Origin of the sequence: Pontibacter diazotrophicus (assembly GCF_003367245.1) — a bacterium.
Taxonomy (GTDB): Bacteria; Bacteroidota; Bacteroidia; order Cytophagales; family Hymenobacteraceae; genus Pontibacter; species Pontibacter diazotrophicus.
On record NZ_QRGR01000023.1, the window covers coordinates 1 to 57,671 of the forward strand.

The window sequence follows — 57,671 nt, forward strand, 5'->3', positions numbered from 1 at the left end:
GAGTGGTTTTGGAAAGTGCTCAGAAGGGTAATCAGGATAGGCAGGAAAGAAAAAAGAAGAGACAAGAACGGGCTACTAAAACCATCACCAAATGATATACTTTATCCTTAGCCTGACGGCTATGGTGAAAACACACAGCAAGGGCGTAGGGAGATGATAGTGGCAAATGCTTTTCCCGGATAGCTAATGGAGCACTGGATGAGCTGTCATTACAAAGCTTAGACATATTCACGGTCATGCTATTCATGAGTTCACGTTACTAAACTGAAACGATGTATGAAACTTCCTGATATTAACTTCCTGAAAATTTTCTTCCTGTTGTTATGCTGTTACCCTGCCCTCTCTACAACCATCCAGGCCCAAGATAAAAGCCTATACGTACAGACCAGTGATGTACATCACCTGATGGTGCAGTTGCGGGCGGATGAAGGCAGCCTGAACCGGTTCTACTTCATGAAAAACACGCCGGAGTACACCGCACGTTTCCAGCAGCTGTACAACGACTACCTGCAACAACTAAGCAACCTGGATTATGAGGACATGAACGCCGGCAGCCGTGTAGATTACCTGCTCACAAAGCGGGACCTGGAGAATAAGTTACGCCTGCTGAACACAGCGGCTGATGAATACAAACAGATAAGTAAGTGGGTGCCTTTTGCGGAAAAAATTTATGCATTGGAGAAGCCGCGCAGGCGAGGGCTCAATGTAAACGGCCAGCAGATAGCTGCTGAATTGAACAGCATCGAGAAAGAACTCATTGCCTCGAAAGCAGCCTTAGAAAATCAGGAATCGCTGAACAGAGACCTGGGGTTTAGGTTGCAGGGTACCGTGGAAGACCTGCAGGAAGGCTTAAAAAGCGTTTATACATTTTATAATCAGTACGAGCCTAGCTTTACCTGGTGGGTGCCCGAGCCTTATAAGCGCGTAGATACTTTACTGACTGCCTATGCTGCCCTGGCAGAAGCGAAAGGCAGAGTGCCTGGTAAAAACCAAAAAATAGACGAAAGCGGTATTGTGGGTAGTCCCATCGGGAGAGAAGAACTCATCAGGCAACTTGAGTACGAGATGATTCCTTACACACCGGAGGAGCTGATAGAAATTGCCAATAAAGAGTTTGCCTGGTGCGACCGCGAAATGCTCAAGGCCTCACGTGAACTTGGCTTTGGCGATGACTGGCATCAGGCACTGGAGAAAGTAAAGAACTCCTACGTGCCGGAGGGGCAGCAGCCGGAGGCTATGCTGGATTTGTATAACCAATCGGTAGAGTTTCTGAAGCAGAAAGACCTAATTACCATACCGCCTATAGCTGAGGAAACCTGGCGCATGCAGATGATGAGCCCGGAGCGGCAGCTGATTAACCCCTTCTTTCTGGGCGGAGAGACGTTTATTATTTCCTACCCCACCCACACCATGGCCCATGAAGATAAGCTGATGAGCATGCGGGGCAACAACCCGCATTTCTCCCGGGCCACCGTGCACCACGAGCTAATTGCCGGGCATCATTTGCAGGGCTTCATGAACAACCGCTACAAAGAGTACCGCAACTTCAGAACGCCTTTCTGGACAGAAGGCTGGGCCTTGTACTGGGAGATGCTGTTATGGGACCAGGGTTTCCCGCGCTCGGCAGAAGACCGCATCGGCATGTTGTTCTGGCGGATGCACCGCTGTGCCCGCATCATTTTCTCGCTCAACTACCACCTCGGCAAATGGACGCCACAGGAGAGCATCGACTTCCTGGTGGATCGGGTAGGGCATGAGCGCGCGAATGCGGAAGGGGAAGTGCGCCGTTCATTCGAGGGCCGCTACAGCCCCTTGTACCAGGTCGCTTACATGATGGGAGGCCTGCAGTTTTATGCCCTTCAGAAGGAACTGGTAGGCAGCGGTAAAATGACCAACAAACAATTTCATGATGCCGTGATGCAGCAGAACAGCCTTCCGGTAGAAATGGTCAGAGCCATCCTGACAGACCAGCAGCTTCCGGAGAATTACGAAACCAGCTGGAAATTTTACAATGCCCCCGCTTCGCCGGAAAAGAGCCGCAAGGCTACCTCTATAAAAAGTAGATAAGCAACAAATAACGATAACCGCCATATGCCTGTGAAAGCTTTCAAATCCTTGTTTCTGCTGCTGCTCTTGCTGCAGTTTTCGCTCTTTTCCTTTTCCGGCGCTGCACAAAGCAGAGGAGCAATAGTATGGTTGAAGGCAGGCAATGCTTATGCGCAGCAGGAAAACGGCGACATCGTCAGAAACACGCTGCCATCGCAGGAAAAGCAGGTTATACTGGCAAAGGAAAAGTTGATACCTGCCGGCAGGTCGGAGCCATTGAAAATCCGCAGTTTTTCTTTTTCAGAGGACGAGCAGCAACTGCTCCTCTACACAAACACCGTGAGGGTATGGCGTCTCGATACAAAAGGCGATTACTGGGTATATGATCTGCAAAAGCAAACGCTGGAACAGATGGGTAAGAACCGTCCTGCTTCTTCCCTTATGTTTGCCAAATTCTCTCCGGACGGAACACAGGTGGCTTATGTGAGCGGGAACAACATTTATGCAGAAAACCTGACAAATAAAGACGTAACGCAGCTGACAAAAGACGGAACAAGAAAGCGCATCAACGGTACTTTTGACTGGGCATACGAAGAGGAATTCTACAGCCGCGACGGCTTCCGCTGGAGTCCGGACAGCAAAGCCATTGCCTTCTGGCAGATAGATGCCACCGAGGTAAAAGATTACCTGATGATCAACCACACCGACTCTATCTACCCAATGGTCATACCGGTGGAGTACCCTGTGGCAGGTGAAGCGCCCTCTCCTTACAAAATTGGCGTGGTGGACGTAGCAACTGCAAACGTACACTGGATGAATGTGCCAGGCGACCCGCAGCAGCATTATGTGCCCCGTATGGAATGGGCCGCAAATGCAAATGAGCTGATACTACAGCAACTGAACCGCAAGCAAAATGAGAGCAAGCTATACCTCTGTAACATCACCAACGGGCAGGCAAAGCAGGTGTATGTGGAGAAAGACGCCGCCTGGATTGACATCATGCCCTCCTGGGACAGCGACTATCGGTTTGGTGGCTGGAACTGGTTAAGCGGGGGCAAAGAATACTTATGGGCAAGTGAAAAAGATGGCTGGCGGCATTTGTACAGGATTAGCCGCGACGGTAAAAAAGAAACGCTGATTACGAAGGGCAATTACGACGTAATGGATATTGTAGCGGTGAATGAAGCAGCGGGCTATGTGTACTTTTTAGCTTCTCCAGACAATGCCACACAGCAGTACCTCTACCGTGTGCGGCTGAATGGCAAAGGAAACGCGGAGCGGCTGTCACCCAAAGCACAGGAAGGCACCCACACCTATGAATTATCTCCCGATACAAAATTTGCCTTTCACCGATTCTCCAACTACTATACAAGGCCGGCGTCTGAGTGGGTGTCGTTGCCGGGGCATAAGGCGCTCGATGGAAACAGCGCGGTAGAGCAGGCGGTAGCACAGGCAGACAAATCAACATCTTCCTTAGAGTTTATCAAGGTTCAAACCAGTGAAGGCGTGGAGATGGATGCCTGGATGGTGAAGCCTGTTCCCTTTGACTCAAACAAGAAGTACCCCATCGTGTTCCAGGTGTACACCGAGCCTGCAGGCCAGACGGTGCTGGATAGGTACGGTATGGGGAACAATCACCTTTACAAAGGCAGCATGGCGGAAGACGGCTACATCTATGCCTCCATTGATAACAGGGGAACGCCTGCTCCCAAAGGAAGGGAGTGGCGCAAAAGCATCTACCGGAAAGTAGGGATGCTCAACATTCATGATCAGGCCATGGCCGCGCAGGAAATCCTGAAACTGCCTTACGTGGACACAAGCCGGGTGGCCATATGGGGGTGGAGCGGCGGAGGCTCTGCCACCCTCAATCTGCTGTTCCAGCACCCGGAGATATACAAAACAGGCATCTCCGTGGCGGCGGTAGCCAACCAGCTCACCTACGATAATATTTACCAGGAGCGCTACATGGGGCTGCCACAGGAGAACCTGGAGGATTTCGTGCAGGGTTCGCCCATCACACATGCTAAAAACCTGCAGGGAAACCTGCTCTACATTCACGGCACCGGCGACGACAACGTGCACTACAACAATGCAGAGCAGCTCATTAACGAGCTGATAAAGCATAACAAGCAGTTCCAGGTGATGCCGTACCCCAACCGCACGCATGGCATATCAGAAGGAGAAGGTACGAATGAGCACCTTTCTACTTTGTTCACGAATTACCTGAAGCAACATTGTCCACCCGGAGGCAGGGTGAGAAATCAGCAGTAGTAAGCGAAAATAAAATCACCAAAGCGCAACGGTAGCCCTGTAAAAGTAATGAAGTAACAGAAAGAACTGCAATAGCGATAAGATTAGGTGTCGAATTTAATTCTTACCCTCATGAACAGATCATGTTACTACTGCGGCAAAGCCAGAGGCAAGTGCAAGGACTGCTCTAGAAGTTTGTCTTTGAGCGGCAGATCCTGAGCCGGGAGCAGAAAAGACTCATCAAACTGCTCCTGCTCGAGCGCATCTCCCTGGAGGGCATTTGCAGAGTGCTGGATGTTCCCGCTTACCACCTCTATCGCTACATGGATGAGCTCTACGGGAAGTGCCGCAGAATTTGAACGCGCAGGTTCCTGCCAGTACAGAAATCCAGCTTATGTGCTATGAGTGCGAGAGCGATGAACTGTGGAGCTTTGTAAGCTTCAAAGCTAACAAGCAATGGCTGTGGGTGGCCTATGACAGGAGGAGCAGACACATGGTGGCCCTGCATCTGGGAGACAGAGGCGCAGCAGGTGCAAAGGGGCTGTGGGAAAACGTGCCGGAGCATTACAGGCAGCAGGCAACTCTCTTCACCGATAAGTGGGAGGTTTACAAAAAGGTGATACCGGCGGCAAGGCACGTGTTCTCTGCCAAGAAGAAAGACACAAACCACGCCGAGAGGTTCTTCTGCACCCTCAGGCAAAGGTGCGCGCGGCTGGTCAGAAAATCCCTCTCCTTCTCTAAAAATATTGAGAAGGATTTGATGGCTATTCGCTTTTTTATAGCTAATTACAACCTGTTATTACTTTTATAGGAGTACCAGATTACTTGAATCTGCCTGTCAAATTCCCTCAGCCAATTTTAGCAACTCCAGGTTATAGAGTGTTTCTGTTTGACCTTTGACGCAGTTAGACTACAGCCTCAAAGCAGTAATGTAGTTTAACTTTCAACGTGCATGTATTGCCGCTTTCCTAGCTGGTTTTTAAGGTTGTAAAAGTGGCCGCTTATTGTCTGATAAGTAGCGTTGGTGTTAATAATTATATTATTGTCAAGTATTAATTTGATTTATTAAATTTTTGTTAGTAAATATGGGTATATGTTGTTAATAATTTAAATAAAAAGAGAGGTGCTACATGCTTGGGATTGCAAGGTTATGAAAGGCAGGTTGATCGGGTTTAAATAATTACTTTTCACTCATAAACTCCCACCAAACAATCCTCCATTTAGCAGCTCATTGTGTGAAGCCTTCTTGTTCTTGCTGATCAGATCTTCCTTTTATCATTAGAATAGCTAGTACTATTTGAGATGTACGTGAGGGGCTAAAATGCGCCTGAATAAATCAATGCGGGTACACAAGCCGGTTTCTCCGGTTTTAACTCATTTCACTGTTAAGTATCTAACTAATTCATTTTTATGAAAAAAAGCTTTACCCTATCTAACTGGCATCGAACGTTGCTGATTGGAATTACATTCTTATGTGCTTCCTGGCTTGTACCTGCTCCCTTGGTAGCGCAAAACAAAAAAGTCTCACCTGCCAAACTGGAGGCTATGAAGAAGGAGTTGGCAACTGAGATTGACAAACAACAGAAGCTGACGCAGGAGATGGTGGATATGATCTTCAGCTTTGGTGAGCTTGGCTTTCAGGAAGAGGAGACCTCCCGTTACCTCACCGGCATACTGGAGCAGAACGGTTTCACGATTGAGAAAGGTATAGCCGGTGTACCGACAGCCTGGACAGCTAAATGGGGATCAGGAAAGCCTGTTATAGCCATTGGCAGTGATATTGATGGCATACCGAAAGCTTCCCAGAAACCGGGTGTGGCGTACCACGATCCTATTGTGGAGGGGGCACCCGGCCATGGAGAAGGCCATAATGCCGGCCAGGCACTAAACGTAACCGCTGTGCTGGCTCTAAAAAAACTGATGGAGCGGGAGGAATTGTCAGGAACACTGGTGCTTTGGCCTGGTGTCGCAGAGGAATTGGTGGCCACAAAAGCATACTTTATCCGTGAGGGATACTTCAAGGATATAGATGCCTGCATCTTTACACATGTGGCCAATAACCTGAGTGTTTCGTATGGAGACTCCGGTAATAATGGGCTGGTGTCTGTGGAGTTTACATTTGATGGGCAAGCTGCTCATGGGGCTGGCGCACCCTGGCGTGGAAAAAGTGCACTGGATGCTGTAGAATTGATGAACATAGGGTGGAACTATCACCGTGAACACATGGAGCCAACGCAACGCTCCCACTATGTTGTGACAGATGGCGGTGATCAGCCCAATGTGGTGCCCTCCAAGGCTGCGGTTTGGTATTTTCTGAGGGAGAGAACCTACCCTAAAATCAAAACGATGTACGACGATGCCATAAAGATAGCAGAAGGAGCTGCCTTAATGACAGGTACTACAATGAATTACCGGGTTTTGGGAAGTGCATGGCCTGGGCATTTCAATCAGCCAATTGCCGAAGCCATGTATGAGAACATGAAAAAGGTGGGCTTGCCGAAGTGGAGTGATGAAGACCAGGCGCTGGCCAGAGCTGTGCAGAAAGAGGTGAATGCTCCTAAAACAGACAGAGACAATAATCCAATCGACGGACTGGCCATAAAACTGGATTCCATTGAGCCACCCGTCAAGTTCTCGATGGGAGGCGGCTCCGACGATATTGCTGACATTGCCTGGAATGTGCCGACAGTGGTATTGAGGTTCCCTTCCAACATACCGGGTTTACCAGGCCACCACTGGGCCAACGCCATCTCTATGGCCACGCCCATTGCACATAAAGGAGTAACAGCAGGTGCCAAAGCAGAGGCAATGACCATACTGGATATGCTGGTGAAACCAGAAGTTGTAAAAGAAGCCTGGGCCTATTTCAACAATGTACAGACGAAGGACATAAAGTACACGCCCCTGATATCTGAAACAGATACTCCTGCCATCCATCTGAACGAGAAGATTATGTCTGAATATCGGCCTGAGATGAAGAAGTATTATTACAATCCTGCCAAATATAAAACCTATCTGGAGCAACTGGGAATTCAGTATCCTACCCTGTCTGATGAAAGCAAAGGCAAGGCGCAAGGCGCAACAAACTAAGGTTAAAGCTAACAGCAAGCTCAGGCGCTCCTTATTAACTATGATGTTTATAAGGAGCGTCTTGAGTACAGTTGGGCTAAAAGACATACTATAGCGGGAATGGCTTCCCATAACCCAACGTTTTCTGAGGTGCCCGATCAGTGTGAATTATCAAAATCATCATTCAAATGATAATAAATTTACTATGAGAATAAAATTACTGCAGCATGCTTTTCCTTTCGTCAGCCGCAGAGGTAACGGTCAGTTATTCAGACAAGTTTTGCCTGTTCTTTTGATGCAGTTGTGCAGCTTTGCTTCCTTTGCCAGTTCACCTCAAAGTATCGTCAGCGACTCCATCCGCGTTACCCTGACAGAGGGTACGAACATTGCCATAGACCTGTCGCCAGATAAGAAGATGATCGCCATGGATTTGCAGGGCACTATCTGGACAATGCCTGTGGCTGGGGGAGAGGCGAAGCCATTGACCGATGCCCTGGGCGATAGCCGGCTACCCGCCTGGTCGCCGGACGGAAGCCGTGTGGCTTTCCATTCTTACCGCGACGGCAACTATCATATCTGGACTGTAAATAAAAATAGAACAGATTTACGGCAAGTTACTTTTGGCGTTTATGATGATCGGGAGCCATATTGGTCGCCTGACGGTAAAAGCCTTGTCTTTTCTTCTGACCGTGATGGAAACTATGATGTTTGGGAAATTGAACTAGGCTCTGGCAAGCTAAAGCAGCTAACAAACAACCCCGCCAACGATTATTACCCTGCTTATGCTGCCGACGGAAAGCAGATAGCCTTTGTGTCGGAACGTACCGAAGCCCCCGGTATATACGTGCTATCACAGGAAGGCAAGGAGCAGCTCCTGGTGCAGGGGGAAGCAAAAATGGCTGCTCCTTCCTGGCACCCCAATGGTTCTCAGGTGCTTTACAACGCGTTTACACAGCACGGCCATAGCCGCCTGGAAGCGGCTGTATTAGGAGATGGCGGTGGACAGACAATATCTGATCCCTCCGAAGATATATTCCCTTTTCGGGTGAGTTGGCTATCACGAACGGAGTTTCTTTACACAGCTGACGGAAAAATAAAGCGACGAAAGCTGGGTAAAAGCAAAGCACAGACTATCCCTTTCAAAGCTGTTGTGGCACTGTCACGGCCTGCATACCAGCGGAAGACGTATACCTTCGACAACATAGCCCCGCAGCCAGTGCTAGGTATCCGGGGAGCTTCCGTTTCACCTGATGGCAAACGCATTATTTTTTCAGCCTTAAGCGATTTGTGGATATTAGAGAAAGGGAAGCGGAAACCTGTGGCCATTGCCAACGACGCTTTTGTGGAAGTAGACCCGGCCTGGTCGCCGGATGGAAATAAACTGGCTTACGTGTCTGACCGCAATGGTAGTATGGATTTGTGGATTCGCGACCTTCAAACAGGAAAAGACCATTTGCTGGTAGATCTGCCAAATGAACTGAATTTTCCTTCTTGGTCGCCGGATGGGGCACGCATTGCTTTTTACGAAGGAGATTTGCGGAATGCCTGGGGCCGGGGAACACTGCATGTGGTGGATGTTGCCTCAGGTAAAGTAGAAAAGCTGCATGAGTCGATGTTTGTGCCGAGCCAGCCCAGTTGGTCTGCCGACGGAAAGACAATTGCCATATCAGCTTTAGAAGTATACTCCTCCAGGTACAGGGAAGGTGTCAGCAAGATTCTGCTAGTGTCCCTGGATGGGCAGCCAGACCAGTATGTGTCTCCTGTGCCGGAACGCTCACTTGGCACGCGGGGCAAGAATGGACCTGTCTGGTCGCCGAACGGCAACATGATGGCTTATACCCTGGACGGTTTGCTGTGGGTTGTGCCGGTTAGCAAGACAGGCAACATCATCGGGCCTCCGAAGCGGCTCACAAATGAACTGGCGGAAGTGCCTAGCTGGACAGGAGATTCAAAGAGCATCGTCTTTTTAGCCACAGATACCCTCAAGCAGGTATACCTGGCAGATGGGCACATCACCCCGATTCCGATGGATTTTACGTGGCAGTACAAGCAGCCCACGGAACGAAAGGTGATTCATGCTGGCAAGTTGTTTGATGGCCGTGCAGCAGCATATCGCGAAAATGTGGATATCATTATTGAGGGGAACCGCATAAAGGAGATTCTGCCGCACCAGGCCGGCCGCCAGGGGAACTTGATAGATGCCTCTGGTAAAACGGTGATTCCGGGACTTTTTGAAATGCATACCCACCAGAGTGAGATGGCCGGGGAAAGGCTGGGACGCCTGTGGTTGTCTTACGGCATTACGTCGTTGCGTGAAACCGGGGCTGATCCCTACGATGCAATTGAGCGAAAGGAGTCATGGAGCAGTGGTGCCCGCATAGGTCCCCGCGAGTTTTTTACAGGTGGCCTGACAGACGGCAGCCGTATTTACTATGGGTTGGCCACAAGCATCAATTCAGGTGCACAACTAGAACTGGAGCTGGAGCGAACAAAGCGGCTGGGGTATGACTTGATTAAAACCTACGTGCGCATGCCTGACCTGATGCAGGAGCGCATCACCGCTTATGCACATTCCATCGGCATACCTGTTTCTTCTCATGAGATTTACCCAGCCACACGCTATGGCGTGGATGCAGTGGAGCATATAGGTGGCACCAGCCGCCGTGGCTATTCACCCAAAATCACCTCCATGAATCATAGTTACCAGGATGTGATTGAACTACTGGCAAAGTCTGGCATGAACATTACGCCAACAGCTTCCTTGCAGGGAGGTTTCTACGTGATGGCTGGGAAAGACCCGGCGTTTTTTGAGAACAGGCAGTTTAAGGCCTTCTTTTCCGAAAGCTATGCAAACGATTTAAAGGAAAATGCGCAAAGCGTAACGGAAATGTTTCCTGGTTATATCTCAAACTTCGGCAATATCCAGAAGACCGTAAAGGCCTTACTTGCAGCCGGTGCCAGGGTCACCACAGGCACAGACAGTCCTTTTATACCCTATGGCATGAGTCTGCACACGGAGTTGCAAAGTTGGGTAGACGGCGGTGTTACGCCTTATGAAGCTTTGCGTTCGGCCACGCTATGGTCAGCTGAAGCTGTAGGAGTGAGCAAGGACTTGGGAACTGTTGAGCCGGGCAAGCTAGCAGATTTAGTAATTGTAGCGGGAGACCCGCTAACCCGTATTCAGGATGCCTGGAACGTAGAAGTGGTTCTGAAAAACGGGGAGGTGCACCTGATACAAGACTTACTTAAATCACCTTCTGCAAATTAACTTAAATAACCTGTTTGTAAATCAAGAAGGGTAAAGGCTTACCTTTGTTCTTAATTATTCTCTTTCGAAAATGAGCATTACATCGCTACACCTCAACTAAAATGGCCATAAATAGCTGCAAATTCTTTTCTCAAACTGAGTCAAAGTACGCCTGTTTCAGTTTCTTACTGCTTTGTACAATTTTGTTTACCTCTTTAAGTGCGCCGGCGCAGAAGCTGAGTCCTAAAAAGATGGATGCAATGGTTGCCAGACAGATGTTGCCTGCTTTAGAGGAGCTGAAAGACTATGTTTCTATCCCGAATGATGCCGTTAACCCGGAGGATATTCAGGAAAACGTGCAATGGGCAGAGAAAGCCTTCGCCAAGCGTGGGTTTCAGACATCTGTGCTTAAGAATGCCCGCCTTCCGCTTTTCCTGGCTGAGATGTCTTTTCCTAAAGCTTCTAAAACAGTCATGTTTTATTTCCATCTGGATGGGCAGCCAGTACGGGCAGACGAGTGGCAGCAGGAAGATCCTTTCCGGATGGTGCTGAGAGAGAAAGGGGCCGATGGTGCCTATGAAGACATCAACTGGAATCTGCTTCAGTCAACTATCAATGATGAATGGCGTGTGTTTGGCCGTTCGAGTTCAGATGACAAAGGGCCAATCATCATGCTATTGCAGGCCCTCGATATGCTGCAGTCGGAAAGACAAAGCCCTCCTTTCAATATAAAAGTGGTACTTGACCCTGAGGAGGAAAAAGGCTCACCGGGGCTGAAAGAGACGCTTGAAAAACATAAAGACAGGTTTCAGGCTGATTACTTAATTGTGATGGATGGCCCAATGCATGCATCGAACATCCCGACGCTTACCCTGGGTTGTAGAGGTAGTGTCGGCTTTACCCTTGCAACCTACGGCCCGATAACGCCGCAGCATAGCGGCCATTACGGCAATTATGCACCCAATCCTGGCTTTCTATTGGCGAAGGTGATAGCCTCCATGAAAGATGAACAGGGAAGGGTGCTTGTTGATGGCTTCTACAATGGCATAGCCTTCGATGAAGAGGCCTTAAAAGTAATGGCAGCAGTCCCGGATAACAAAGAGGAAATAAATGCACGGCTTGTTATTGCGGAGGAAGAAAAAGTAGGCAACAATTACCAGGAGTCGTTACAGTATCCGTCGCTCAATATCCGGGGGATGCAATCAGCAGTAGTAGGCAAAGGAGCCGCCACTATCGTTCCAGATGAAGCTGTAGCGCTTCTTGATATACGCCTGGTGCCAGAAACTGAGGCTAAGCGGATGGTGAGTTTAGTTGATAGCCATATACAAAAGCAAGGCTATACTGTACTAAATCATGCTCCAACAACGGAGGAAAGGTTGAGATACCCGCAGATCGTCTTTATGCAAAGCAGTGGGGGAACACCTGCTTTCAGAACAGACGTGAATGCGCCCATTAGTGTCTGGCTTCGCAAAGCCCTGGCCAATAGTTATAAAAAGGAACCAGTGGTTATTCGTATGATGGGTGGCACAGTGCCTGTGGTGTCTTTTGTGCAGGCACTGGATGTACCAGCTGTGCTGGTGCCTTTGGTAAACGTTGACAATAACCAGCATAGCCCTGATGAAAACCTCAGGCTGGGAAATCTGCGCATGGGCATGAAAACCTGCCTGTCCATACTTACTTCCCCTATTTGATACAACAGGCTGCTTTATCTAGCCTACATGAGCTGTATATAATACTTCTGCTCCTGCTGCAGCGTTGTCCTGAGACTGTTTCTGTTCTTCAATGAATGGAAGCTTTGGAGGAACGACAAAGGGCTGCTTAAAACCACACGTAAGCCAGGTGTGGTTTTAAGCAGCCCTTTGTGTCTTTTGCCCTTTACTGCACAGTAATTTTCCCTTTGCCTTCCATGTAGTCTAACGTAAGGCTGGTGAGCGTTTTCACGCCTAGTTTCATGCCACTGTCGTCAATATAGAAATCGGGGGTATGGTGAGGGGCTGCTTCTTCGGGCTTTTGGCCTTTGGGCATGCCTCCAACAAAAATGAACAGCCCGGGTATCTTCTCCTGGTAAAAAGCAAAGTCTTCGGCGCCTGTCACAGCTTTGTTTAGAACAACGTTGTCAGTTCCAGCTACAGCTTGCAGAGTAGGAAGCATTTTACTTGTGAGTGCTACATCGTTAGAGGTGACCGGTGTGCCAATATTAATAGTAACCTCGGCAGTGGCTCCGGCGCTTTCCGCAATTTTAGTGGCAGTGAGCTTTATCTTCTCGTGTATTTTCTTTTGCATTTCTGTATCCAGCGTTCTTATCGTTCCCTCTAACTCCACTTCTTCTGGAATAATATTGTTACGTACGCCTCCATTTATTCTTCCTACCGTAACTACAGCGGCCTCTTCGGTTAACTCTGTTTGTCTGCTGATGATGGTTTGCAGGCCATTGATAATCTGCGCTGACACCACTATCGGGTCCACGCCATTCCAGGGGTAGGCCCCATGTACCTGCTTCCCTTTCACTTTGATAAGAAACCGATCAGCAGCGGCCATCGTGCCACCTGGCTTATACCTCAGGGTACCCACTTCCGTTTGTGAATTTATGTGCAGGCCGAAAATTACTTCAGGCTTAGGCCCTTTGTCCAGCACCCCCTCCTTAATCATCAAACGGGCGCCTCCCTCTTCACCTTGTGGTGCTCCTTCTTCAGCTGGTTGGAAAATAAATTTCACTGTGCCTTTCAGGTCATTCTTCATACCTGCCAATATCTCAGCAGCACCCATTAGCATGGCGACATGCGTATCATGGCCACAGGCATGCATCACACCCACTTCCTGTCCGTTATAGGTGCTTCGTTCTTTCGAGGCAAAAGGAATAGCTGCGCGTTCGGTTACAGGCAACGCATCCATGTCAGCTCTTAATGCCACCACCGGGCCAGGCTTACCTCCCTTTAATATGCCCACCACTCCTGTGTGTGCCACGCCTGTTTCTACTTCTATGCCTAAACTTTTAAGGTGAGCAGCTACCTTCTCAGCTGTTTTTGTCTCACGGTTGCTCAGTTCCGGGTACTGGTGAAAGTGATGGCGCCATTCAATAACCTTCGGCTCCAGTTTATCAGCCATTGTGTTGGCTTTGGATGTAAGCTTGCTGCTCTGTGCATAGCTCCCCGGCACAGCAAGTAAGCCAAGGCCCAGTGTGGCAAAAAGGGTTCTCCTAAAGAAAGTGTAGTTGCTTTTCATGTGTCAATAGTTTTATGAAGTTGATAGATGTTTGATTGCTTTTTGATTTTGTTAAAGCACAAGGGTAAACTGTCTCTTCTCCGCCTTCTTCTCAGCACTATACAATAGTTTCTGCCCTTCAGGTGGCTAAATTAAGGCTGGTATGGTACATCATTTTTTTAGACAACTCCTGCAAAATAGAAAGCAAAGTGCCAAGGTTCTGTTATTTGTATGTGTATATAAAAAAATAAAGATTACAGTCTTTTTAGGGTTTGTAAAGTTAGATGAGGTTTACAAGGTTGAAGAATAAAATATATATCAATATTAACTAATAAATTTAATTAATATCAATAATGGGTCAAAAAAAAGAGGGGGTTCTAGTAAATAAATGTCTCTTTTTGGATATAACCCTCTCTTATATTAAGCAGTGATTGGGTAATCACCATTTTTTATAAATATTTTGTTTTTGATTAACATTAATGGTTTTAAAATTTAATTATTTACAAAGTAAGTAGTCAAACAATATTAAAATGATAACTTATTTACAATTTAAATAAGAATTTATTAAATATTACACTTGCATATGTTCTAAGCATGTGCTAATATTGATAAAGTAGTACACAAAAGGTGTTGCGGGTAGTTTAGGATAATTCCTGTAGCGCATACTTGACTCCTCTGTGCTTGTCTATCAATTGCTCTTAGATATTTTATCTTTTCCACTTTAAAATTTTTACCAATTATGAACAAAACTTTACTAGCTGTAATGGTTATATGGCTACTGCATAGCAGCTATGCAGTAGCACAAAGTAGAATGGTTTCCGGTACGGTAATATCACAGGAGGATGACCTGCCGCTACCTGGTGTGAGTGTTGTTCTAAAAGGAACTACTAAAGGAACGGTCACGGGCGTGGAAGGTGATTTCAGTCTCTCAGTACCCGAAGAAGGTGGTACACTTGTCTTTTCATTTATTGGTATGCTGGCGCAGGAGGTGCCTATCAGCAACCGGGCAGCCTATGATGTTAAGATGGCGGTTGACTCCAGGCAACTCTCCGAAGTGGTGGTGACGGCGCTGGGCTTTAAAGTGGACAAAGACAAACAGGGCTCAACAGCTTCTGTGGTAGAGGCCGCTGCTTTAAAGCGTGGGGGAGAGACAGGAGTTATTAATGGCATCTCCGGGCGGGCGTCCGGTGTTCAAATCACTAAATCAGCCGGTGATCCTGGTGCCGGGTCTACCATACAAATACGTGGGCAAAACACCATTACAGGGTCAAACCAGCCGCTGGTTATTGTGGACGGCATCCCTATCAGTAACTCTACGCTGGGTAGTGAAGCGGCAGGCGTCACACAGCAGTCACGCTTAAATGACCTTAACCCGGAGGATATTGCGTCTATGCAGGTTTTAAAGGGAGCCTCCGCGGCTGCGCTTTGGGGATCCAGGGCTGCCAACGGTGTGATTGTCATTACAACGAAAAAGGGTGCTGAAGGAAAAATGAGCCTGTCGTTTAACTCTACCTTATCCTTTGATCGCCCCAACCGGTTGCATCCCCTCCAGAACATATATGGGCAGGGCTCGAATGGTGTGTACAGCCCAACTGCAGCCAACTCCTGGGGAGACAAGATTGCTGCACGTTCCGGTGGAGAAGATGTAGTGGATATGAGCGGAGCGCGCTTTGAAGCTTACAACGGCCAGACTATCTATCCGATTCTGCAAAAGAATTCCACAGAGACTTACCAGGAGTCGTTAGAAGAGGCTGTGTTCAGAACCGGAACTTACCTGGACAATAATTTGAGCTTGAGCGGCGGAAACGATCAGGGGAATTTCTACCTCAGCCTTGGCGACTTACGACAGGAAGGTATTCTGAACGGAACAAGTGACTATAAAAGAAGCTCTGTCCGCTTTAACACGCAGCGCCAGTTCAACGAGATTGTAAGGGCTTCTGTGAATGCCAACTACGTCAGATCAACATCCAACAGAGTACAGCGCAGTAACAGCGTAAACGGACTTTATATTGCCATGCTTCGTACTCCGGCCGACTTCGATAGCCGGGCTTACATAGGTGATTATTATGCTTCTCCTACAGCCAGTGCAATCCCCAACCGTCAGCGTGCTTACCGTAACTATTTAGGGGCTAATCCTAATCCCATCTATAACAGTGCGCTTTGGGCCATCAACGAACTTACGAATTTTTCGGAGGTAGACCGCTTTATCGTCAGCTCGGAGCTGGTTATCAGTCCGACAAACTGGTTTGATGTTACAGCGCGTGGTGGAGTAGACAGCTATACGGATCAGCGTATTACCGACTTCCCGATGTGGTCTGCCAGTGCCAACGGGCTGGGCAACTTTACAGAGGAGATGTACAAGGAAAACGAAATGAACTTTGACCTGATTGGCCGTGCCACCAAAGACTTTGGTTCTAACATTACAAGTACATTGATTGTCGGGTTTAACGTAAACGACCGGAAGTATTACAGGCTGGGTGGCAGCATGACAAATTATGTTATTGCGGATGCGCCTCTGAACTTTGTAAACTCCACCCGCACAAACAACGAGCCGTTCAATAACAGATCAAACCGCCGTATGGCCCGTTTGTACTCAACTGTAAACCTGGGCTTTTATAATCAATTGTACCTGAATGTTTCTGCCGCTGGCGAAGCCGGTTCAACGTTCGGCAGCACGTCCAGATCAACCTTTTACTATCCTTCAGCGGATGTGGCCTGGCAGTTTACGGAGCTGGATGCTTTAAGTGAAAACAGTTTCTTGTCCTTTGGCAAGCTGCGTGCCTCTTACGGTATAGTGGGTATACAGCCAGAGCCCTACAGGAACACCACCACCTTTGTGGATGCCTCCTTCAGCGACTGGTCGAGTGGCTTAAGCGGTGCCGGATACGGTGGTGCTTTCGTGCAAAGTTCCCGCCAGGGCGATCCGGAGCTTAGGCCTGAGCAGAAAACGGAGTGGGAAGTGGGTACAGACCTACGCTTCCTCAACAACAAACTATCCCTTGGCTTTACCTATTATCAAAACCAGATAGAAGACCTGTTGTTAGATGTTTCTACAGCTGCTTCAACTGGTTTTACGCAACGCTATACCAATGCCGGCACAATGGAGAATAAAGGCCTGGAGCTGGATTTGAACTATAACTTAGTGCAAAGCGAAAGCTTTGGCTGGAATATTTTCGCGAATGCCAGTCGTAACAAGAACCAAGTAACTGACCTGGCCGGTACTGATATCATTACACTGGGTGGTTTCAGCACCACCGCCAGTACCGTTGCGAAAGTAGGATACTCGCTTTCCTCTTTGTATGGCGGGGCATACCTGCGCAACGAAAACGGCTCGCTGAACCTGAATGCCAACGGCTTTCCACAGGTTGCGCCTACGTTCGAGGTACTTGGCGATCCGAACCCGGATTGGCGGGGAGGTTTCGGTACAAACTTAACTTATAAGAAGTTTTCATTGAATGTGCTTTTCGAAACGTCTCAGGGAGGCGACATGTACGAGGGAACAAGAGGTGTATTGTACAACTTTGGCAGGCATGCTGATGTGGCGAATGAGGTAACCCTCACGGAGGACCTGGTAAACTATGCGGGGAACGTTATTCCGGCCGGTAGTACCGTCCGTGGAAATATACAGGATTTTGGTGCAGGCCCGGTGCTGTTGGATCAGTCTTACTACACGTCCATTGGTGGTGGCTTTAGTACACTGGTAGAGCAGTTTGTAAGTGATGCCAGCTGGACACGCCTTCGGGAGCTTTCGGTAGGTTACTCTTTAAGTTCAGCGGGTTTCCGTGAGAAAACAAAGCTACAGTCTATTGACTTCACAGTTACAGCCCGCAATCCGATTCTGTGGACGAATATTCAAGGCATCGATCCGGAGACCAATTTGAATGGTGTGGGCAATTCGAGAGGGCAGGACTATTTTAACAGCCCGAACACCAAGTCTTTAGTGTTCAGCCTTAGATTCAATTACTAATATCTAAAAAGAAGAAATGAAAAAGATATATAAACCAGTTGCCGTTTTGATGTTAGGTTTGAGCCTTTTCTCTTGTGAGAAGATTGTAGAAGACCTGAACGTTGACCCCAACAACCCTACTGACGCGCCTGCTAACCTGATACTTACAGGAACGCAACTGTCGAACGTGGTGGTGCAGGAAGGAATAGCAAGCCTGTTAGTGTCGATCTGGAGTGGCTATGCTACAGGCCACGACCGCCAATGGCGCGACTATGCCAACTATAACATTACCTCTGGTAACTTTGATTCGGAGTGGAACAACGTGTTCAGGGGCACTGTCAACAATGCCCGCATCACCATTGATAAAGCAATGATGCTGAACAACAGGAAAATGGCTGGTATCGCCAAAATTGTGATGGCAAATTCACTGGCAACAGCCACTCAACTGTGGGGGGATATCCCCCTGGAACAGGCCGGTCAAATACAGGAGTACCCTAACCCGATGTTCGAAAGCCAGGCGGATGTGTACACAAAGCTCCTGGCTTTGCTGGACGAGGCTATTGCTGATTTGGAAACGGGGATTGGTACCGTTGGTGCAGAAGATATTCATTTTGGCGGCGATGCCACTAAGTGGATCCAGACAGCCTATACGCTGAAAGCCCGTCTGCTGACAGACACAGAGCAATATGCGGCTGCCTATACCGCCGCAGAAAATGGTATCAGTACGTATGCCAACTCCTTGTATGCTCCGCATGGCCAAATCGCCAATATAAACCAAAACCAGTTTTATGCATTTCTGACGCAGACAAGGCCGGGTGATATTTCCGCTGCCAGTGCATACAATGTTAACTTACTTGATCCTGCCAGCAGCACCTACCGGGGCAACGCAAAGACAGACGAGTCTGCCCGGTTTCTGTTCTACTACAGGCCTGTTGGTGTAAACACATCAGGTGTTGCTGAACCTAACACCTCTAGTACTGCTACAGCCAGAGGATTTTTTGCCATGGATGCCCGTTTTCCTATGGTAACTTACCAGGAAAACATTCTTACACTGGCTGAAACTGCATTAAGATCGGGTATGGGAGTTGAGCAGGCACTGGAGTACCTGAACAGCTACCGGAATTTCCTGAGTGCAGGAGGTTACGTTGACCCTACCTATCAAACGACTGCTGCCTCTAAATATGAACCTTATGAAGCGGCTGATTTCGCTGCAGGAGGAATAGAGAACCAGGACGGCATTTCGCAGGAGGATGCCTTGTTAAGAGAGATTATTCAGGAGCGCTATGTTACTTTCTATGGCACGCACTTAGGGTGGAATGACGAGCGCCGAACACGGGGAGAAGTGTACGAAGTAGGTTTATCACCAAACGCAGGTACTGAGTTGCCATGGCGCTTTATATACCCACAGAATGAGCTTAACTCTAATAGCAATGCTCCAACAGTAGTTCCTGGCATCTTCTCAAAGTTACCTATCTATGAATAAGATAGGTATGGGGATTTTACTTTAAAATTCATGAAAAGACATTGGGTAAAGCCAATTACCCAATGTCTTTTCTATTCCTTCTGACTCCACTGTCACGCTGGCCTTACGCAGAAGCCAGTCCTATAAATTGTGTCCGAAAAGTTACTTTGATTTTAGTCTTCCTGATAATATGTATAAAAAGATACCCCATCTCATTTTAGCAACAATGTTAAGTATGGCTGCAGGCCATGCACAGCAGTTGCCAACGTCTGTTTTCAAACATATGAAGGCGCGTAGTGTTGGCCCGGCGGTAATGGGCGGCCGCATAACGGCTATCGATGCTGTTGTCAGCAATCCGGATATCATGTATGTGGGTGCCGCTTCTGGTGGCATGTGGAAAAGCGAAAACGGTGGAGCATCATGGGTGCCTGTATTTGACGAGCAGTCAAACATCAACATAGGTTCCATTGCCATTCAGCAAAGTAACCCAAGTGTGGTATGGGCAGGCACGGGAGAGGGAAACCCCCGCAACTCGGTGAACATGGGGAACGGTATTTACAAGAGTGTGGACGGCGGAAAGAGCTGGAAGCATGTGGGGCTGGAGAAAACACACAACATTCACCGTGTCCTGGTAAACCCTCAGAACCCGGATGTGGTGTATGCCGGTGTTATTGGGCTGCCGTGGGGCGAGCACAAGGAGCGGGGCGTTTTTAAAACAACCGATGGCGGGAAAACGTGGGAACAAATTCTCTATACAAATGAAAAATCAGGAGTGGCTGATATGGTGATGGACCCTGTCAACCCCAGCAAACTGGTGGTGGCCATGTGGCAGCACCGTCGTACTCCATGGGACTTTACTTCAGGTGGTCCGGGTTCGGGCTTGTACATAACGTATGATGGCGGCAAAACATGGAAGGAAAAAGGAGAGGCAGATGGTTTGCCTAAAGGAGACATGGGCCGCATTGGTGTAGCGATAAGCCGCAGCATGCCTAACCGGATTTATGCCATGGTGGAAGCCTCTAAGAATGGCTTCTACCGTTCTGATGACGGAGGGGAGAAATGGACTTTGATAACAGACGAACCTTCTATTGCGACAGACAGGCCTTTCTACTATAATGAGATTTACGTTGATTCTAAAAACGAAAACCGCATTTACAAACTCAGTGCCCCGCTATCTTACAGCGAGGATGGAGGGAAGACCTTCAACGTGTTGGCTTCTCCTGATCAGGTGCATTCAGATCACCAGTCTTTCTGGATACACCCAGAAAACCCAAGTCTGATAATTGATGGGAATGATGGAGGCCTGGCAATAAGCCGGGATCACGGTAAAACATGGCTGAATCCGGAAGGAATTCCGGTAGGGCAGTTTTATCATGTAAATGTTGATAATGAAGTGCCTTACAATATTTATGGCGGCTTACAGGACAATGGCTCCTGGACAGGTCCTGCCTATACCTTTTACAACGGAGGAATCCGCAACTCTCACTGGCAGGCATTGATCCTGGCAGATGGTTTTGATGTGGTGCCTGACCCTGAAGACGCGCGTTATGGGTATGCCATGTCGCAGGGTGGTAACATTGTGCGCTATGATAAAGAAACGGGAGGGGCATCTTTTGTGAAGCCAACAGTTGCAGATTTAAATACCCGGGTGCGCTTTAACTGGAATACAGGCATTGCCCTGGATCCTTTCGATAAAAACACCCTATATGCCGGTAGCCAGTTTGTGCATAAATCCACAGACAAAGGAATGAGTTGGGAGACTATTTCAGGTGACCTGACGCTGAACAATCCGGAGCATCATAAGCAGGATGAAAGTGGTGGCCTTACGCTTGATGCTACAAATGCAGAAAACCACAACACCATTCTCACCATTGCCCCTAGCACTTTGCAAGAGGGAGTAATATGGGTGGGCACAGATGACGGGAATGTGCAACTGACGCGCGATGGAGGTAAAACCTGGGCAAACCAGAGTAGTCGTATTCCCGGCCTCCCGAAAGAAGCCTGGATCGCGCAAATCACTGCATCGCGCCACAATGCGGGAGAGGCTTTTGTGGTTGCTAACCTTTACCGTATGGGCACCGATTTTGCCCCCTACATTTACCGGACAACCGATTATGGTAAAACCTGGAGTCGTTTAGTAGACGAGAAGAAAGCAAATGGCTATGCCCTCTCTTTTATACAGGATCCTGTTGAGCCACGCCTGATGTTTGCCGGCACAGAAAATGGGTTATGGGTTAGTACAGACGCGGGAAAAAACTGGGCAAAGTGGAGCCAGGGTATACCTGCTGCAGTGCCAGTGATGGACCTGGCGATTCAGGAGCGTGAAGCGGATCTTGTAATTGGCACCTTCGGTAGGTCTATCTACGTTTTAGAAAACATCCGCCCGTTGCGCAAGGTAGCGGCTGCTGGTGGGGAAGTGCTTGAAAAGCAATTAGTAGCCTTCGAACCATCCGATGCTTACCTGGCTACTTACCGGGGCCCGCAAGGGTATGGAAAGGACACAGAGGCCATGTATCAGGCCGCTAACCGTCTTGCAGGTGCAAACCTGACCTACTACATCAGGCCTGGTCAGAGTGTTGTAAGCCTAAAAGCTAGTGGCGCCTCTAAGAAGACTAAAAAAACTGTCACTGCAACTAGTGGTGGAACAGAAACCAAAACGGCAACAGATAAAGCTGCTGCTGATACGCTTTATGTGAATATCTACAATGGGGCAAACAAGCATATACGTTTGTTAAAGCAGGTGCCTGATTCACTGATGGGGGTGCAGCTATTGAACTGGGACTTAACTGAAAAAGGCACCAGATTGCCTAACGGGATGATAACCAGGAGGGCGAATGCAGAGCCAAAAGGAAGCACGGTGCTACCGGGGCGCTATAAAGTGGTTTTCAGTTATGCAGGAGCAAAAGATTCCACCTTTGTCAATGTGAATCCTGACCCACGCTTGCCATTTAATAAAGAAGCTGCTGTAGCCCGGTATGCACTACAAGAGCAAATCAGTCAACATGTTGCCCGGCTTACAGCGGCTTCCGATAGAATTGTGGAGGCTACCGAAGCGATTAATGTGGTGATAGGGCAATTAAAAAACAGAAAAGGAAAAGAGTATGATGACCTCCGGAAAACTACTTTAGCCATGCAAGACTCACTTAAATCTTTAACAGAAATGATAGTAGGGAAAAAGAGTGAGAAGCAGGGCCTGGGACGGCCGTATATGCTGACACCCATGCTAAAGCTGCAGGAGGCGAGTTCGTATGTAAGTCGGCGCGATGAAGTGCCAACGCAGACCGAGATGCAGCTCATAAAACAAGCTGAAGCGCTAACACAACGTGCACTTAATCAAATAGATAGTTTTTTCAGCGAGCAATGGGCTGGATATCGGAAGCAAGTTCAGTCTACGCCCCTGAATATTGTAAAGGAATATACTTCTTTAGAACAAACAAGTATGAAGTAGTGCCTCTGATGAAAGGTGGCGGTAGCGGTATGGAGCTAAGAATAAGTATGGAGTTGCTTGCTGCCGTTCCAGTTTTCTTAGAACAGGGCGCTGTGTAGGAACGGCAGCAAGCAACTTCATACTGTAATACAAAGAAACAAGTTGCAGCGGGAGCAATCTACCATCCTTAAACTCCACTGGAGCATCAACACACTAATTAATTCCAATAATTATTAAATTGTTTTTAATAAGTCATTATTGTTGACTATATTTCAATATAAAGTTTAATTAATTGATAAGTTCTTAATCACTTTCTGGTTTTAAGAATTTTTAAGCAGTTTCATTCATATCACAATTGTTTATGGCAGGTATATCACGTCGCGACTTTATATCGAAAGCCTCTCTGTTAGCCGGTTCAAGTTATCCGGCCATGATGGCTTTAGGGCTTTTAAAAGCTGCACCGGCAGAGGCATTTAATCTGGAAGGAAAGGGTACCGGAAAACATGTTATCATACTGGGTGCGGGGCTGGCTGGCATGGCCGCTGCCTATGAGCTTAAAAAGCTAGGCTATAAATGCACCATTCTTGAAGCCAGGGACCGTTCCGGGGGGCGCATCTGGACGGTTAGGAATAACACCAGGGAAACCGAACTGGATGGTGTGGAGCAGCGGGCAAAGTTCGATGAGGGGATGTACTTTAACGCTGGAGCCGCCCGCATACCGCATCACCATGAACTCTCTATGCATTATTGCCGGGAACTAGGCGTGCAGTTGGAGACCTACAACAACATAAACGAAGCAGGCTTTATTTACAACGATGGGCAGGGGGCTCTTGCCAACAAGCGCATCCGGATACGGGAGATACACAACGACATGCGGGGCTACACCAGTGAGTTGCTTGCGAAGGCTGTAGACCAGGATGCACTGGATAAACCCATGACGGTTGAAGACAAAGAGATACTGATTGAATACCTGCGCTCAGAAGGGGAACTGGACCCGGACAAGCTATACAAAGGAACTCCGCGCCGCGGCTACATTACCCCACCGGGTGCAGGAGACGCCCCAGGCAAACTGGCCGACCCCTACGAACTTTCAGAAATCATTCGGTCTGGCTTAATCGGGCATTCCTTCTATAACATCGGCGACTATATATACGAGCAGCAAATGACGATGCTGCAGCCTGTAGGCGGCATGGATATGATAACCAAAGCCTTTGAGCGCAAGGTAGGAAAGGACATCCAGTACAAAGCGGAAGTGCGCGAGATCAGGAAAACAACCGAAGGGGCTCGCGTGGTATATGCCGACAGTACAGGCAAGAACAAAGAATTGGAAGGCGATTTCTGTATCTGTACCATTCCGCTGCCCGTGCTTTCTACTATTAAATCAGACTTTTCTTCTGCTGTTCTGCGCGCTGTTGATAATGTCTCTTATTATGAGGCAGGTAAAATAGGACTGCAGTTTAAGCGGCGTTTCTGGGAAGAGGACGATCATGTATATGGCGGCATCTCCCGCACCAACATGGACATTCACCAGATCTTCTACCCTTCCAACGGTTTCCTGTCAAAAAAAGGCACACTGGTAGGCTACTATAACTTCGGCGACAAAGCAGTTAAAGTAGGTAACCTATCACATGCTGAACGTGAGAAGCTGGCACTGGAGCAGGGAAGCAAAATTCACCCACAGTATATGAAAGAGTTTGAGTCATCTTTCTCTCTTGCCTGGCACAAGATCAGGTACAGCCAGGGTGCTTTTGCCACTTACACCTCAGAGAGCAGGGAGCGCTTTTATCCGGCACTTCTGCAGCCTGACGGCCCGGTTTATTTTGCCGGGGAACACACCACTTACCTCACGGCCTGGATGGCCGGCGCCTTTGAGTCAGCCAGGCGCTCGGTGCGTGATCTGCATGAGCGTGTGATGCATACGCAGCAGGTAGAGGTAAAGCATAAAGGCTAAAACACAGAACGCATATACAGTATCAATTGCTCTCCACTGCTTGCTAGCCAGGCCGATTCACTGTCCTCTATACTTATTTACATTTCAACAGATTTTATGAATCTTAAATCTTTACGAACATGGCAACAGAATTAAACAGAAGAGATTGGATCAGGTCTAGTGCACTGATCGCAGCAGGCTTATACGCAGTTGGTTTGCCTAACCTGGCGAAAGCAGCTCCGGCCTCCTTACTTGTTCCTCCAAGAGCGGACATGCACAAGATTCTGGCCGACCTGCCGAGAATGCAGGCGAGGCTTACCTCCAACGAGAATCCGTTTGGGCCCTCCGATAAAGCTAAAAAAGCACTTCTAGAAGCCGTCAATGAGGGTAACCGCTATGCACGGGAGCGCATTATGAGCCTGCGTTCTGCTATTGCCAAAGAGGAGGGAGTGTCAGAAGAGCACGTGATGCTGGGCGCGGGCTCCAGCGACATACTTTTAGCTGCTGCCCTTAATTACGCCAGCAAGGGCGGCGCTATCCTGTCTGCCGACCCTACCTATGCGTCGCTGGTGCGCTCGGCCGTGGATGTCGGCGCTGGCTGGGAAAAGGTGCCGCTCACCAAGGACTACGCCCACGACCTGGACGCCATGGAGAAGAAGGTGAACGATGACATCAGCCTTGTGTATATCGTGAACCCTAATAACCCCACTGCCACTATTACACCATCAGATAAACTCCGCTCTTTCTGTGAGGTGGTATCCAGGCGAAAGCCGATTTTTATTGATGAAGCTTATATAGATTATGTGGACGATCCGAAGGGGCAGAGCATGGTAGACTGTGTGCGAAAAGGCCAGAACGTGATTATAGCCCGCACTTTTTCTAAGGTGCACGGCTTTGCCGGGCTTCGTGTGGGCTATGCTATTGCACAGCCTGAAGTTATAAAAGAGCTCAGCAAGTATACCAACGGGGCCTTCAATGTGAGTGCTACCTCCGCCAGTGCGGCTCTTGCCAGCCTGCAGGACAAGGAATTTACGAAGTACTGTGTCCAGAAAAACAAGGAGGCGAAAGACTATACTTACAGTGTGCTTAAAAAAGAAGGATACGCTTACCTGCCTTCCCACACGAATTTTATCATGTTCCCGCTGAAGATGAACGGTAAAAAGTTTAGTGAGGAGATGCTGAAGCGAGGTGTGGGGCTACGGAACTGGGAGTTCTATGATCAGCAGTGGTGCCGGGTAAGTCTGGGCACTATGGAGGATATGAAGCTGTTTGCCGACGCCTTCAAACAAATATCTTAACCAGTAATAGTACATAGATTATAGCTTACCTGTTTTTGAATAATTTTTTGGGAGTACTTGTAAAGCCCTTTCCTTTTGATTAGGAAAGGGCTTTCTCATTATCAAGACTTCCTAAACAGGAAACAAATACGCTATGTTTTTAGGGGAAAAGATTGTGAATTTTTGAGTGCACACTCACTTTGTGTTGTCTTAGTAACACAGGGTGTATGGTTGAGGTTCTCCCTCTTGCCTAGTCTCTTGCTGCCGTAGTTTTGGTAATAAATGTTTTGGATATAGCAGCGTGTGTGCCAACGAATGGTAAGAGCAGGAGGTTGCTTGTGTTAAAAACTGCGCTAGCCCTAAATAAAAGGAGGGTGATTCTGCTTAAAAACAAAGGGGCCGCGGGTGAAATTACGCCCGCGACCCCTTTGTTTCAGGTTTGGCTCCTTTTTTCTGAATAGAATTATATTACTTGTCCAACACCACAGTGCCGTTCACAAGGTAATTGCCAGCGGCTGTTTCCAGGTTGTAAACCTGCTTTACCAGTTGCTGTTGCTGCACTTTCGCGGTTACTCTGTATTCCCTGAACCCATGAATCGCGCTGTCGAAGTGGTACAGGATGTCGCCTTCCTTTACCTGGCGCATCTCTTTTTTGCCTTCTTTTGTGTAAACCGGGTGGTTGCCTGTCGCTTCCAGTTCGATAGGGGCTGATGGTGTCCAGGCGCTGGCGGACGCGAAAAGTTCCTCTGTTGGCAACAGCACCAGTTTGGTAATTTGAAAGCCTTCTTCTTTGTGGTGTGCCTGTACTCCTGTTACAGTTGTCTCGTGGGTGCCTTGCGAAACTGAATTAAACGCAAGTAATTTATCCCCTGCCTTCACCTGCTCAATGGGTTTGGCAGTGCCGTCCGCTAAAGCTACAAGAGCCCCTGCCGGAAAGCAGAAGTCATAGTCGGCGTTTTCTTTTGCCGCAGTGCTGGTGCCTTTGCCTGCGTTGGCGTGTTCGCGGGAGTATTCTCTGGAGAGGACAAATGCCAGTGTAGACAGGAAACCCTGTTCCTGCTCGCCATTCAGCTTCAGTTCATCTATATAATAGTCCCAAACCTTTTTGTCAGCCCCGGCTCCCGGAATGCAGACCTTGATAGTCTTGCCGCTTTTCGGTGCAGCATACATGGCCATCGTGCCAACCTCATCTCTGTTTGCTCCTTTCAGCATCTTATATACATAAATCCTTCTTTCAACACCATCGCTGTAGTTGAATACATAAGGCTTTGCCTCCCGATCCAACACATAGGTATTTTCAAACTTTATATAAGTGTCTTCCTCCGGGCTGTCAATATTATAGGATGAGAACTTCTTATAATCCTCCATTGTGAGCGAAGCCGGCTCATTCTGCCCATAACTGCTAGGTGCAGTCAGGATGGTAAGTCCAATTGCCATAAGACAAATACAAGCGTAAAGCCTTTTGAATAGCAACAATATAAAATAAACAAGTTTGTGAATTTTAGATCTCATAACTTCCTTCATTTAGATTAATATAATATTGTAGATGTATTTATATCAATTATAGTGATAAATTTTTAATAACTAGCAATATAGGGTATGAATATTTAAGGTGTTTGTTCAAGTTTTAAATAATTTAATAGTAAGTGCCCCTTTTTAAATAGGGGGTAATTGATTAATCATTATAAAATGTAAGTGATCGCTTTGTTGTCTTAAGCAACATGTTGTTTTATTATTTATTAATCAATTATATAAGTTAATAATTAACAAATTTTTATAAATACGTATTATTAGTTAAAAATAATTCAAATATTAATTTGCATTTGTTGATTTGTTCGTTTAATATTGATACAACAACAATCAAAAATATTACATTATATAAATAGGATAATTTATATAAGAAAGCTTCTGACTCCCCTGCGCTTACCTGTTTGTTGCTCTGGATATATTTTCTTTTCCACTTTAAATTTTACCACGTATGAACAAAACTTTACTAGCTGTAATGGTTATTTGGCTACTGCATAGCAGCTATGCAGTAGCACAAAGTAGAATGGTTTCCGGTACGGTGACTTCGCAGGAAGATGACCTGCCGCTACCCGGTGTAAGTGTTGTTCTGAAAGGAACTACAAAAGGAATAGTCACAGGTATAGAAGGGGAATTCAACCTCTCTGTTCCTGAGGAGGGTAGCACCCTTGTCTTCTCGTTTATTGGCATGCTGGCGCAGGAGGTACCTATTGGTAACCAGGCGGCTTATAATGTTGTAATGGCGCCTGATTCCAGGCAGCTTTCTGAAGTGGTGGTCACGGCCTTTGGTATCGAAAGGGAGAAAAAGGCGCTGGGTTATACCATGCAGGAAGTAAGCGGGGAAGAGTTGACCGAGGTAAAAACAGCTAATGTGGTGAATAACCTGTCTGGCCGCGTGGCGGGGGTGCAGGTGAGCAGCAACGGTGGCCCGGGCAGCAGTTCCAATATTATTATCCGGGGCATGGGCTCCGTTAGCCGAAACAACCAACCCCTGGTAGTAGTAGATGGTGTACCCCTGCAGCAATCAAACGACAACCGGTATGGTGGCGGTATCTCGGAAATTAACCCGGATAACATTGCTTCCATGTCTATCCTGAAAGGTCCAAACGCCGCAGCCCTTTACGGTTCGCGGGCTGCCAACGGGGTTATCCTAATTACAACTAAAAACGGTTCGGGCACCCTGGGAATAGGAGTAGAAATAAGCTCCAGCGCCACTTTTGAAAGGCCTTTGGTGAAGCCGGACTTCCAGAATATTTATGGTGGTGGCAACGGATACCGCACCTGGTATACCAATGGCAGAAGCGGTGCCATCACAGACCCGCTGGAGATAGACCAGTACCGTGATGCCTACGGCCCCAATGCGCCGCTAAGCGGTACGGCAGGCACAGATGAAAGCTGGGGCGCGCCGATGGACGGACGCCTGGTGCGGCAGTGGTGGACAGGAACTGACGTAGCCCCTTTAACACCCCAACCGGATAACTGGGACGAGTTCTGGGATACAGGCCAGACCTTCTTCAACTCAGTGGCGCTTACAGGTGGCAACGACAAAGGCAGTTTCCGCCTGTCTGTTGGCCGCTTAGACCAGAAAGGGATTATGTATAACAACGACTTCAAGCGCAATAACTTCAGCATTAACTCTGCCTACAACCTTACCCCTAAGCTGAAAGCAGTAGTGAGTGGCGAATACGTAGAGTCGGGCTCGGATAACCGTTCTTACCAGTCGGGCCAGCAGTTTATCTGGTCGCACCGGCATGTGTCGTGGGAGCGGCTAAAGAACTGGCGTGATTATGAGGATGTGCACATCCAGCGGTCATCGGACAATTTGCCTCCCAACTGGCAGCACACCTATTTCACAAACCCGTTCTACTCGCAGGAGTTCCTTACTTATGGCAATGCTAAGGACAGGCTACGGGGAAATGCGTCCTTAACCTATGACTTTAATGACAAACTGAGCCTGATGGTCAGAAGCGGTACTGACTTCTGGACTGACACCCGCATCAATGTAAACGCATGGGAACGGGTATCGAACGGCAATCCTTTATATGGGGCCTACAGCGAAGAAGTAATCCGTAACCAGGAGTCAAACCATGACGCCATCCTAAGCTACAAGCAGGACATTACGCCCGACTTTTCTTTTAACGCGCAGGCAGGTGGCGTGTACCGCAGCAACTACTTCAAGCGTAACTATGCTGCTGTCACGCAGCTGGTCATCGACGGCTTGTATACGCTTGACAACAATGCCGTTCCGAACACAAACCAAAGTGCCATCGAAGAGTTTAACGTGCAGAGCCTTTTTGGGGCAGCCCAGTTTAGTTTCCGCGATGCCCTGTTCCTGGATGTGACCGGACGCAACGACTGGTCGAGCACGCTTCCGGCAAGCAACAACTCCTTTTTCTATCCTTCTGTGTCGGTGAGTGCGGTGGTAACAGACCTGCTGAACCTGAACAGCAACCTGCTTTCTTTTGCTAAAGTGAGGGCAAGCTGGGCACAGGTAGGAAACGATGCGGACCCTTACCAACTCTACCAGCTTTACAATGCGCAGACGCCATGGGACGGGTCTTTGCCTGCCTTCGGCGAAAGCACGGACATCAACAATGCCAACCTGAAGCCGGAGATAACAACCGGTCAAGAGTTCGGATTTGATCTGCGGTTCCTGGATGGGAGGATTGGCCTGGACGCCACCTACTACAGCCAAAATACGGAGGATCAGATTTTGGGGGTAGAGATATCCAAAGCAAGCGGCTACAACCGCCGCTTCCTGAATGCAGGAGAAGTGACAAACAAAGGGGTGGAGGTAATGGTATCGGGCACGCCCGTTCAGTTGGGCAATGGCCTGCAGTGGGATGTGTCTTTAAATTATGCCCGCAACCGCAGTATGGTAGTGGAGCTGGCCGAGGGGCTGACAACATATACCCTTCACGCTACCCGCGGCATGTCTTCGGAAGCGCGGGTGGGGCAGCCGTACGGCACCTTCTACGGCACCGCTTTCCAGCGATCACCGGAGGGAGATCTTGTTTTCAAGGATGGCCGGCCTCAGGTAGCTTCAGGGCAGCAGGTATTGGGCAATATCCAACCCGACTGGATAGGCGGCATGTCTAACACGCTTTCCTTTAAAGGAATCACCTTAAGTGCTTTGGTTGATGTTAGAGCGGGCGGGGATATTTTTGATGAGGGAACCGGAACGGCCCGTTGGACAGGTCAGTATGCCGAAACAGCAGTAGGCCGTGAAGAGGGCGTTATTGGGAAAGGGGTGAAGAACGTGGGGTCGGAGGAAGCCCCTGTGTATGTGCCCAACGATGTGATAGTGGATGCCAAGCTTTTCTACAGCTACAACAACCCCCGCACCTACCATGAGTCCGCCATTATTGATGCCACTTATGTGAAGCTACGGGAAGTAAGCCTCGGTTATGAGATACCCACTTTCCTGACAAGCAAAATCAAAGCCCAGTCGGCCAGGATATCCTTTGTAGGCCGCAACCTGGCAATTCTCTTCAGGAACAATCCGCACATTGACCCGGAAATAGACTCGCAGGGCGGCAATGCGCAGGGCTTTACTTACGGCCAGCTGCCGAACAGCAGAAGCCTTGGAGTAAACCTGGATGTGAAGTTCTAGTGAGGCGCATGTTTAAATTTTATTTTTCATCAGAATCAGAGATATGAAGATATATAACACACTAATCAAAGCGGTATGTGTAACGGCCGGGGTCTTTGTGGCAAGTGCCTGTACAGAAGACTTTGAGCAAATGAACATCAGCCCCAACAAACCGAATATGGTCAGTTCGGCAGTGCTTTTGCCTGCCGGTATAGAGTCAAGCGTCGATCGCTTCTGGGGACACCGCAGTCGTTTTGAGCGCATTAACCTGGACGGTGGCATGCTGTGGGTGCAGTACCTGGCCCGCAACATCTATTCCGACGAGGGCGACAACTACAACATGAGTCCGGCTTATTACACAAATAACTGGCAGGGCTTTTATAACGATGCGCAGCTAAACTTTCAGCGCATTATCGTACAGTCGGGCCCTGACGGTGCCTTGCCGAACACCAATTACGAGGGAGTCGGGCTGGTGATGCGTTCCTGGGTTTTTTCGCTGCTCACAGATTTGTATGGGGCTGTACCCTATAGCCAGGCCCTGCAAGGCACGGCAGAAACGCCTGTCTATACCCCTGCTTATGATTCGCAGGAAGCTGTGTATGCGGGTTTGCTCAACGACCTGAAACTGGCGAATGAGAAACTGGTAGTGGGCGGCCCGGCGATTTCCGGCGACATCCTGTTCGATGGAGATATTCTCCGCTGGAAGAAGTTTGCCAACTCGCTGCGGCTAAAATTGGCTAACCGGCAGGCTGCCAAAAAGCCTGCCGAATCAAGGGCTGTGATGGCTGAAATACTAGGTGACCCGGCGACATACCCGATATTTGAGAGCAACAGCGACTATGCTGTTCTGGAGCACTCCAACGTCAGGCCGAGCAATAACGAATGGCATGAGGTGATGGTGCAGGGAGGCCGTACAGACTGGAACCTGAGCAAAACCCTGGTAGACAAGCTCCAGGCTCTCAATGATCCGCGTCTGGCTGTTTATGGAGAAGCAGTGGATGGCCAGTATGTTGGCGTACCCAACGGTTTGCCGGATGCCATTGCCACGACCTATCTCGCGGGCAGCGCCAAACTAGGTTCTTATTTTACCGAGCCAACTACGCCCAGTGTCGTGATGACATATTCAGAGTTGCTTTTTGTATTGGCTGAAGCCGCCCTGGATGGTGATATAACCGGCGACGCACAGGAGTATTATGAGCAAGCCATTGCTGCCTCTTTTGAGCAGTATGGGCTAAGCATGCCAGAAGGTTATCTGGCTGCCGCTGGCCCGGCTACTAAAGAAAACATCATCACCCAAAAGTGGATTGCTTTATTTGGCCAGGGTGTAGAAGCCTGGACTGAATACCGCCGGACAGGTTACCCTGCGCTACCAGCGCCTGACACCAGAGCCATTTTTATGAACGATGGCATTCTGCCGACGCGCCTGCAATATCCTGGCTCAGAGTATTCTTTGAATGCCGTGCAACTGGAGGAAGGGATTAAGCTGAATGGTGGAGCAGACGATAAGAAAACAGCGATGTGGTGGGCTGAATAAGTAGCCGGATGTACTGAGTATAAACCTAAAATTAGAAGAGATGAAAGTTAACGATATCATTAAAACATTTACCAGGCTGTTCTTCCTGAGCTTTTTCCTGATGGGTTGTGAAGAAGAGGATATGGTCGTAGACCGGGTGGCATCGCCTGTGCTGATTACTGTAGAAGGAGCGTCTTTCCAAGCAACTGAACCAGTAAGCGTGACGGCCACTGTTTTTGAGTTAGATAAGAGCGGTATTCTGGACCACACGGTAGGAATAGACTCTATACCGCTCTCGAATTTTCCCCTTGCCATACTGGCGAATGGTATGGAAATGGGTGTGCTGACAACTGACGCCGCAGGAAAAGTGAATCTGACAAAAACTTGGGCCGAATTAGGCTTTCCCTCTCCCCAGCCAGGCAATGCTGTTCGGTTGGAGTGGTCCGGGACCCACAAAGGCCAGGCATTCACAAAGCTGTCGCAGGTGCAGGTCAAATAATGAACTCCTCTGAGTTTAGATAAATGTCTGATGATGGTAACCTACCCCAGGCTCCTCCGGCGTATGGCGTTTTCCGCCCTGGTGTGAGGCTCCAGGGGTAGGTTCTGTTTCCTGTCGCAACATAACAACATCAAACAATTCAAATGAAGGAGCGAGCAGCTCCTCTTAACCTGGAAAGTGACAAGGCTGCTGAAAAAGCGATTGTTTCGCCAGGCAGCCATCAATAAGTAAAATTTAATCTTAAAGGAATGAAAAAGGGATTCTTAATAGACATGGATGGGGTGATATACAAGGGAAAGGAGCCCATACCCGGCGCAGTAGAGTTTATAGATAAACTACGGGGTGAAAATTATCCTTTCCTGTTTCTAACCAACAACAGCCAGCGGACAAGCCGGGATGTGTGTTATAAACTCCGGCAATTGGGGTTTAACGTGGACGATGAAGATATTTTTACCTGTGGGATGGCGACAGCCAGGTTTCTTGCTTCTAAAAAGCCAAGTGGTACTGCCTACGTTATCGGGGAAGGCGGACTATTGAATGAGTTGCATAAAGTCGGTTATTCTATCGTGGACGATAACCCAGACTATGTCATTATCGGTGAAGGCAGAACTATTATGCTGGAGTCGGTGGACAAGGCAATTAACATGGTGATGAATGGCGCAAAGTTGATTGCTACGAACCTGGAACCCAACTGCCCGGTCGGAAACGGAAAGTACAGGGCGGGATGTGGCGCTTTTGTCGCCATGCTGGAGTTTGCAACAGGCAAACAGGCGTTTAGTGTGGGTAAGCCGAGTCCTGTTATGATGCGCATGGCCAGAAAAACGCTGCAGCTCACCACCGCTGAAACCATCATGATTGGAGACACCATGAGTACCGATATATTGGGTGCGGGCTCCATGGGTTTTACAACAGTGCTCACTTTATCTGGCGTAACAAAAGAAAAGCATCTCACGCAGTACGCCTATTCCCCGGACTTCATCATCAAATCAGTCAACGATCTGCTCACGGAGGAACTGTTTAACAGCGTGCTGCACAGGCAGAATGAATACGTTCCTTCTGGGTTGTAGTGTCTTTTCAAGATGCCTGCTTTCTAGCTTCGGATATCTTAATCAGCAGGTAAGACAATGTGCGCTCTTATGAATTGAACTTCGCTGGGCCTGCCGATAAGTCTATTCCACAATTAAGAAGCCCTATGGAGGCAGGAGGCACTGTGGTTGCAATAGGTGCCAGCCCGAACCTGGCTTATCACCTTCGCCTGCCTGTGCACAACGCACTCGTGGAGATGACCTGCACCGGCCAGGAACGGCCACTCCCAGCCAAGAAGTATTGCATACCAGGCAGTATAGTCCCATGTCTAACCTCAGCCTTGGTACTATCCCGAACGGCAGCGTAAAGCCTTTGGCATAGTTCGCTACCAACAAGCCGCTACGAAAAGAAGTCGTTGTTAAGGAAGTGGTTGCACCTTTATTTATCTTTGGGTTTTTACATAGTTTCTGTGACTATCTTTCAAGCGACCCAAATAAAGAAAGAAAGGTTATTTGCTAGCCTTCGTAATTGCCGTGTGTATCACAAGTACCTGGGGTTAATCTTTATGCTCGTGCTGGCAACTTCATCACAGGCCCAAATGCTGACGATAAAAGACCAGGTAACACACCAGCCGCTTCAAATGGTGACAATCCTTAGTAAGAGCCCCCAGCTAACAGCAATCACTGATGCAAAGGGAAAAGCAGATATAGCCGCCTTTCAGGAAGCAGATAGTTTATATATGCATTCTGTGGGATATAAAAGTAAGGCCTATACCTATGCGCAGCTCAGGGAGAGACAGTTTAAGGTATTCTTAACCGAAAGCAATGTTACGCTGAATGCCGTTGTTATTTCGGCCACACGCTGGCAGCAGGAGAAAAGGGAGGTGCCAAACAGGGTGCTCACCATCAGCTCAAAAGAGGTAATGCTCCAAAACCCGCAAACGGCTGCTGACCTTTTAGGTCAATCAGGCGAAGTGTATATTCAGAAAAGCCAGCTTGGTGGCGGCAGCCCTATGATACGCGGGTTTGCCACCAACAAGGTATTGCTGACAGTAGACGGCGTTAGAATGAACAACGCTATTTTCCGAAGCGGCAACCTGCAAAATGTTATTTCGATAGACCCCTTCGCCGTAGAAAGAACTGAAGTGCTGTTTGGTCCCGGATCGGTTATCTATGGCAGCGATGCCATAGCCGGCGTGATGAGTTTTTATACCATTGAGCCCAAACTGTCTTCGGGGGAGAAAGCGCAAATTAACGGAAATGCTGTTGCCAGGTGGTCATCTGCCAATGCGGAGAAAACGGGGCATTTTGACCTTAACATCGGGCTGGAGAAATGGGCCTTTGTAACCAGCGCCACTTATACAGATTTTGATGATCTGAGGATGGGTGCTAACGGCCTGGAGGAGTATCTCCGGCCAGCCTATGTGGAAAGCATCAACGGGCAGGATGAAATAGTACCTAACGCCGACCCGCTCGTGCAGGTGCCCACGGGTTATAGCCAGTTCAACCTGATGCAGAAAATCCGGTTTAAGCCACACGGCAACTGGGACTTTAACTATGGCTTTCACTACTCCACTACTTTCAACACTCCCCGATATGACCGGCTGATCAGGCAAAGAAGCGAAAACCTGCGATCGGCTGAGTGGTATTACGGGCCACAGGTATGGCTGATGAACAACCTGCGCGCAACACATACTTCAGAAAGCAAAGCCTTTGATAAACTGAGCATAAACCTGGCACAGCAGTTTTTCAAGGAAAGCAGGCACGACAGAGATTTCGACGACGCTATCAGGTTTAACAGAACTGAAAAAGTAAACGCCCTCTCTGCTACTCTGGACTTTGAAAAGTCGCTGGGGGAAAAACACCTACTTTTTTATGGTGCAGAAGCCATTTATAACAAAGTGCACTCCACCGGAGAGGATGAGGATGTACGTTCCGGAAGTGTTGTGCCTGGTCCTGCCCGTTACCCCGACGGCGCTGACTGGAGCTCGTATGCTGCCTTCCTGACGTATCAGCACAAAGCCAGTGAAAAGCTAAGCGTGCAAACGGGTGTGCGCTACAACCATTTCCTGCTGAATGCTGCGTTTGATGATACCTTCTATCCATTTCCGTTTACCTCAGCAGCTATAAATGCAGGAGCATTAACCGGTAGCGCAGGTGTAGTGTATAGCGCTTCCCCTACACTGCAGTTCAGTACAAACCTGTCAACCGGGTTTCGTTCGCCTAATGTAGATGATGTAGGAAAAGTGTTTGATTCCAGTCCGGGATCAGTGGTTATTCCTAATCCGGATTTAAAATCAGAGTATGCCTATAATGTTGATTTCGGTATTGCAAAAACCTACGGCGACTTCTTGAAACTGGATGCCACGGCTTTCTATACTTATTTAGATGATGCGCTGGTAAGACGCGATTTTACCTTAAATGGCCAGGGCAGCATTCTGTACGACGGTGAGCTAAGCCAGGTGCAGGCTATTCAGAATGCGGCCCATGCAAATGTCTGGGGAATTCAGGCAGGTGCCGAAGTGAAGCTTCCGGTGGGACTAGGGCTTTCCAGCCGCTTTAATTACCAGAAAGGTGAAGAGGAACTAGAGGATGGAAGTACAGCTCCTTTGCGCCATGCTTCTCCTTTCTTCGGAGCAACCCACCTCACCTATACCCGGAACAGGTTCAAAGCAGATGTATATGCTGTTTACAATGGCGAGGTCAGCAATGCTGCGCTTGCACCGGAAGAACAAGAGAAAGCGTATATGTATGCCACAGACGAAAACGGAAAGCCTTACAGCCCTTCCTGGATTACGCTGAATTTTAAAGCACTTTACAAGCTTACGGATTACCTGATGCTAAGCGTAGGAGTGGAGAATATAACCGACCAGCGTTACAGACCTTACTCCTCCGGCATCGTTGCCCCCGGCAGAAATTTTATTGTTGCCTTACGGGCAACGCTCTGATGGCATTGCAATGCTTTACTGGAGACTTTCTCTGGCAGCCACTGCTTGGTTACACAGCAGGTTTTTATGTTGGCATGAAGTCACATAGCTAAATGCTGAGGAGTTGTTATATTTGATTGAAGGGAGATACTAGTAAAAATGCTGAATCATTCGCCGGGGAGCCTGGCGCAAAAGAATGATGTCCTGTAAAATCCAAGCACATGTCCAATATAGTGCTGCTTCGTGCTCTTGGTAGGTAATTGTTTAGCTTATTTTCTACCTTGGGAAATCAGGCATGAAACCGCGTAGGTCATAACCAAAATCAGCTTTGTAGGGGTGCGTTTAAATACTGTACTACAATACGACACAAATAATAGAGTTTGATACTGTATTTTAATTGATGATGATTCTTGCTTTGAAAAACAGAAAAATAGCGTGGGCAGGTATCGCACTTGCAACTGTAATGTTCTCCTCCTGCCAACAGGAAGAGAATAACTCGAAAGCCTTTACGGTAAAGAATAACTTGGACATGGACCGGACAGCTGAAACTGTCAGTATCCCTGCCAGTGAGGTGGAGGCTCTTGTAAATGAATTTGGTGCTGAGAACATCCTGATCAGGGACGGGGAGACAGATAGCCTGCTCGTAACACAGGTGCTGGACAACGATGCGGACGGTACAGTTGATGAAATCCTTTTCCAGACAAACATCAAAGCAAATGAGGAGAAGACGTTTCTCCTGGCAGGTGCTGAAGACGGTGCCGCGCAAAGGCCAAAGAGCAAACTAACCACCTACTCCCGTTTTGTGCCGGAGCGCACCGACGACTATACCTGGGAAAACGACCGGGTCGCTTTCCGGACTTATGGCCCTGTAGCGCAGCAGATGGTAGAGGAAGGCAAACCAGGCGGTACACTCACCAGCGGTATGGATGTCTGGCTGAAGCGGGTGAATTACCCCATCATCAACAAATGGTATGAAGGGTATAAAGAAGACCCAAACTTTTATCACAAAGACCAGGGCGAGGGCTATGACCCATACCACGTAGGTGCGAGCAGAGGCATTGGAGGTATTGGTGTGTTGGAAAATGACTCACTGTATGTGTCCAGGAACTTCACCGGGTATACCACCATTGCAGAAGGCCCAATCCGCACCGTTTTTGAACTGACGTATGCGCCATGGGAGGCGAACGGCCGCACCATTACCGAAAAGAAACGCATCAGCCTTGACTTAGGTAGTAACATGACACGTTTCGAGAATCACCTGGAAGCGGACGGGCCCCTGCCAAACGCCACCATCGGTATTACACTGCACGAGAAGAAAGGCGAAGTGAAAGCTAACCCGGAGCAAGGCTGGTTCCGCTACTGGGAACCTATGGATGACTCTAACCTGGGCACAGGAATTGTGCTTGCCCCGGAGGTAGTGGAGGAGTATAAAGACCACCGCGTAGAAACAAGGGACCAGAGCCACCTATACGTTATTACAAATCCGGAAAATGACAAACTGGTATACTATGCGGGATTTGGCTGGGAAAAGAGCGGCCAGTTTAAATCGAAAGAAGCGTGGGATCAGTACCTGGGTGACTTTGCAAAACGGGTAGCTTCGCCATTAGAGGTCAGGTTTTAATAATATACGAACAAAGAGGCTGCAAGCACTGTTGTTTTTGCAGATGGAAGAAGGTAAAAAGTGCCTTTTTAGAGTGTAGTGCTGTTTTTACAGGCAATGTATGTCCTGGAGCCGTACAAATAAAAATTATTAAGTTGTGCAACACTCGTCAGATAATAGGTTCAGATTGAGTAAACGTAATCCACTAGAATGAGCAAACAGCCAGAGTACACGATCAAAGACATAGCAGCTGAGATGGGAGTGTCTGTGTCTACTGTTTCCAGAGCATTGAATAACCACCCGCATATAAGCGAGGAAACAAAAGTGCGTGTACGGGAGTTGGTGGAGAAGCACAATTACAGGCATAACGCGCTGGCTGCCAGCCTGCGCAACAGCAGGTCTAATACCATTGGGTTGATTCTTCCCCGCTTGTCGCAGTACTTCCCGTCTACGGTGGCAACTGCCATCCAAAACAAATTGCATGAGTACGGCTATAACCTGATGATTTGCCAGTCAAACGATTCGCCGGCCATGGAGAAGGAACTGGTAAACGTGCTGTACGCATCCAGAGTGGAGGGGCTTATTGTTTCGGCTGCCATGCATACCGTTGATTTTTCGCATTTCGATGTTTTTTCAAAGAGCAGGATCCCGCTCGTTTTTTATGACAGGGTGCCTACGAATTATGATGCCCACAAAGTGAAGGGCGATGATTATTCCGGCGGTTACCAGACAACCCTGCATTTGTTGCAACAAGGCTGCCGCAGGATTGCGCATATTGGCGGTCCTTTAACGTGTAGCATTTATCAGAACAGGTATAATGGGTACCTTGATGCCTTGAAAGAGTATGATGTGCCGGTAGATGAAGAAATTGTTTTCTTTCATGAATTGACAAAAGAAAACGCCTTGAAGACATGTGACGTTATTTTCTCCCAAACCTCTCTGCCAGACGCAATTTTTGCCTGTAACGATACTACTGCGATTGCTGTGATGGAGTACGCTAAAAAGCGTCAGGTCCATATTCCGGAGGATTTAAAGCTTACAGGATATTCTAACGACCCACGCTCAGAAATTATCACTCCGCCTATTACCTCTGTAGAACAGTTCCCTTATGAAGTAGGGGATCAGGCAGCCACCCTGATGATGAACCTGCTTCAGCACAAAATAAAAGAAGACAGCGACTATGTTTCCATCACCACTCCGGTTGAACTGATAACGCGAGCCTCCAGTGAAGCAATAAGCGGGGCAGACTTTGCAGGCAATACCAGTTTCCTATCAGAAGACGGCCAAGCAAAGGTAAACCGCTAACAAAATGTGGTGGTATAGGTAACTCTTTTTATCAGTAGCTATAGTTGCGTTATCCATAATCGGGTTCACCTGATGCAAGACTGTAAACCCACTCCTCAATCCCGTTGACTTTAAGAGAAACATCTGCTAATTATATCTCCCAACGCCCTTGCTGTGTCTTTTAACCAGTAAACTGCCAAACTATCCTTTCAACAATTATTAACTGACATTACGCAAAAGTTCCAGCGGGACGACCTGTTGATAGAAAAAGGGTCTCTCTATTCTTTAGCTCCAGCGGAGCGACCTGTTGGGGATATGTTTACAGGCCGCTCCGCTGGAGCTAAGGGTGGTTTTTGACCATCATGCTATTTACAGGTCGACCCGCCAGGATTTAAAACAAACTATAATCTGGTGTTGTGTAACGCAAGTTATTAACTGCTATACTCACAGCCTGCTTTTTTCAATGCTGTCAGGTGCCAAACATCCAATTCCTGCCTGTGCAGTTTATCTATATGCTGTCCCAATATTTGTTGATTCATGCGTGTATATGCAGTTTTGCTATGGTTCGATAGCCTTATATAGAATATCAGGTGCCAAAGAAGTCTATTATTGAGTGCAATTTTTTCTTTAGTAGGAGGGTGTTTTTCTGAGATTAGAGTGAGTGTGTGCTCATTCTTTTTGCAAAAAAAAGCGCTTGTTTTTTTTGGTGTCGTAAAAACGTTTAATACTTTTAGAAAGTAATCCTTCACAAGATCAGTGTATTTACATTGAAAGTAAGTACTCAAAGCAGGGTGAATTTAATACAAAGTATTATATGACCTATAGATCAGCCATCAAACGTTTTGTTACTCTCTTAGCGGGTAAAACAAATTTTATAGGTGCTATGCAAACGTTTGCAGTGCCTGCTGTTGTAGCTTCTATGCAAACGTTTGCAGCTGCTTTTAACATCTCTCTGCAAACGTTTGCATGAGCTGAATGACACGGAAATCAAACTAATCCACATGAACAAAGAAAAAGACATACGCTACGCAGTAAGCCCATCCGAGACAAAGCAAATGGACACGGAGGCCCTGCGGGAAAACTTTCTGATTGAAGAGATTTTCAGCCCGGGCCGCATTTGCCTTACCTATACTATGTACGACCGCTATATGGCAGGCGGGGCAATGCCAGTTGGAGAGTCTCTCTCCCTGCAGGCGACAGATATTCTGAAAGCTTCTTACTTCCTGGAAAGGCGCGAAATGGGCATCATCAACGTAGGCGGTGCCGGTACAGTCGAGGCTGATGGGGTTACTTATAGTCTACAAAACAAGGAGGCCTTGTACCTGGGTAGGGGAACGCAAGAGGTGCGCTTTGCAAGCGAAGACTCACTGAATCCCGCCAAGTTCTACCTCAACTCGGCACCGGCGCACCATGCGTATCCTGCTAAAAAAGTAACACGCGAACAGGCAGAAGTGGTGGAGCTGGGAAGCACCGAAACTTCCAACCGCAGGACCATCACAAAGCTTCTCATTTCAGGCGTTATCGAAACCTGCCAGCTGCAGATGGGCATGACAGAGCTGCAGAGCGGAAGTGTCTGGAACACCATGCCGGCGCACACCCACGACCGGAGAATGGAGGTGTACCTTTACTTTGATGTGACAGAGGGGCAATCGGTTTGCCATTTTATGGGGCAGCCAAACGAGACCAGGCATATCTGGATGCAAAATGAGCAGGCAGTGATTTCCCCTCCGTGGTCTATTCATGCGGGAGCCGGCACAACCAACTATACTTTTATCTGGGGAATGGCAGGCGAGAACCTGGACTACAATGACATGGACAAGTGCCAGGTAGCAGAATTAAGATAAGCGAAAGACGATAAACCATAAGATGATACTACAGCAATTCGACCTCACAGGAAAAACAGCATGGATAACAGGTGGCACCCATGGCCTGGGCATGGCCATGGCGAAAGCGCTTGGGCAGGCAGGGGCAACCATCGTGGTGAACGGAAACTCCTCCCGGGAGAAAGTAGACCAGGCCGTGAAAACCTATGAGGAGCATGGCATAAAAGCCCACGGGTTCATGTGCAATGTAACGGATCAGCAGCAGGTATGAAAAGAGGTAAGCACCATAGAGCGGGAAATTGGGCCGATTGATATACTCGTGAACAACGCCGGCATCATCAAGCGCACACCACTGGTGGACATGGAACTCGAGGACTGGCAGGAAGTGATAGACGTGGACCTGACTTCCCCTTTCATTGTGTCGCAGGCAGTGGTGAAGGGGATGATGGAGCGCAGGCAGGGCAAGATCATCAATGTGTGCTCTATGATGAGTGAATTGGGTCGCCAGAATGTGGGTGCCTATGCGGCGGCCAAAGGCGGCCTGAAGATGCTGACAAAGAACATGGCGACGGAGTGGGCAAAGTTCAACATTCAGGTGAACGGCATCGGCCCGGGCTATTTTGCCACCAGCCAGACAGCGCCTTTACGAGTGGAGGGAAATGCCTTCAACGAGTTCATCATCAACAGGACACCAGCAGGCAAATGGGGCGACCCGGATGAGTTGGGCGGTGCCACTGTGTTTCTGGCATCAAGAGCCAGTGATTTTGTAAACGGGCAGATACTGTATGTGGACGGCGGCATACTGGCCACTATCGGAAAGCCGCATGGAGAGGGCTAGGAGCTAACTGCTGCTGCTCCGGAGCACGAAGAGTAAAGCCTTAGCCTTAGCCGGCCGCGGGAAAATACCAAAGATAATCACCTTTCAAGAAGCGCCGCAGCAGGATTTAGGGCGTGTTTAAAGTTTAGATTCTATAAAACAGGTTTAACAATGAGAGTAGCTTTACAAACAGAAAACGAGGTAGGAGTAGCAGGCAGCATAACAAAAAGTGAGGCAGAGAAAAATCTATGGAAACTGTTCCAGTCCGGAGATGAGGATGCCTTTGCTACGATTTACAAAAACTACGTGCAGGTAATCTACAACTACTCCAGAAAATTCTCTGATGACGAGGAACTGATCGAGGACTGTATCCACGGCCTGTTTCTGGATATGTGGAAGAACAGGGCGAACTTGTCCCTGCCTGCCTCTATCAGGTACTACCTGTATGCCTGTATCAAAAGGAGGATTTACAAAGAGGTGCTGAAAAGAAAAGACATCCTGTTTGACGACTACTCGAATCTTAAAGCGGCTCTAAAGGAAACCAACGCCTCCATAGAAGACCAACTCATCAGCAGACAGGGAAAAGCAGAACAGAAGGCCTGCCTGAAGCAGGGACTGCGGCAGTTGTCTGCAAACCAGCGGAAAGCTATCCTCCTGAAGTTTTACAAGAACCTCTCTTTCCAGGAGATATCCGGCGTGATGAACATGAGCACCGACAATATCTATAAATTGGTTAGCAGAGGATTGTCGGCGCTTAAAAAGAACGTAAAGAATTTAAATATTTCTTACTAACTGATGTTATGTAGCACCACGTTGCTGCGGTTTGAATCCCGGCGGTACGAACTGTTGCTAGCCAAAAGTACCAGCACCCTTAACTCCAGCGGAGCGGCCTGTGAATCTACTTCATACAGGCTGCCCCGCTGGATTGAATGTATATAAGTTTACTTCTATTGACAGGCCGCTCCCTTGGGCCTGCTTGCGGAAAACAGCAGTAACCAAACTGTTTAAAACGACAGCTATCCCTTCCTTTTAAGCTGCTTCAGCGCCTGCTTTCTCAATTTTATCCTTTGTTTGTAAATTATCCGGGCAAAAATGTCCAAATTGTACCAAAGGAACCTCTTTGGTTATAAGAAACACGAACGTATGAGGAAAGCTGGAGATGAATAGTCTTAAATACAAACAATACTCTTCAGAAGAGTTTGCAGATGATAAAGATTTCTGGCTTTGGGTGCTTGAAGAAGACGCGAACCAGGAGGCTTTCTGGATGCAGTTTATAGCCGACAACCCTGACAAAGCGAAAGAAATAGAGCAGGCGAGGGCCCTGGTGCTGCAGGTAAATGCGGATAAGTACAAACTCGAGGATAAAAAGGTGAACACACTTTGGGAGAAAATCCAAAAGTCGAAAGAGGAGTCCGATGCAAAGGATAACGCTGAACTTTTAAAGGAACATAACAGAAGACAGCTATTTAAAGAACTAAGAAAGCCTGCAACAAAATATAGCACTGGTAGCTGAAAATCGAATGGCAAATCCTCCTGAGCAAAGTATAAGCCTTCTGATAAATGATAATTAGATTGCCATTTCTATTTTTTGAAAAAAGATGTAAGAAGATGAAGAGACTAAGCCACTTGTTCCTAATGTTGCTCTGGTTGAGCGTGCCAGCGTTCGCCCAGCAACCGAAAGCGCATACCTCTTTTAAACCAGGCGAAATCTGGACGGATACAGATGGTAAGCACATCAACGCGCATGGAGGCGGCGTTCTGTTCCATGATGGCAAGTACTATTGGTTCGGGGAACACAAGATAGAGGGCAGAAACGGGAACAAGGCCATGGTGGGCGTTAGCTGCTATTCCTCCTCAGACCTTTATAACTGGAAAAACGAAGGCATTGCGCTTCCTGTTGCCGCAGAGGGAAGCGGTTCTGACATAGAGAAAGGGGCTGTGATTGAGCGCCCCAAGGTGATTTACAACGAGAAGACAGGCAAGTTTGTGATGTGGTTTCACCTGGAGTTAAAAGGGCAGGGATATGCCGCCGCCCGCACCGCCGTTGCTACCGCAGACAAAGTAACAGGACCTTATACCTTTTTGAAAAGTTTGCGCCCGCATCCAGGGGTGTGGCCTGAAAACGCTACTGAGTCGCATAAAACAGAACCTATCACAGTTACTGAAAACGATCCGGAGTGGGAGCAGAAAGTAGCAGCAGGCGCATTTCTGCAAAGAGATTTTGAGGGCGGACAAATGTCCCGCGATATGACACTTTTTGTGGATGATGATGGTACCGCCTACCACATTACCTCTTCTGAAGAAAACAGGACACTTCATATCAGTAAGCTGACAGATGATTATGTAGACTTTACAGATGAATACGTCCGGGTATTTCCTGGAGGGAGAAATGAAGCTCCCGCCATTCTCAAGAAAGATGGCAAGTACTATATGATAACGTCGGGTTTGACAGGGTGGGCACCCAACCCGGCACGTTCGGCGGTGAGTGACCATATGATGAAAGGATGGAAGCAACTTGGAAACCCTGTTCGGGGAACCGAGGAACAAAAGAGTACGACCTTTGAGTCGCAGAGCACATTCATACTCCCGGTTCAGGGGAAAAAAGACACTTTTATTTTCATGGCTGACAGGTGGCGCCCGAAAAACCCCATAGATGGCCGTTACATCTGGTTGCCTCTGACCTTTGAAGAGGGTAAGCCGGTTTTGAAATGGCAGGATGAGTGGACGCTGAAAGATGCTGCCGAAAAGAAGAACTAAAGAATTAAGCAGGAATAAAGAGCTGAACGCTCAGCCTATACTTTACAAGCAGATACCGCAAATCTGATGAAACAGGCTGTGCCATCCCTATAACAGAAGCAGATGAATATGAGATATAGTATTTTAACAAAAAGGCATCGCTATCAGAATACAACAGATTACATAAAAAGATGCTTGTTTTCTGGAGTAGTATCGTGTTTACTCTTATCAAGTTGCGGACAGCAAATAACAAGCAGTGCGAGTAGTGGAACTGAGGAAAAGGCTCCGGAGGAAGCGTATAGCGCGTATTTATTTACATACTTCACTGGCAACAACAAAGACGAAGAAGCGATTCGGTTTGCCCTGAGCAACGACGGGTATAACTACAGAGCACTGAATAACAACAAGCCAGTCATCAATTCAGCAGATATCAGCTCTACCGGAGGCGTGCGTGACCCGCACATTTTGCGCGGCGCTGATGGGAAAACATTCTACATGGTGGTGACCGATATGGTGTCGGCTAACGGCTGGAGTTCTAACAGGGCTATGGTGCTGCTGAAATCCACTGACCTGGTGAACTGGACTTCCAGTGTGGTGAACATCCAACAGCAGTTTTCGGGCCAGGAAGACCTGCTCCGGGTATGGGCACCGCAAACCATTTATGACCCTGAGGCCGGAAAGTATATGATTTACTTTTCGATGAAGCATGGCGAGGATCCGGACAAAATCTATTATGCCTATGCCAACAAGGACTTCACCGCCCTGGAGACCACGCCGAAACAACTCTTCTTTAGCCCAACCAATGGCGCTGCCATTGATGGCGACATCATACACAAGGATGGGAAATATCACTTGTTCTTTAAAACAGAAGGAGAGGGTTCTGGTATAAAGATCGCCACTTCCGATAAGCTGACAGAGGGATACGTACTGCAGGACAAGTATGTGCAGCAGACGAAAGACCCGGTAGAAGGCTCAGGTGTTTTTAAACTGAACAACAGCGACGACTACATCCTGATGTATGATGTGTATACCAAAGGCAAATACCAGTTTACGAAAAGCAGAGATCTGCAAAATTTTACCATCATAGATCAGGAGGTAAGCATGAATTTCCACCCACGCCACGGCACTGTTTTGCCTGTTACGGCAGAGGAAGCGGCAAGGCTAATGGGCAAGTGGGGAACGGCGGATGATGTTATCGGATCTGCCAGGGCAAGCGGACTGAAAAAGATAAATATCACTTTAGACACGGCCGCGAAGCAGCTCTACCTGCCTGTAAAACCGGGCGTCAACCTCAGCGCTTTTGACCCTGAGTTCACTGCCTTTCCCGGTGTAACCATTGCGCCCCAGTCTGCACAGGATTTTACCTCCGGCCCGGTAACCTATACGGTGAATGTAAAGGGACAGGAGCCACATACCTACCAGGTAACTGCAAGAGAAGACCATAACCCGGTACTGGAAGGCTTTTATGCGGACCCGGATGTGCTGTATTCTGAAAAAACAGGAAAATTCTATATCTACCCGACAAGCGACGGCTTTACCGGTTGGTCTGGCACATACTTTAAAACCTTTTCTTCCGATAATTTAGTTGACTGGAAGGATGAAGGCGTGATACTGGACCTGCACAAGGACGTGAGCTGGGCAGACAGGAACGCCTGGGCACCCTGCATCATAGAGAAGAAAACCGGGGACCAGTACAAGTATTTCTACTACTTCACAGCCGCCCAGAAAATTGGTGTTGCCGTGGCAGACAATCCCACCGGTCCGTTTGTGGATTCAGGGAAACCACTAATTGACGCCTTTCCGGAAGGTGTGACCGGTGGGCAGCAAATTGACCCGGAGGTGTTTGCAGATCCGAAAACAGGAAAGAACTACCTGTACTGGGGCAACGGCTATATGGCCGGTGCCGAGCTGAATGAGGATATGGTTTCCATTAAACCAGGCACCACCAAAGTCATGACGCCAGATGCCACTTTCAGGGAGGGTGCCACCGTTTCTTACAGGAACGGCACGTATTATTTTTTGTGGTCTGAGGACGATACGCGAAGCGAAAATTACCGGGTGCGCTATGGTACGTCTAGTACTCCTATGGGGAAAATAATCGTTCCGGAGAATAACCTGGTCATCGCCAAGGACAAAGAGGCCGGTATTTACGGGACAGGCCATAATTCCATTTTACAGATGCCTGGCAAGGATGAGTGGTATATTGTCTATCACCGTTTTAATTATCCGAAGGGAATCACCATGGGGGATGCTGCCGGGTACAACCGAGAAGTCAGTATTGATAAACTGGAGTTTAACACTGACGGCAGTATCAGGCAAGTGACACCGACTCATCAGGGGGTGAAGGCAGTGGACCTGAAAGGCAATGGTGGCAATAGACTTTAGAATGTATTGTACGAGGGGTGGTTTTTCTAGAGGCTGATGCCTCTTCTGGTGCCATTCTTAAAACTTAGAAGCAATAGGACGATAAAATGTCTGCAGGGTTGTCCAAACAGCGGGAGGCGGATCTCTTATAGAAATAGAAAGGGTGGGATCCTGTGGTTTGAAAGCACAGTAGGAGGCTTTGACTTCCGGCAAATTTATTAAAACCAGAAAACACCACGCTCCGGTAACGCGAAGCGTTCCGGAACAGCAACTAAGGTAAGTCTTTGGACCTAATTACATGACGTATAAGAACCTTTCTAAGGTATGGAGGCATGCTATTATTGCCGTCTTTGCCCTTTTACTCGCCACCTCCTGCACAACAACCCGCTTGTCTGAACCTACCACTTCAACTGTGGCAGATGGTTGGGCCAATAACTCCGTGAATGTAGTGGTGTTTCGCAAGAATTCACTCGTTACTTTTCAGGATACGCAGTACACCGCCTGGTATGATGCAGACCGTTCGGTGATGCTGGCCAAAAGGAAAAACGGAACTGATGCTTGGGAAATACGCAAGACAGATTTCAAGGGAAATGCAGCAGATGCTCACAATACCATCAGTATCATGGTGGATGGCAAAGGCTACCTGCACCTCTCCTGGGACCACCACAATAACAAACTGAACTATGCCCGCAGCGTGAGCCCCGGCGCCCTGCAGATGACAGACAAAATGCCCATGACGGGCCAGAACGAGCAGGTCGTTTCTTACCCGGAGTTTTACCGGCTGCAGAACGGCAACCTCCTGTTCTTTTACCGCGACGGAGGCTCCGGGCAGGGCAACATGGTTATCAACAGCTACGATACCAGCACCCGCCAATGGACGCAGCTGCACAGCAACCTGATTGACGGCGAAGGGCAGCGGAACGCTTACTGGCAGTCCTATATAGATGAGCAGGGCACTATCCATGTGTCGTGGGTATGGCGCGAGAGCCCCGATGTGGCCAGTAACCACGACCTGGGCTATGCCCGCTCCACCGACGGGGGCATAACCTGGGAGAAATCTACCGGAGATAAGTATACGCTGCCCATCACAGAAGCCACTGGAGAACAGGCATGGGCAATTCCGCAGAACAGTGAGCTGATCAACCAGACATCGATGGGGGCCGATGCCAAAGGCAATCCCTTTATTGCTACTTACTGGAGAGAGGCAGGTTCCGATATTCCGCAGTACCACCTGGTGTACCACAACGGCAGCGCCTGGGACGCACTCCAACTGGACTTCCGCAAAACACCCTTCAGCCTGAGCGGCGTGGGAACCAAGCGCATACCTATTGCAAGGCCACAGGTAATGGTAAAAAATACCGGAGAAGATGCCTCTGTCTTAATGCTTTTCCGGGATGAGGAAAGAGGCAACAAAGCTTCTGCAGTGGTTATCGACAAGCTATCAGACCGCAAGTGGAACATCGTGGACCTGACGCAGGAGTCACTCGGATCCTGGGAACCCACGTATGACACGGAGCTCTGGAAAGCAAAAGGTATTCTCAACCTGTTCGTGCAGAAAGTGGAGCAGGTAGATGGCGAAGGCCAGGCCAGCATACCGCCGCAACCGATACAGATAGTAGAGTGGAAACCGGCTTTCTGAGAAAGGCCATTTACACTGAAGCGCTGTTATCAACAGATATGAAAATAAGAAACGCAGTATTATACTTAAATATGAAGACTAATTCGTCTGTTTATTTTACGCTATTGATGGTGTTGCTCATGTCATGTGCCACCTCCACAGCCACGAAGACTAGGAATCCGCTGCTGCCCGAATCAAAAGAAGAGGTCGCCAGTGTCATCCACAAGGTTAATACATACTGGCAGGAAACGAACCCGGAGCACGGGTGGGCTTTCTGGGACGTTGCCGCCTACCACACCGGCAACATGGAAGCTTATAAGGTAACGCAGAACGAGCAGTACAGGCAGTACTCTGAAGCGTGGGCCAATAAAAACCAGTGGATGGGGGCCAAGTCTACTGATAAAGCGAACTGGAAATACTCTTACGGCGAGAAAGATGACTACGTAATGTTCGGAGACTGGCAGATTGCCTTCCAAACCTACATCGACTTATACAACCTGGATGAGCAGAAGGACCCTCAGAAGATTGCCCGTGCCCGGGAGGTGATGGAGTACCAGATGAGCACCCCGAACAGCGACTACTGGTGGTGGGCTGATGGCCTGTACATGGTGATGCCTGTGATGACGAAACTCTACAAGGTAACCGGAAACGAGCAGTACCTGGAAAAGCTTTACGAGTACTACAGCTATGCCGACTCTGTGATGTATGACCCGGAGGAACAGCTCTATTACCGCGACGCAAAATATATTTACCCGAAACACAAAAGTGCAAACGGCAAAAAAGACTTCTGGGCCCGTGGCGACGGCTGGGTGTTTGCGGGCCTGGCCAAAGTGCTGCAGGACCTGCCAGAGAACGCCCCACACCGGGACTTTTATGTGAGCAGGTATAAAGACATGGCTGAGGCTATCGTGAAGTCGCAGCAGCCGGAAGGCTACTGGACGCGCAGCATTCTGGACCCGGAACACGCTCCAGGGCCTGAAACCAGCGGAACCGCTTTCTTTACCTACGGACTGCTTTGGGGCATCAATAACGGCTACCTGAATGAGGAAGAGTATTTGCCGGCTGCTGCCAAAGGGTATAACTATTTAACCACAGTGGCTTTGCAGCCGAATGGCAAGATAGGCTATGTGCAGCCGATAGGGGAGAGGGCTATTCCGGGGCAGGTAGTGGATGTAAACTCTACCACCGGTTTCGGAGTGGGAGCCGTGCTGCTGGCTGCCTCTGAGATGTACCGCTACGTGGACAAAACAGTAACGCGGTAAATCCCCATCTGTTTCAAAAGAAACTGCTTCCTTAGATAGGCACTTTGTTGCTTTCTGGGGCCAGCATAGATTTTAAAATTTTTCATACATGTACACATTGAGGAGCCTGACCAGATGTCAGGCTTTTCTTTTTCCGGATAGTAGTTGATGAGTTCCTGTTGTTCCATCAGGAAGTGACTGAGACACTGCTATATTCATATCGACAGGTGCTACAACTTTGCTATATTTTTTTAATGAAAATAGTTGGGTGAGTGTGTCCAATTTAACTGGAGAGCTCTCTCTGTAATGATAAGAGTTGATCGCAACAGTGGGAATAAGCAAGAATTTAAAAAGCCTGGTCTGGAGAGACATTCCGACGCAATTAGATAAAAAAACCTGCTACACAATTTGCTCACTTGTAGAAGCAGCATACCAGGCTGGTGCTGCCATAGCATATGCTAAAGAACAGCTGCTATGCACACAGCATGTAAGGAGGGAGAAAGCAATAACCTGAATTTTACCTGATGAACTTTATAAACCAATAATTTCCAAATTAAAAATAATGATGTATGCAACATTACTTACTTAAAGAGATAAGATTCATCCTGATTCTCCCTCTTTTCCTGTTATCAATGGCCGGGGCATTGGCTCAGGGTATCACGGTACAAGGCAGGGTGACGGATGATAGCGGGGCGGCCTTACCAGGTGTTACTGTCTTGCTAAAAGGTACCTCCACAGCTGCTCCTACTAATGCAGAAGGCAGATACTCCATTGATGTGCCTACAGGCGAAGGCACACTGGTTTTCTCCTACATTGGTTTCGAACCAAAGGAAGAGCCGATTAATAACAGAACAACAATTGATGTGCAACTGGGTGCCGATGCCCAGGCCCTGGAAGAAGTGGTGGTGGTGGGTTACGGTACGCAGAAGCGCTCTGATATTACCGGCTCTGTAGCATCTGTTCCAAAGGACAGGCTTTCAAACCTGCCTGTTACGGACATAACGCAGGCCATACAGGGCACAACAGCAGGACTCAATATCACACAGGGTTCTTCCGTGCCAGGTAGCTCCGGAGGTATAAGCATACGGGGTGTAAACTCCATCAGTGCCAACACCTCTCCTTTTATCGTATTGGATGGCGCTCCCTTCTTTGGTCAAATCAATGACGTAAATCCGAATGATATTGAGTCTATTGAAATCCTGAAGGATGCCTCTGCGGTAGCTATTTATGGAACAAGAGGTTCCAACGGTGTGATTCTGATTACGACGAAAAGAGGTAAGACCGGGCAGCCCAGAATCAGCTACAATGGTTACTACGGAGTAGAAGGTTTGGCTAATAAGTTAGAGCCAATGTCTCCGGAGGCCTATGTGCAGAAATACGAAGATTATATGATAGCGCAGGGACTTGCGCAAACACAGATATTGCCGAATACTTACGAAGTAGATAACTATAACGCCGGCCTTACGACCGACTGGCTGGATGCGGCTTCACAAACAGGCAAGATTACAGAGCACAACCTGAGTATATCTGGTGGTACCGACAAGGTACAGTATTACCTTACAGGTGGTTACCTGAACCAGGATGGTGTTGTGAAAGGATATGAGTTCCAGCGGGCAAGCATTCGTTCTAATCTGGATGCTACGCTTACAAACTACCTGAAAGCGGGTACTTCGTTATACTTTGCAGATCATAACTCTGACGGTGGCCGGGCTAATTTGCTGTTTGCTACTGCTATGAGCCCTTATGGACAAGTATATGACGAGGCAGGCAACTATGAGATCTTTCCGATGAATCCGGAGTTACTGTTTGAGAATCCGCTGCTAGGCCTGACAACCGATAGAGTGGACAGACGCAAATTCATAACAGGTACGGCTTATACAGAACTAACGCCTGGTTTCGCAGAAGGCCTGAAGTACCGTCTGAATGCTTCCTACACCTATGAAATCGGCAGACAGTCCGGCTACACAGGGCGAGCAGCCAACAACAGGGTAGGTGGTGCTTATGCCAATAACAATGAGACCAACAATTGGGTGCTTGAGAATATACTGACTTACACGAAAGACTTTGGCAGGCATCATATAGACATTACCGGGCTTTACAGTGCGCAGGAAACAGATTATTTCCAGTCTGGTGCTGATGCTAATACCTTCGTCAATGATCAGTTATCCTTCTATAACCTTGGGGCAGCTGAAAACAGAACCTCTTCTTCTTATGGCGACAGGACATCGCTGCTCTCTCAGATGGGAAGAGTGAACTACTCCTATGACAGCCGTTACTTGTTAACATTAACTGCCCGGAGAGACGGGTACTCAGCTTTTGGAGCAAACACAGATAAGTACGGGCTTTTCCCGTCTATGGCCTTAGGCTGGAATATTGCCAACGAGAGCTTTATGCAGGGTACCGAAGCTGTAAACGAACTTAAACTAAGATTTTCTTACGGTCAGTCAGGTAACCAGGCCATTGGCGTGAACCAGACAGCTACGCTGTACAACCCGGTTCGCTTTCCGTTTGGTGGAGCAAGCACCATTGGTGTGCTGGCCGGAAGGCTCGGAAATGCTGATTTGAACTGGGAGACGACTACTTCGGCAAACTTAGGTCTGGATTATGGATTTCTGGGGAACAGAATCAGAGGTACTGTGGAGGTATACAATTCAAGAACAAATGATCTGCTGCTTAGCAGGAACATTCCAAACGTTACGGGCTACTCCAGTGTCTTCTACAACCTGGGTGAAGTAAGGAACAGAGGAATTGAGTTTGCTGTAAGCACCGTGAACGTAGAGGCTGGTAAATTCAGATGGGAAACTGACTTGAACTTTACACGCAACATAAACGAAATTGTTGACTTGTACGGCGATGGAGAAGATGATATTAACAACCAGTGGTTTATAGGCAGATCATTGGGAGCCGTGTTTTCTTATAACTGGTTAGGTGTATGGCAGGAAGGAGATGACATTCCGGAATCTTTCAATGCTGTACCAGGTGACCTGAGATTTGAAGATATTGACGGCGACGGCAGAATTACCGGTGACGACAGGGTGTATCTGGGGTCTACGCTACCGAAGTGGTATGGAGGTCTCACCAACACGTTCCATTACAGTAACTTCCACCTGAGCGTTTTCGTGCAGACTTCACAGGGATCGATGAAAGGCAACCCGGACATCTACTACGGTGATGAAGCCGGCAGAAGAAACATTCCGGCTGCGGTTGGCTACTGGACCCCTGAAAACAGGAGCACCGAGTTTCCGTCACTGAGTTACAGAAACCCGCATGGCTATAATTTCGCCAGGGATAACAGCTATGTAAGAATCAAAGACGTGCGCTTTAGCTATACCGTGCCGCAGGATTTCCTAGATAAGTATGGCATCAGTGGCCTTACAGTATACACCGCCGGCAGAAACCTACTCACTTTCACGGACTGGGTAGGATGGGATCCGGAAAGCAACCAGTCTTCCAGAGGTTCAGGAAACTGGGCAAATAATTATCCTGTTGTCAGGACCGTTTCTTTCGGACTTAACCTGACACTTTAGTAAAACATTAACTTTTCGATAAAAATGAGAAAATACATAAAGATATTTGTTTGCGCCTGTGTTGGTTTGCCGGCCATCACAGCATGCGATGATTCTTTCCTGGATGAAGAAGTACTAAGTTCCTATTCGCCAACAACGTTACGGGACTTACCAGGTTTAGAAGCATCTCTGATAGGCCTTTATAACCACAACAGTACGTTTTACTCCGTAAGCGGGCAGCAGGGGTGGCCGTCAGTCTGGCAGGTAGGAACTGATGTGGCGTGGCCAATCCAACCGCAGGGCGTTGAAGTCCCATACTACGACTATAACACGTTGACACCCTTGGATGGCGCCGCTGATATTACCTGGAACTGGAGCTATACCATGATCAACAACGCAAACGTTATAATCCAGAACGTTGAGAGCCCTGATCTTACAGGTGTACCAGATACTGAAAAAGACAGAATTAATGCAGAAGCGCGTTTCTTCAGAGGACTTGCCTACAACACCTTAGCTACTGCTTTTGGTGGCGTGCCGCTGGTGACAGAGCCACTAACTGCTCCTAAAACAGACTTTGTGCGTGCCCCGCTGGAGGATGTGAACAACCAGATTTTGACGGATCTGCAATTTGCAGCAGAGAATTTGCCGGATATAAATGATATTCCGGCAGCCAGGCAGGCCAGGGCCAACAAGTATATGGCAAACCAGCTACTGGCAGAGGTCTACCTTAGAATTGGAGAGCCTGCCCAAGCCGAAGAGCAGGCAAACATTGTCATTAACAGCGGCGCGTTCAGTTTGGTAACAGAACGTTACGGTGTAATGGCAAATCAACCAGGTGACCCCTTCTCAGATATGTTTAAATTTGGTAACCAGCGCAGAAGGCAGGGGAACACGGAGGCCATCTGGGTGATGGAGGCTGAAAACCCAAGAGACGTACCAGGCGGTATGACAGGGGCCCCGCAGCAGCGCCGCAATTGGCAGGCTTCTTACCACAGCAGGCCAGGTCTGATTCCGGCTGATTCGCTCGGTGGAAGAGGAATTGCCAGGTTAAGGTTGAACAACTGGGTGCTCTACAATCTGTATGATGAAGGAGACATGCGCAACTCGCAGCATAATATCCGCAGAGATTACTGGTACAATGATCCAGATCCTAAATATAGCGATATCTATAAAACAAAAGTACCTTATGAAACAGCGGATACCCTTTTCATCATAAATCCTTATACTACCAAATGGGGCCATTTTGATCCGCAGGATGTATTCGGGTTTGGCATGTGGAAAGACTTTATCCTGATGCGCCTGGGCGAAACGTACCTGCTCCGTGCAGAGGCGCAGTTCATGCAAGGTAAGCTGGCTGAAGCTGCTGAGTCTATCAACATGCTGAGGGAAAGGGCTGATGCGCCGCTTGTTTCTGCCGCGGATATTAATCTGGATTTCATACTGGATGAGAGAGCAAGAGAGCTGATAGGGGAGGAAAACCGCCGCTTCACGCTGATGCGCACGGGTACCTTAGTGGAGAGAGCAAACAGGTTGAACACCAGCATCCCTGGCTTGCCAGAAAACAGGCAAATCACCGGGCTGTCAGAAATGCACTTGCTGATGCCTATTCCGCAGAATGAAATTGACCTGAACAAGGATGCTGTGCTGGATCAAAATCCAGGTTACTAAGCACCGCATGTTTCAGCACAGATGAGAATTCTAGTCTGATATTTTTGAAAGCAAGGCCTCTGAGATATATTGGAGGCCTTGCTTTTACTTTTATAAATTAGATGCCAATTGATACTTTACCCTATGACGATGTTCTCTGAAAAAAAAGCAAAAACACTTCCTGCACTTTTAATGATACTGCTGTGCCTGTTAAGCAATGTTGCAAACACTGCTCTTGCACAGAAGAAGAAAACAGCTTCTGCCAACGACAGGGTCGTATGGCTGCAGTACATGGACAAAGTGGCCAGGCCGGTTATGGCTAACCTGGCTGCGGACCAGCTGAAAGAGAAAATGCCCGTGGCCCTGTCTGAGAAAATTGACAACAAGGCGTCGCGGGAGAAGGTGGCTTACCTGGAGGCTTTTGGTAGGGTCATGAGTGGCATTGGACCATGGCTGAACCTCGAAGGCGGCTCGAAAGAAGAGGTGGCCTTGCGGAACCAGTACCGGCAATGGGCTTTGAAAGCAGTGGCCAATGCGGTGAACCCCGCTGCGAAAGATTACATGGAGTGGAACGGGGGACAGCCCCTGGTGGATGCTTCTTTCCTGGCCCTGGGCCTGATAAAGTGCCCCTGGTTGTGGGAAAACCTGGATAGCAAAGTGCAGGATCAGGTGATTACAGCTTTCAAAGCGACACGAAACACTGTTCCGGTGTACAGCAACTGGATCCTGTTTTCAGGCATGATAGAGGCCTTCTTCGCAAACTACGGTATAGAGTATGATGTCGTACGGGTTGAATTCGGAATCAGGGAATTTTCAGAGCACTGGTACGTGGGCGATGGCATGTATTCGGATGGAAATGATTTTGCGCTGGATTACTATAACAGCTATGTCATTCAGCCCTATCTGGCTACGATACTGGAAGTAGCGGGAAAACAGAACAACAGGTATGCCCGGTACACCCCGACATTTGACAAGATCAGCAAGCGATACGCTGAGATACAGGAACGATATATCAACACAGATGGCTCTTTCCCTGTAATCGGCCGATCCATTGCCTACCGTGGCGGGGCGTTTCATCATCTGGCAGACATGTCGATGCGGAAGCAATTGCCGGAGTCTCTTAACCCCGGACAGGTAAGGAGTGCTTTAACTGCAGTTAACAGGAAAACACTGGATGCGCCTTCTGCCTTTACAAAGGATGGCTGGCTTAATATCGGCTTGTATGGCTACCAACCTGATGCGGCAGACTTTTATATCACCACCGGAAGCCTGTACCTCTGCTCTGCTATTTTTCTGCCACTCGGCTTGCCAGAAACAGACCCCTTCTGGTCAGCGCCGGCAGCTCCATGGACAGCCGTGAAGGCCTGGACAGGTCAGGATTTTCCTGCAGACCATGCATTGCATTAGAGGCTGCATTTATATCAATATCAGCTGGTTCATGTGCATTGCGCTTTACCTGACTGCAGAATCCCCTCCTGGGGGTTGGGGCCCTCTTGGGAGGGGCAGGGGTGGGTTCTATAGAACAGCTTCGTGCGCAGTATTAGTTTATAATTGTATCAAGCCTGTGTAGGCCCATAAAAAAGCCCATACTGAAACATCTCAGTATGGGCTTTTTTATGGGGTAAAAGTGAAGCTAAGCTATAGCTTTTTCATTCTGATTCTGAACTGGCGCGTCCTTTCAATCTTCATTAAGCTACTGTACTACCTTAAACGTGCCTTGCATCACATAAAAGTGCCCGGGCACGGTGCAGACAAAGGTATAGTCGCCGGGCTCATCCGGTGCTTCAAAATAAATGGCATCTGTTTCGCCAGGCTGCAGCAACTTTGTATGGTACAACAACTTATCTGTCTGCGGAATGTAGTTTTTTTCCTGTCCTTCCAGCCCCAGTTTCATCGCCATTTCACCTACCTCTATGGCAGTGCCTGGCAACACCAATACAAAATTGTGCAGCATGTCGTCGTTGTTATGGAAAACCACTTTTACCTTGCTGCCCGCTTTTACCCGTATCTGCGAAGGGTCAAATTTAAGCCCGGGTTTGGTGCCCACGTTGATGGTAATATCAGACTCTTTCGTCCAGGAAGCAGGCCTTTTGGTAACGC

Annotated in this window: 31 protein-coding genes and 2 pseudogenes (1 of these 33 running past the window's edge); 30 read left to right on the forward strand and 3 right to left on the reverse strand. The window is 48.3% G+C overall.

The window, feature by feature from the left end; genetic code table 11:
* Positions 1-276 precede the first annotated feature (276 nt).
* The 6 genes and pseudogenes from DXT99_RS19075 to DXT99_RS19100 all read left to right on the forward strand — a co-directional run bounded on the left by DXT99_RS19075 (position 277) and on the right by DXT99_RS19100 (position 12,303).
* Positions 277-2,067: a DUF885 family protein gene (locus DXT99_RS19075; RefSeq protein WP_115567189.1), complete on the forward strand. Its 1,791-nt coding sequence runs from the start codon at positions 277-279 to the stop codon at positions 2,065-2,067.
* 24 nt (positions 2,068-2,091) lie between these two features.
* Positions 2,092-4,317: a S9 family peptidase gene (locus DXT99_RS19080; RefSeq protein ID WP_115567190.1), complete on the forward strand. Its 2,226-nt coding sequence runs from the start codon at positions 2,092-2,094 to the stop codon at positions 4,315-4,317.
* Between the two features lie 111 nt (positions 4,318-4,428).
* Positions 4,429-5,107, forward strand: a pseudogene (locus DXT99_RS19085) (IS1 family transposase).
* 599 nt (positions 5,108-5,706) lie between these two features.
* Positions 5,707-7,386 carry an amidohydrolase gene (locus DXT99_RS19090; protein WP_115567192.1) on the forward strand — a complete coding sequence of 560 codons (1,680 nt, stop codon included), beginning with the start codon at positions 5,707-5,709 and terminating at the stop codon, positions 7,384-7,386.
* 184 nt (positions 7,387-7,570) lie between these two features.
* Positions 7,571-10,633, forward strand: coding sequence for an amidohydrolase family protein (locus DXT99_RS19095; protein WP_246000853.1), 3,063 nt, complete (start codon positions 7,571-7,573; stop codon positions 10,631-10,633).
* Between the two features lie 230 nt (positions 10,634-10,863).
* The gene (locus tag DXT99_RS19100; RefSeq protein ID WP_246000854.1) at positions 10,864-12,303 is read left to right on the forward strand and encodes a M20/M25/M40 family metallo-hydrolase; all 1,440 of its coding nucleotides are present in this window, start codon (positions 10,864-10,866) and stop codon (positions 12,301-12,303) included.
* A 184-nt stretch (positions 12,304-12,487) separates the two neighbouring features.
* Here DXT99_RS19100 and DXT99_RS19105 read toward each other — a convergent pair whose 3' ends face one another.
* On the reverse strand, positions 12,488-13,834 hold the full coding sequence (locus DXT99_RS19105; protein ID WP_115567194.1) for an amidohydrolase: 1,347 nt from the start codon (positions 13,832-13,834) through the stop codon (positions 12,488-12,490).
* Positions 13,835-14,552: 718 nt separating this feature from the next.
* Between DXT99_RS19105 and DXT99_RS19110 the strand changes: the two genes are divergently transcribed.
* From DXT99_RS19110 to DXT99_RS19130, 5 genes are all read left to right on the forward strand, one after another.
* Entirely contained in the window at positions 14,553-17,780 is a 3,228-nt protein-coding gene (locus DXT99_RS19110; RefSeq protein WP_115567195.1) for a SusC/RagA family TonB-linked outer membrane protein, read from the forward strand.
* A 16-nt stretch (positions 17,781-17,796) separates the two neighbouring features.
* The gene (locus DXT99_RS19115; protein WP_115567196.1) at positions 17,797-19,242 is read left to right on the forward strand and encodes a SusD/RagB family nutrient-binding outer membrane lipoprotein; all 1,446 of its coding nucleotides are present in this window, start codon (positions 17,797-17,799) and stop codon (positions 19,240-19,242) included.
* Between the two features lie 214 nt (positions 19,243-19,456).
* The gene (locus DXT99_RS19120; protein ID WP_246000855.1) at positions 19,457-22,669 is read left to right on the forward strand and encodes a WD40/YVTN/BNR-like repeat-containing protein; all 3,213 of its coding nucleotides are present in this window, start codon (positions 19,457-19,459) and stop codon (positions 22,667-22,669) included.
* 340 nt (positions 22,670-23,009) lie between these two features.
* Positions 23,010-24,599 carry a flavin monoamine oxidase family protein gene (locus DXT99_RS19125; RefSeq protein ID WP_246000856.1) on the forward strand — a complete coding sequence of 530 codons (1,590 nt, stop codon included), beginning with the start codon at positions 23,010-23,012 and terminating at the stop codon, positions 24,597-24,599.
* 119 nt (positions 24,600-24,718) lie between these two features.
* Entirely contained in the window at positions 24,719-25,876 is a 1,158-nt protein-coding gene (locus tag DXT99_RS19130) for a pyridoxal phosphate-dependent aminotransferase (protein ID WP_115567198.1), read from the forward strand.
* 447 nt (positions 25,877-26,323) lie between these two features.
* Here the strand turns inward: DXT99_RS19130 and DXT99_RS19135 are convergent, their stop codons facing one another.
* On the reverse strand, positions 26,324-27,292 hold the full coding sequence (locus DXT99_RS19135; protein ID WP_181885180.1) for a Hint domain-containing protein: 969 nt from the start codon (positions 27,290-27,292) through the stop codon (positions 26,324-26,326).
* 541 nt (positions 27,293-27,833) lie between these two features.
* Between DXT99_RS19135 and DXT99_RS19140 the strand changes: the two genes are divergently transcribed.
* From DXT99_RS19140 to DXT99_RS19235, 19 genes and pseudogenes are all read left to right on the forward strand, one after another.
* Complete coding sequence (locus DXT99_RS19140; RefSeq protein ID WP_115567200.1) at positions 27,834-30,992, forward strand: SusC/RagA family TonB-linked outer membrane protein; 3,159 nt, start codon at positions 27,834-27,836, stop codon at positions 30,990-30,992.
* A gap of 43 nt (positions 30,993-31,035) precedes the next feature.
* A complete protein-coding gene (locus tag DXT99_RS19145; protein WP_115567201.1) occupies positions 31,036-32,505 on the forward strand; it encodes a SusD/RagB family nutrient-binding outer membrane lipoprotein in 1,470 nt (489 codons plus the stop codon).
* Positions 32,506-32,545: 40 nt separating this feature from the next.
* Positions 32,546-32,983 carry a hypothetical protein gene (locus DXT99_RS19150; protein ID WP_246000857.1) on the forward strand — a complete coding sequence of 146 codons (438 nt, stop codon included), beginning with the start codon at positions 32,546-32,548 and terminating at the stop codon, positions 32,981-32,983.
* A gap of 248 nt (positions 32,984-33,231) precedes the next feature.
* Positions 33,232-34,050, forward strand: a complete 819-nt coding sequence (locus DXT99_RS19155; RefSeq protein WP_115567202.1) for an HAD-IIA family hydrolase — start codon at positions 33,232-33,234, stop codon at positions 34,048-34,050.
* A gap of 125 nt (positions 34,051-34,175) precedes the next feature.
* On the forward strand, positions 34,176-34,376 hold the full coding sequence (locus tag DXT99_RS26860) for a hypothetical protein (protein WP_147294254.1): 201 nt from the start codon (positions 34,176-34,178) through the stop codon (positions 34,374-34,376).
* Between the two features lie 231 nt (positions 34,377-34,607).
* On the forward strand, positions 34,608-36,956 hold the full coding sequence (locus DXT99_RS19160) for a TonB-dependent receptor plug domain-containing protein (RefSeq protein WP_246000858.1): 2,349 nt from the start codon (positions 34,608-34,610) through the stop codon (positions 36,954-36,956).
* 394 nt (positions 36,957-37,350) lie between these two features.
* Complete coding sequence (locus DXT99_RS19165) at positions 37,351-38,556, forward strand: DUF4861 domain-containing protein (protein WP_181885181.1); 1,206 nt, start codon at positions 37,351-37,353, stop codon at positions 38,554-38,556.
* Positions 38,557-38,745: 189 nt separating this feature from the next.
* Positions 38,746-39,840 (forward strand): LacI family DNA-binding transcriptional regulator, encoded by a 1,095-nt coding sequence (locus tag DXT99_RS19170; RefSeq protein ID WP_115567205.1) that lies wholly within the window; start codon positions 38,746-38,748, stop codon positions 39,838-39,840.
* A 980-nt stretch (positions 39,841-40,820) separates the two neighbouring features.
* A complete protein-coding gene (kduI, locus tag DXT99_RS19180; protein WP_115567255.1) occupies positions 40,821-41,663 on the forward strand; it encodes a 5-dehydro-4-deoxy-D-glucuronate isomerase in 843 nt (280 codons plus the stop codon).
* 22 nt (positions 41,664-41,685) lie between these two features.
* A pseudogene (locus DXT99_RS19185) lies at positions 41,686-42,480 on the forward strand (gluconate 5-dehydrogenase).
* Positions 42,481-42,630: 150 nt separating this feature from the next.
* Entirely contained in the window at positions 42,631-43,251 is a 621-nt protein-coding gene (locus DXT99_RS19190) for an RNA polymerase sigma factor (protein ID WP_115567207.1), read from the forward strand.
* 367 nt (positions 43,252-43,618) lie between these two features.
* The gene (locus DXT99_RS19195; RefSeq protein WP_115567208.1) at positions 43,619-43,972 is read left to right on the forward strand and encodes a hypothetical protein; all 354 of its coding nucleotides are present in this window, start codon (positions 43,619-43,621) and stop codon (positions 43,970-43,972) included.
* Between the two features lie 95 nt (positions 43,973-44,067).
* The gene (locus DXT99_RS19200) at positions 44,068-45,216 is read left to right on the forward strand and encodes a glycoside hydrolase family 43 protein (protein WP_115567209.1); all 1,149 of its coding nucleotides are present in this window, start codon (positions 44,068-44,070) and stop codon (positions 45,214-45,216) included.
* 174 nt (positions 45,217-45,390) lie between these two features.
* Positions 45,391-47,580 carry a family 43 glycosylhydrolase gene (locus DXT99_RS19205; RefSeq protein WP_317048153.1) on the forward strand — a complete coding sequence of 730 codons (2,190 nt, stop codon included), beginning with the start codon at positions 45,391-45,393 and terminating at the stop codon, positions 47,578-47,580.
* Positions 47,581-47,857: 277 nt separating this feature from the next.
* On the forward strand, positions 47,858-49,198 hold the full coding sequence (locus DXT99_RS19210; protein ID WP_115567211.1) for a BNR repeat-containing protein: 1,341 nt from the start codon (positions 47,858-47,860) through the stop codon (positions 49,196-49,198).
* A 71-nt stretch (positions 49,199-49,269) separates the two neighbouring features.
* The gene (locus DXT99_RS19215) at positions 49,270-50,439 is read left to right on the forward strand and encodes a glycoside hydrolase family 88/105 protein (protein WP_115567256.1); all 1,170 of its coding nucleotides are present in this window, start codon (positions 49,270-49,272) and stop codon (positions 50,437-50,439) included.
* 548 nt (positions 50,440-50,987) lie between these two features.
* Entirely contained in the window at positions 50,988-53,945 is a 2,958-nt protein-coding gene (locus tag DXT99_RS19225; protein WP_115567213.1) for a SusC/RagA family TonB-linked outer membrane protein, read from the forward strand.
* A 24-nt stretch (positions 53,946-53,969) separates the two neighbouring features.
* Entirely contained in the window at positions 53,970-55,592 is a 1,623-nt protein-coding gene (locus DXT99_RS19230) for a RagB/SusD family nutrient uptake outer membrane protein (protein WP_115567214.1), read from the forward strand.
* Between the two features lie 123 nt (positions 55,593-55,715).
* Positions 55,716-56,978 carry a DUF2264 domain-containing protein gene (locus tag DXT99_RS19235; RefSeq protein ID WP_220273409.1) on the forward strand — a complete coding sequence of 421 codons (1,263 nt, stop codon included), beginning with the start codon at positions 55,716-55,718 and terminating at the stop codon, positions 56,976-56,978.
* 286 nt (positions 56,979-57,264) lie between these two features.
* On the opposite strand, the gene DXT99_RS19240 is transcribed toward DXT99_RS19235, so the two are convergent.
* On the reverse strand, positions 57,265-57,671 hold the final stretch of the coding sequence (locus DXT99_RS19240; protein WP_246000859.1) for a plastocyanin/azurin family copper-binding protein. It continues 1,678 nt past the right edge of the window; 407 of the gene's 2,085 nt are visible here — the last part of the coding sequence; the start codon falls outside the window, past its right edge; the stop codon is at positions 57,265-57,267.

Coding starts and splice junctions, on each gene's coding strand:
- DXT99_RS19105 (WP_115567194.1), bottom strand. CDS start 13,834: ATGAAAAGCAACTACACTTTCTTTAGGAGAACCCTTTTTGCCACACTG.
- DXT99_RS19155 (WP_115567202.1), top strand. CDS start 33,232: ATGAAAAAGGGATTCTTAATAGACATGGATGGGGTGATATACAAGGGA.
- DXT99_RS19110 (WP_115567195.1), top strand. CDS start 14,553: ATGAACAAAACTTTACTAGCTGTAATGGTTATATGGCTACTGCATAGC.
- DXT99_RS19100 (WP_246000854.1), top strand. CDS start 10,864: ATGGATGCAATGGTTGCCAGACAGATGTTGCCTGCTTTAGAGGAGCTG.
- kduI (WP_115567255.1), top strand. CDS start 40,821: ATGAACAAAGAAAAAGACATACGCTACGCAGTAAGCCCATCCGAGACA.
- DXT99_RS19225 (WP_115567213.1), top strand. CDS start 50,988: ATGCAACATTACTTACTTAAAGAGATAAGATTCATCCTGATTCTCCCT.
- DXT99_RS19215 (WP_115567256.1), top strand. CDS start 49,270: ATGAAGACTAATTCGTCTGTTTATTTTACGCTATTGATGGTGTTGCTC.
- DXT99_RS19230 (WP_115567214.1), top strand. CDS start 53,970: ATGAGAAAATACATAAAGATATTTGTTTGCGCCTGTGTTGGTTTGCCG.
- DXT99_RS19170 (WP_115567205.1), top strand. CDS start 38,746: ATGAGCAAACAGCCAGAGTACACGATCAAAGACATAGCAGCTGAGATG.
- DXT99_RS19095 (WP_246000853.1), top strand. CDS start 7,571: ATGAGAATAAAATTACTGCAGCATGCTTTTCCTTTCGTCAGCCGCAGA.
- DXT99_RS19140 (WP_115567200.1), top strand. CDS start 27,834: ATGAACAAAACTTTACTAGCTGTAATGGTTATTTGGCTACTGCATAGC.
- DXT99_RS19235 (WP_220273409.1), top strand. CDS start 55,716: ATGACGATGTTCTCTGAAAAAAAAGCAAAAACACTTCCTGCACTTTTA.
- DXT99_RS19120 (WP_246000855.1), top strand. CDS start 19,457: ATGGCTGCAGGCCATGCACAGCAGTTGCCAACGTCTGTTTTCAAACAT.
- DXT99_RS19125 (WP_246000856.1), top strand. CDS start 23,010: ATGGCAGGTATATCACGTCGCGACTTTATATCGAAAGCCTCTCTGTTA.
- DXT99_RS19145 (WP_115567201.1), top strand. CDS start 31,036: ATGAAGATATATAACACACTAATCAAAGCGGTATGTGTAACGGCCGGG.
- DXT99_RS19210 (WP_115567211.1), top strand. CDS start 47,858: ATGACGTATAAGAACCTTTCTAAGGTATGGAGGCATGCTATTATTGCC.
- DXT99_RS19115 (WP_115567196.1), top strand. CDS start 17,797: ATGAAAAAGATATATAAACCAGTTGCCGTTTTGATGTTAGGTTTGAGC.
- DXT99_RS19090 (WP_115567192.1), top strand. CDS start 5,707: ATGAAAAAAAGCTTTACCCTATCTAACTGGCATCGAACGTTGCTGATT.
- DXT99_RS26860 (WP_147294254.1), top strand. CDS start 34,176: ATGGAGGCAGGAGGCACTGTGGTTGCAATAGGTGCCAGCCCGAACCTG.
- DXT99_RS19190 (WP_115567207.1), top strand. CDS start 42,631: ATGAGAGTAGCTTTACAAACAGAAAACGAGGTAGGAGTAGCAGGCAGC.
- DXT99_RS19200 (WP_115567209.1), top strand. CDS start 44,068: ATGAAGAGACTAAGCCACTTGTTCCTAATGTTGCTCTGGTTGAGCGTG.
- DXT99_RS19135 (WP_181885180.1), bottom strand. CDS start 27,292: ATGGCAATTGGACTTACCATCCTGACTGCACCTAGCAGTTATGGGCAG.
- DXT99_RS19080 (WP_115567190.1), top strand. CDS start 2,092: ATGCCTGTGAAAGCTTTCAAATCCTTGTTTCTGCTGCTGCTCTTGCTG.
- DXT99_RS19075 (WP_115567189.1), top strand. CDS start 277: ATGAAACTTCCTGATATTAACTTCCTGAAAATTTTCTTCCTGTTGTTA.
- DXT99_RS19160 (WP_246000858.1), top strand. CDS start 34,608: ATGCTGACGATAAAAGACCAGGTAACACACCAGCCGCTTCAAATGGTG.
- DXT99_RS19130 (WP_115567198.1), top strand. CDS start 24,719: ATGGCAACAGAATTAAACAGAAGAGATTGGATCAGGTCTAGTGCACTG.
- DXT99_RS19150 (WP_246000857.1), top strand. CDS start 32,546: ATGAAAGTTAACGATATCATTAAAACATTTACCAGGCTGTTCTTCCTG.
- DXT99_RS19195 (WP_115567208.1), top strand. CDS start 43,619: ATGAATAGTCTTAAATACAAACAATACTCTTCAGAAGAGTTTGCAGAT.